Origin of the sequence: Methylobacterium sp. J-048 (assembly GCF_022829515.1) — a bacterium.
In the GTDB taxonomy this organism is placed as follows: domain Bacteria; phylum Pseudomonadota; class Alphaproteobacteria; order Rhizobiales; family Beijerinckiaceae; genus Methylobacterium.
The window spans coordinates 1-54,423 of sequence record NZ_JAKSYL010000160.1 but is presented as its reverse complement, the minus strand read 5'-3'; the positions used below and the strand labels follow the sequence as shown (position 1 = coordinate 54,423).

Annotated in this window: 53 protein-coding genes and 1 rRNA gene; 31 read left to right on the top strand and 23 right to left on the bottom strand. The window is 69.1% G+C overall.

Annotated features, from left to right (window positions below; all coding sequences use genetic code 11):
* Nucleotides 1-128: ribosomal RNA gene (locus MKL09_RS16430) — 16S ribosomal RNA — on the bottom strand; the annotation flags it as partial.
* A gap of 695 nt (nt 129-823) precedes the next feature.
* Between MKL09_RS16430 and MKL09_RS16425 the strand changes: the two genes are divergently transcribed.
* The 3 genes from MKL09_RS16425 (at nt 824) to MKL09_RS16415 (ending at nt 2,385) form a co-directional block, all read left to right on the top strand.
* Nucleotides 824-1,057 (top strand): hypothetical protein, encoded by a 234-nt coding sequence (locus MKL09_RS16425; RefSeq protein ID WP_243966519.1) that lies wholly within the window; start codon nt 824-826, stop codon nt 1,055-1,057.
* Nucleotides 1,058-1,109: 52 nt separating this feature from the next.
* Nucleotides 1,110-1,979 carry a nucleoside triphosphate pyrophosphohydrolase gene (mazG, locus tag MKL09_RS16420; RefSeq protein WP_244021828.1) on the top strand — a complete coding sequence of 290 codons (870 nt, stop codon included), beginning with the start codon at nt 1,110-1,112 and terminating at the stop codon, nt 1,977-1,979.
* A gap of 76 nt (nt 1,980-2,055) precedes the next feature.
* Nucleotides 2,056-2,385 carry a hypothetical protein gene (locus MKL09_RS16415; protein WP_244021825.1) on the top strand — a complete coding sequence of 110 codons (330 nt, stop codon included), beginning with the start codon at nt 2,056-2,058 and terminating at the stop codon, nt 2,383-2,385.
* Nucleotides 2,386-2,490: 105 nt separating this feature from the next.
* Here the strand turns inward: MKL09_RS16415 and MKL09_RS16410 are convergent, their stop codons facing one another.
* From MKL09_RS16410 to pabB, 6 genes are all read right to left on the bottom strand, one after another.
* Nucleotides 2,491-3,033 carry a ferritin-like domain-containing protein gene (locus MKL09_RS16410; RefSeq protein ID WP_244021824.1) on the bottom strand — a complete coding sequence of 181 codons (543 nt, stop codon included), beginning with the start codon at nt 3,031-3,033 and terminating at the stop codon, nt 2,491-2,493.
* A 130-nt stretch (nt 3,034-3,163) separates the two neighbouring features.
* Nucleotides 3,164-3,352 (bottom strand): hypothetical protein, encoded by a 189-nt coding sequence (locus MKL09_RS16405; protein WP_244021823.1) that lies wholly within the window; start codon nt 3,350-3,352, stop codon nt 3,164-3,166.
* A gap of 211 nt (nt 3,353-3,563) precedes the next feature.
* Nucleotides 3,564-3,980: a DoxX family protein gene (locus MKL09_RS16400; protein WP_244021821.1), complete on the bottom strand. Its 417-nt coding sequence runs from the start codon at nt 3,978-3,980 to the stop codon at nt 3,564-3,566.
* Nucleotides 3,980-4,852 (bottom strand): aminotransferase class IV, encoded by an 873-nt coding sequence (locus MKL09_RS16395; RefSeq protein ID WP_244021820.1) that lies wholly within the window; start codon nt 4,850-4,852, stop codon nt 3,980-3,982. The genes MKL09_RS16400 and MKL09_RS16395 overlap by 1 nt, the downstream gene beginning before the upstream one ends.
* Nucleotides 4,839-5,462: an anthranilate synthase component II gene (locus MKL09_RS16390; RefSeq protein ID WP_244021819.1), complete on the bottom strand. Its 624-nt coding sequence runs from the start codon at nt 5,460-5,462 to the stop codon at nt 4,839-4,841. The genes MKL09_RS16395 and MKL09_RS16390 overlap by 14 nt, the downstream gene beginning before the upstream one ends.
* Entirely contained in the window at nt 5,459-6,850 is a 1,392-nt protein-coding gene (gene pabB / locus MKL09_RS16385) for an aminodeoxychorismate synthase component I (RefSeq protein ID WP_244021810.1), read from the bottom strand. The genes MKL09_RS16390 and pabB overlap by 4 nt, the downstream gene beginning before the upstream one ends.
* 381 nt (nt 6,851-7,231) lie before the next feature.
* Between pabB and rimO the strand changes: the two genes are divergently transcribed.
* From rimO to MKL09_RS16370, 3 genes are all read left to right on the top strand, one after another.
* Entirely contained in the window at nt 7,232-8,584 is a 1,353-nt protein-coding gene (rimO, locus tag MKL09_RS16380; protein ID WP_244021808.1) for a 30S ribosomal protein S12 methylthiotransferase RimO, read from the top strand.
* Nucleotides 8,585-8,715: 131 nt separating this feature from the next.
* Complete coding sequence (gene dinB, locus MKL09_RS16375; protein WP_244021806.1) at nt 8,716-9,798, top strand: DNA polymerase IV; 1,083 nt, start codon at nt 8,716-8,718, stop codon at nt 9,796-9,798.
* A 142-nt stretch (nt 9,799-9,940) separates the two neighbouring features.
* Nucleotides 9,941-10,174 (top strand): hypothetical protein, encoded by a 234-nt coding sequence (locus MKL09_RS16370; RefSeq protein WP_244021800.1) that lies wholly within the window; start codon nt 9,941-9,943, stop codon nt 10,172-10,174.
* A 38-nt stretch (nt 10,175-10,212) separates the two neighbouring features.
* Here the strand turns inward: MKL09_RS16370 and MKL09_RS16365 are convergent, their stop codons facing one another.
* The 3 genes from MKL09_RS16365 to MKL09_RS16355 form a co-directional block, all read right to left on the bottom strand.
* Entirely contained in the window at nt 10,213-10,413 is a 201-nt protein-coding gene (locus MKL09_RS16365; protein WP_243941354.1) for a hypothetical protein, read from the bottom strand.
* 94 nt (nt 10,414-10,507) lie between these two features.
* Nucleotides 10,508-11,134, bottom strand: coding sequence for a bifunctional nicotinamidase/pyrazinamidase (pncA, locus tag MKL09_RS16360; RefSeq protein ID WP_244021798.1), 627 nt, complete (start codon nt 11,132-11,134; stop codon nt 10,508-10,510).
* Nucleotides 11,131-12,108: a quinone oxidoreductase family protein gene (locus tag MKL09_RS16355; RefSeq protein WP_244021796.1), complete on the bottom strand. Its 978-nt coding sequence runs from the start codon at nt 12,106-12,108 to the stop codon at nt 11,131-11,133. Before MKL09_RS16355 ends, pncA begins: the two co-directional genes overlap by 4 nt.
* A gap of 191 nt (nt 12,109-12,299) precedes the next feature.
* Here MKL09_RS16355 and MKL09_RS16350 point away from each other — a divergent pair, with 191 nt between their 5' ends.
* The 3 genes from MKL09_RS16350 to mfd all read left to right on the top strand — a co-directional run bounded on the left by MKL09_RS16350 (nt 12,300) and on the right by mfd (nt 17,138).
* Nucleotides 12,300-12,596, top strand: a complete 297-nt coding sequence (locus MKL09_RS16350) for a succinate dehydrogenase assembly factor 2 (RefSeq protein WP_244021793.1) — start codon at nt 12,300-12,302, stop codon at nt 12,594-12,596.
* A 15-nt stretch (nt 12,597-12,611) separates the two neighbouring features.
* Entirely contained in the window at nt 12,612-12,842 is a 231-nt protein-coding gene (locus tag MKL09_RS16345) for a hypothetical protein (RefSeq protein WP_244021791.1), read from the top strand.
* A 675-nt stretch (nt 12,843-13,517) separates the two neighbouring features.
* Nucleotides 13,518-17,138: a transcription-repair coupling factor gene (gene mfd / locus MKL09_RS16340; RefSeq protein ID WP_244021789.1), complete on the top strand. Its 3,621-nt coding sequence runs from the start codon at nt 13,518-13,520 to the stop codon at nt 17,136-17,138.
* A gap of 93 nt (nt 17,139-17,231) precedes the next feature.
* On the opposite strand, the gene MKL09_RS16335 is transcribed toward mfd, so the two are convergent.
* Complete coding sequence (locus MKL09_RS16335) at nt 17,232-17,726, bottom strand: Lrp/AsnC family transcriptional regulator (RefSeq protein ID WP_243961014.1); 495 nt, start codon at nt 17,724-17,726, stop codon at nt 17,232-17,234.
* Between the two features lie 104 nt (nt 17,727-17,830).
* Between MKL09_RS16335 and MKL09_RS16330 the strand changes: the two genes are divergently transcribed.
* The 5 genes from MKL09_RS16330 (at nt 17,831) to MKL09_RS16310 (ending at nt 23,355) form a co-directional block, all read left to right on the top strand.
* Nucleotides 17,831-18,391 carry an RBBP9/YdeN family alpha/beta hydrolase gene (locus MKL09_RS16330; protein ID WP_244021787.1) on the top strand — a complete coding sequence of 187 codons (561 nt, stop codon included), beginning with the start codon at nt 17,831-17,833 and terminating at the stop codon, nt 18,389-18,391.
* Nucleotides 18,392-18,485: 94 nt separating this feature from the next.
* Nucleotides 18,486-19,805, top strand: a complete 1,320-nt coding sequence (locus MKL09_RS16325; RefSeq protein WP_244021785.1) for an AmpG family muropeptide MFS transporter — start codon at nt 18,486-18,488, stop codon at nt 19,803-19,805.
* Nucleotides 19,806-20,082: 277 nt separating this feature from the next.
* The gene (locus MKL09_RS16320) at nt 20,083-21,438 is read left to right on the top strand and encodes a DUF2778 domain-containing protein (protein WP_244021783.1); all 1,356 of its coding nucleotides are present in this window, start codon (nt 20,083-20,085) and stop codon (nt 21,436-21,438) included.
* 207 nt (nt 21,439-21,645) lie between these two features.
* On the top strand, nt 21,646-22,695 hold the full coding sequence (locus MKL09_RS16315; protein WP_244021781.1) for an HpcH/HpaI aldolase/citrate lyase family protein: 1,050 nt from the start codon (nt 21,646-21,648) through the stop codon (nt 22,693-22,695).
* A 306-nt stretch (nt 22,696-23,001) separates the two neighbouring features.
* Nucleotides 23,002-23,355 (top strand): endonuclease domain-containing protein, encoded by a 354-nt coding sequence (locus tag MKL09_RS16310; protein WP_244021780.1) that lies wholly within the window; start codon nt 23,002-23,004, stop codon nt 23,353-23,355.
* A 6-nt stretch (nt 23,356-23,361) separates the two neighbouring features.
* On the opposite strand, the gene MKL09_RS16305 is transcribed toward MKL09_RS16310, so the two are convergent.
* A complete protein-coding gene (locus MKL09_RS16305; protein ID WP_244021778.1) occupies nt 23,362-24,345 on the bottom strand; it encodes a GlxA family transcriptional regulator in 984 nt (327 codons plus the stop codon).
* A 53-nt stretch (nt 24,346-24,398) separates the two neighbouring features.
* Here MKL09_RS16305 and MKL09_RS16300 point away from each other — a divergent pair, with 53 nt between their 5' ends.
* The 3 genes from MKL09_RS16300 (at nt 24,399) to MKL09_RS16290 (ending at nt 26,635) form a co-directional block, all read left to right on the top strand.
* Nucleotides 24,399-25,178, top strand: coding sequence for a DJ-1/PfpI family protein (locus MKL09_RS16300; RefSeq protein WP_244021776.1), 780 nt, complete (start codon nt 24,399-24,401; stop codon nt 25,176-25,178).
* A gap of 47 nt (nt 25,179-25,225) precedes the next feature.
* Nucleotides 25,226-25,564 carry a heat shock protein HspQ gene (hspQ, locus tag MKL09_RS16295; protein WP_244021775.1) on the top strand — a complete coding sequence of 113 codons (339 nt, stop codon included), beginning with the start codon at nt 25,226-25,228 and terminating at the stop codon, nt 25,562-25,564.
* An 84-nt stretch (nt 25,565-25,648) separates the two neighbouring features.
* Complete coding sequence (locus MKL09_RS16290) at nt 25,649-26,635, top strand: DUF4424 domain-containing protein (protein ID WP_244021773.1); 987 nt, start codon at nt 25,649-25,651, stop codon at nt 26,633-26,635.
* A 136-nt stretch (nt 26,636-26,771) separates the two neighbouring features.
* Here MKL09_RS16290 and MKL09_RS16285 read toward each other — a convergent pair whose 3' ends face one another.
* Nucleotides 26,772-27,545 carry an invasion associated locus B family protein gene (locus tag MKL09_RS16285; protein ID WP_244021771.1) on the bottom strand — a complete coding sequence of 258 codons (774 nt, stop codon included), beginning with the start codon at nt 27,543-27,545 and terminating at the stop codon, nt 26,772-26,774.
* Between the two features lie 444 nt (nt 27,546-27,989).
* Between MKL09_RS16285 and MKL09_RS16280 the strand changes: the two genes are divergently transcribed.
* Together MKL09_RS16280 and MKL09_RS16275 are read left to right on the top strand one after the other, a co-directional pair.
* Nucleotides 27,990-29,246 carry an AMP-binding protein gene (locus tag MKL09_RS16280; protein WP_244021769.1) on the top strand — a complete coding sequence of 419 codons (1,257 nt, stop codon included), beginning with the start codon at nt 27,990-27,992 and terminating at the stop codon, nt 29,244-29,246.
* A 161-nt stretch (nt 29,247-29,407) separates the two neighbouring features.
* Entirely contained in the window at nt 29,408-29,752 is a 345-nt protein-coding gene (locus tag MKL09_RS16275) for a hypothetical protein (protein ID WP_092045112.1), read from the top strand.
* A gap of 205 nt (nt 29,753-29,957) precedes the next feature.
* On the opposite strand, the gene MKL09_RS16270 is transcribed toward MKL09_RS16275, so the two are convergent.
* Nucleotides 29,958-31,172 carry a UbiH/UbiF family hydroxylase gene (locus MKL09_RS16270; RefSeq protein WP_244021768.1) on the bottom strand — a complete coding sequence of 405 codons (1,215 nt, stop codon included), beginning with the start codon at nt 31,170-31,172 and terminating at the stop codon, nt 29,958-29,960.
* A gap of 290 nt (nt 31,173-31,462) precedes the next feature.
* On the opposite strand from MKL09_RS16270, the gene MKL09_RS16265 reads away from it, so the two are divergent.
* On the top strand, nt 31,463-31,651 hold the full coding sequence (locus tag MKL09_RS16265; protein ID WP_244021767.1) for a type II toxin-antitoxin system HicA family toxin: 189 nt from the start codon (nt 31,463-31,465) through the stop codon (nt 31,649-31,651).
* Nucleotides 31,648-32,109 (top strand): type II toxin-antitoxin system HicB family antitoxin, encoded by a 462-nt coding sequence (locus MKL09_RS16260; protein WP_244021766.1) that lies wholly within the window; start codon nt 31,648-31,650, stop codon nt 32,107-32,109. The genes MKL09_RS16265 and MKL09_RS16260 overlap by 4 nt, the downstream gene beginning before the upstream one ends.
* Before the next feature lie 34 nt (nt 32,110-32,143).
* Here the strand turns inward: MKL09_RS16260 and MKL09_RS16255 are convergent, their stop codons facing one another.
* Nucleotides 32,144-33,028 carry an alpha/beta fold hydrolase gene (locus MKL09_RS16255; protein WP_244021765.1) on the bottom strand — a complete coding sequence of 295 codons (885 nt, stop codon included), beginning with the start codon at nt 33,026-33,028 and terminating at the stop codon, nt 32,144-32,146.
* Nucleotides 33,029-33,136: 108 nt separating this feature from the next.
* On the opposite strand from MKL09_RS16255, the gene recG reads away from it, so the two are divergent.
* Entirely contained in the window at nt 33,137-35,356 is a 2,220-nt protein-coding gene (gene recG / locus MKL09_RS16250; protein WP_244021763.1) for an ATP-dependent DNA helicase RecG, read from the top strand.
* Between the two features lie 322 nt (nt 35,357-35,678).
* A complete protein-coding gene (locus MKL09_RS16245; RefSeq protein ID WP_244021761.1) occupies nt 35,679-36,002 on the top strand; it encodes a hypothetical protein in 324 nt (107 codons plus the stop codon).
* 68 nt (nt 36,003-36,070) lie between these two features.
* On the opposite strand, the gene MKL09_RS16240 is transcribed toward MKL09_RS16245, so the two are convergent.
* A complete protein-coding gene (locus tag MKL09_RS16240) occupies nt 36,071-36,871 on the bottom strand; it encodes a DUF502 domain-containing protein (protein WP_244021759.1) in 801 nt (266 codons plus the stop codon).
* A 200-nt stretch (nt 36,872-37,071) separates the two neighbouring features.
* The gene (locus MKL09_RS16235) at nt 37,072-37,986 is read right to left on the bottom strand and encodes a sugar kinase (RefSeq protein ID WP_244021758.1); all 915 of its coding nucleotides are present in this window, start codon (nt 37,984-37,986) and stop codon (nt 37,072-37,074) included.
* Between the two features lie 804 nt (nt 37,987-38,790).
* On the opposite strand from MKL09_RS16235, the gene MKL09_RS16230 reads away from it, so the two are divergent.
* Nucleotides 38,791-39,816: a PAS domain-containing protein gene (locus tag MKL09_RS16230; protein ID WP_244021757.1), complete on the top strand. Its 1,026-nt coding sequence runs from the start codon at nt 38,791-38,793 to the stop codon at nt 39,814-39,816.
* A 230-nt stretch (nt 39,817-40,046) separates the two neighbouring features.
* Here MKL09_RS16230 and MKL09_RS16225 read toward each other — a convergent pair whose 3' ends face one another.
* Nucleotides 40,047-40,475 (bottom strand): MucR family transcriptional regulator, encoded by a 429-nt coding sequence (locus tag MKL09_RS16225; protein WP_244021756.1) that lies wholly within the window; start codon nt 40,473-40,475, stop codon nt 40,047-40,049.
* 883 nt (nt 40,476-41,358) lie between these two features.
* On the opposite strand from MKL09_RS16225, the gene MKL09_RS16220 reads away from it, so the two are divergent.
* Together MKL09_RS16220 and MKL09_RS16215 are read left to right on the top strand one after the other, a co-directional pair.
* On the top strand, nt 41,359-42,765 hold the full coding sequence (locus MKL09_RS16220; RefSeq protein WP_244021755.1) for an omptin family outer membrane protease: 1,407 nt from the start codon (nt 41,359-41,361) through the stop codon (nt 42,763-42,765).
* A 211-nt stretch (nt 42,766-42,976) separates the two neighbouring features.
* Nucleotides 42,977-44,371 (top strand): DUF4105 domain-containing protein, encoded by a 1,395-nt coding sequence (locus MKL09_RS16215; RefSeq protein WP_244021754.1) that lies wholly within the window; start codon nt 42,977-42,979, stop codon nt 44,369-44,371.
* Between the two features lie 52 nt (nt 44,372-44,423).
* Here MKL09_RS16215 and MKL09_RS16210 read toward each other — a convergent pair whose 3' ends face one another.
* The gene (locus MKL09_RS16210) at nt 44,424-45,653 is read right to left on the bottom strand and encodes a serine hydrolase domain-containing protein (RefSeq protein ID WP_244021753.1); all 1,230 of its coding nucleotides are present in this window, start codon (nt 45,651-45,653) and stop codon (nt 44,424-44,426) included.
* 332 nt (nt 45,654-45,985) lie between these two features.
* Between MKL09_RS16210 and MKL09_RS16205 the strand changes: the two genes are divergently transcribed.
* The 3 genes from MKL09_RS16205 (at nt 45,986) to MKL09_RS16195 (ending at nt 48,139) form a co-directional block, all read left to right on the top strand.
* Nucleotides 45,986-46,312, top strand: a complete 327-nt coding sequence (locus tag MKL09_RS16205; protein ID WP_244021752.1) for a DMT family transporter — start codon at nt 45,986-45,988, stop codon at nt 46,310-46,312.
* A 410-nt stretch (nt 46,313-46,722) separates the two neighbouring features.
* Entirely contained in the window at nt 46,723-47,295 is a 573-nt protein-coding gene (locus tag MKL09_RS16200) for a cell wall hydrolase (protein ID WP_409566938.1), read from the top strand.
* Between the two features lie 433 nt (nt 47,296-47,728).
* Nucleotides 47,729-48,139 carry a hypothetical protein gene (locus tag MKL09_RS16195; protein WP_244021748.1) on the top strand — a complete coding sequence of 137 codons (411 nt, stop codon included), beginning with the start codon at nt 47,729-47,731 and terminating at the stop codon, nt 48,137-48,139.
* A 364-nt stretch (nt 48,140-48,503) separates the two neighbouring features.
* Here the strand turns inward: MKL09_RS16195 and MKL09_RS16190 are convergent, their stop codons facing one another.
* Genes MKL09_RS16190 through MKL09_RS16175 form a run of 4 tightly spaced genes read right to left on the bottom strand, consistent with a single transcriptional unit; the run spans nt 48,504 to nt 52,018 of the window.
* Entirely contained in the window at nt 48,504-49,049 is a 546-nt protein-coding gene (locus MKL09_RS16190; RefSeq protein ID WP_244021746.1) for a transglycosylase SLT domain-containing protein, read from the bottom strand.
* Nucleotides 49,009-50,592, bottom strand: a complete 1,584-nt coding sequence (locus MKL09_RS32215; RefSeq protein WP_244021742.1) for a flagellar hook-length control protein FliK — start codon at nt 50,590-50,592, stop codon at nt 49,009-49,011. The genes MKL09_RS16190 and MKL09_RS32215 overlap by 41 nt, the downstream gene beginning before the upstream one ends.
* Nucleotides 50,589-51,869 carry a chemotaxis protein gene (locus tag MKL09_RS16180; RefSeq protein WP_244021735.1) on the bottom strand — a complete coding sequence of 427 codons (1,281 nt, stop codon included), beginning with the start codon at nt 51,867-51,869 and terminating at the stop codon, nt 50,589-50,591. Before MKL09_RS16180 ends, MKL09_RS32215 begins: the two co-directional genes overlap by 4 nt.
* Nucleotides 51,866-52,018 (bottom strand): hypothetical protein, encoded by a 153-nt coding sequence (locus MKL09_RS16175; protein WP_244021733.1) that lies wholly within the window; start codon nt 52,016-52,018, stop codon nt 51,866-51,868. The genes MKL09_RS16180 and MKL09_RS16175 overlap by 4 nt, the downstream gene beginning before the upstream one ends.
* A 157-nt stretch (nt 52,019-52,175) precedes the next feature.
* On the opposite strand from MKL09_RS16175, the gene MKL09_RS16170 reads away from it, so the two are divergent.
* A complete protein-coding gene (locus tag MKL09_RS16170; RefSeq protein WP_244021731.1) occupies nt 52,176-53,180 on the top strand; it encodes a tyrosine-type recombinase/integrase in 1,005 nt (334 codons plus the stop codon).
* Nucleotides 53,181-53,512: 332 nt separating this feature from the next.
* Nucleotides 53,513-54,286, top strand: coding sequence for a DEAD/DEAH box helicase family protein (locus MKL09_RS16165; protein ID WP_244021729.1), 774 nt, complete (start codon nt 53,513-53,515; stop codon nt 54,284-54,286).
* Nucleotides 54,287-54,423: the final 137 nt, after the last annotated feature.

The window sequence follows — 54,423 nt, the reverse complement described above, 5'->3', positions numbered from 1 at the left end:
AACCAGAGGGCACGTTCCCACGCGTTACTCACCCGTCCGCCGCTGACACCCGAAGATGCCCGCTCGACTTGCATGTGTTAAGCCTGCCGCCAGCGTTCGCTCTGAGCCAGGATCAAACTCTCACGTTGAAGAGATTGATCAAAGCTGATCACTACATCTTGACGAAGGCTCACATTGATCCGGGCGTTTCCACCCGAACCGTGTGAGCTTCCAAAAAGCGCATGACAGCTCGCATCCTCTTGATGACCCGGCTTGCACCGGGTCCGCAAGGACAAGCGCCGTCCACGCTTCTCTTTCTCGTATTCACTTGTCAAAGAGCGGGGCTAACCTTGGTCAGCGCCTTGAAGAGACCAGTAAACCACCGGATCGTCCCGGTCAAGTGCTACTGAAATCTTCGGAAAGTCCGTCCCGCCGGCTCGCCTTTGCTTCGGCACCGCGTCGGGAGGCGCCGTATAGGACGCCCTGCATTCTGCTGTCAACCGCCCTTTTGCCGGCATCGCACCGAGATCGTGGCCGTCGATCCCGGTGAACCCGATACCGTCGTCAGAGCACCGTGATGACCAGCCGTCGCTTCGTCAGGCGAGGCGCGGCAGGTTCACGACGATCCGAAAGGGAGGCACCCACCCGCTTGGCGCAGAGTGAGTGCCCGGCATACGTGATAGCGGCCCTCCTGTTTTGCAAGGACAGGCCAAGGGCTTCGCCGCCCCCGATGCGGGTTCGGCCCTGCCAGGCTCGGCTGCATCAGGCGCGGCACCGGCGCCCTCCCCGGCCGACGCAACGCGAAGGCCGGTCGCGTCGTTGGTCATCCAGGATGAGGGAGCCCATGGCCACGATCGCGATCCTGATCGGCACGCAGGCGGGAGCCCGGCTGCTGGCCGCCAATTCCGAGCGGGAGGCGGCCCTGTCGGCCGAGGCCTTTCTCTTACGCCTGCCCAGGCGCGCGCTGCCGGCGCCGCTCTGGGTCCAGTGCGCCGACCCGGGCGTCACCGGCCGCCTGACCGGCTATCTCAGCGACCTGCAGTCCGAGCGGGTGCGCGAGCGCGACGCCCGGGTCTGACCCGGGCCGCCGCCGGATTTCCTTGTCCCGCGTCCTGTTCTAACCCCGGGGCATGAACGACGCACGCGATTCAAGCCGGCCCGAGACCCAGACGGCCGGCGAGCCGGCCCCCCTGCGCAGGCTCCTGCGCCTGATGGCCGACCTGCGCGATCCCGCAGGCGGCTGCGCCTGGGACGTCCGGCAGACCTTCGCCAGCATCGTGCCCTACACGATCGAAGAAGCCTACGAGGTCGCCGACGCGGTGGCGCGGGGCGACCGGGACGACTTGCGCGACGAGCTCGGCGACCTGCTGCTCCAGGTGGTGTTCCACGCCCGCATGGCCGAGGAGGAGGGCGCCTTCGCCTTCGACGACGTGGCCCGGGCGATCGGCGACAAGCTGGTCCGCCGCCACCCGCACGTGTTCGACGCCGGCGGGACCCCCCTCCCCGCGGGCTCGGCCCTGCGCGACCCGGTTCAGGTCGAGGCGCAATGGGCGGCGATCAAGGCGCAGGAGCGGGCGGCCCGGGAGCCCGGCGGCGCCGCGCCGGATCCCCTCGGGGGCGTCGCCCAGGCCCTGCCGGCTTTGGCCCGGGCCGAAAAGATTTCCCGGCGGGCGGCCGCCTACGGGTTCGACTGGGGCAACGCCGCCCAGGTGATCGACAAGGTCCGAGAGGAGACCGACGAGGTCGCCGAGGCCCTCGCGGCCGGCGATCCGCAGGCCCTGTCGGAGGAGATCGGCGACCTGCTGTTCTCGGTGGCCAACCTCGCCCGCCATGCCGGGGTCGATCCCGAGACCGCCCTGCGCGACGGCACCGCCAAGTTCGAGCGCCGCTTCGCCGCCATGGCGGAGCACCTGAAGGCCGCGGGCGGGGAACTCGGGCGCTCGGATCTCGCCGCCATGGAAGCCGCCTGGCAGGCGGCGAAGCGGGACGAGACGGCGTAGCAGGCGCGGCTTTCGCCCGCAGGTCGCGATCGGCGCGAGGGCTCGACAGGCGGCGGCCGGCCCTTATCCTTCGGCCATGCGCATCCTCCTGCCCGCCATCGCCGCCCTCGCCGTCACCGTCGCCCTGCCCCGGGCCGTCCGGGCCGAGACGATCGTCAAGGAGCGGTTCGGCTGCCACACCCAGGAGGTCACCGACCGCCTGTTCAAGCTGGTCATGGCCGGCGAGGAATTGGCCTTCGGCCAGCTCCTGAAGGGTAGCCTCGCCACCGGCGAGTGCCGGTCGTGGAAGCTCGGCGAGGACGTCCGGCTCGAGACGCGGACGATGACCTATGGGTGCCTCGCCCTGACGAATGCTCAGGATCGCTGCTACTGGACGCCCCTCAGCGCGATCGAGACGGCGAAGTGAGTTCCGGGGCTCCGCCCCGGACCCCGCCAAAGGGCTGAGCCCTTTGGGAACTCGGAACTCCAAGCCGGCGGAGGAGCGGTCTCCCGTCCTCCGCCGCAGCCGCGCTCAGGCGGCCTTCTTGGGGGACTTCGGCGGCTTCGGCGCCTCGGCGTCGTCGTTGGGGGTGCCCTCGGTGTTGATCGTCTCGGCGATCTTGGAGAGCAGCGCGTCGGCCTTCTTCTCCTCCTGCAGGGTCTCGTCGAGGAGCTTGGCGGCCTCGTCGTGGCCGAGCTGGCGGGCCCAGGTCTTCAGGGTGCCGTAGCGGGCGATCTCGTAATGCTCCACTGCCTGGGCGCAGGCGGCCAGCACCGCGTCGGCAGCCGGGCTGTCGGCGAAATCCTCCAGATCCTCCTCCATCTCGGAGGTGATGCCCTGCATCGCCTCGCAGGTCTTGGCGCGGGCGGGCTTGCCGATGATCTCGAACACCTGGGTCAGGCGCTCGACCTGCTGGGCGCTCTCCTCGGCATGGGTCTCGAAGGCCTGGCGCAGCTCCGGGTGTTCGGCCGCCTTGGCGGATTTCTTGAGCGCCTTCACGGATTGCTTCTCGGCGTAATAGACGTCCTTCAGGGTCTCGTAGAAGGCGTCGTGCAGCGTCTTCGGCTTGGCCATGGGGCGGTCTGTCTCCGATACGGGCCGCTGTCGGGAACGCGGCTTCCGGACGGGGAACGCCGGTCGGGCCGGACGGGTCCGGGCGATATCTTCGCCCTGTGGAGGAACCTTTTGGCCGAGCCCGAGCCGTTCAATCGCTCCTCCGACCCGGACCGGGTTTCCGGGTGGTCTTGGTTTGTGAGACCTGCGACGCGGACGCTCCCACCGGTTTGGGGCGCAGGCGGTCGAGGACGGCCTCGATGGCGCGCTCGACCTCGGCGCGCTCCGGCAGCGTGTCGGCGATCGGCGTCGTTCGGCCGGCAGCGCGGCGCTTCGTCATGCACGTGGCTCGTATCGAGGCCGGGCGACGCGATGTTCCAGCGCGTGCGGCGGCCGCACCACAGTCTATCCGCGGTGATCCCGGGATCAAAGCCTGCCGTGAGCCTGAGATCCCGGGATCCTGTGATCACGGTTTCTCAGACGTTGCTCACCGCTCCGGCCGCGGCGCGCGGCGAATGCCGGGGCGCCGGTGCGATCGACCGGTCCGGGTCTCAGCGCCGGCGCGCGCCGAACGGCCAGTCGATCAGGCCGCCGGCCCAGAGCGCCGCCCAGACGAAGACCGGCTGAAACGCCAGCCGGGGGCCGTGGTACCACCAGGAATCCGGGATGCCGTCGACATGGACGGCGTCGAAGGCGTGCTTGAGATTGGCCGGGTAGACGCAGACCGCGTAGAGGGCGAGCCCGATCGCGGCCGCCCGGCGCAGCGACCGGGTCAGGAGGCCGATCGCCCCGGCGATCTCGCACAGGCCGGTGGCCAGGATCACCAGGCGCGGCGCCGGCACCCAATCCGGCATCAGCAGCAGCATCGCGTCGGCGGCCACGAGATGGACGATCCCGATGCCGGCATAGATCAGGGCCAGGGCGTAGCGCAGCCGGCGCCGCCAGGTCTCAGGCGTCGGCTCGCGCATCAGACGTGCTCCTCCGCGACCCCGCAGGCGCGGGCCACCGCCGTCCGGAGCGCCGCCGCGAGCCGGGCCACGGCCGGGTGCGCGGCGCTGGCGAGGGCGGTCTCGCCGATCGCCGTCACCGGGGCGAGCAGCCGCAGGGAGTTCGTGACGAACACGGCCTCGGCGCCGAGCCAGTCGGTCAGGCGCAGTGAGCCCTCCTCCGCGCGCAATTCGCAGACTCCTGCCAGCCCCAGCACCTCCGCGCGGATGATGCCGGCGAGCACGCCGTCGGTGAGCGGCGGCGTGACCAGGCGGTCGCCGAAGACCGCGAAGAGATTGCCGGTGCCCGCGCAGGCGACGCGGCCCCGGCTGTTGCAGAACAGCGCCTCGTCGAAGCCCGCCGCGGCGGCGTCGCGGGCGGCCATGACCGCGTCGAGATACCCTAAGGTCTTCAGCCGGGCGGCGGGTGAGGTGTCGTTGCGGGCGATCCCCGTCGGCCACAGCCGCAGGGGCGCGAAGGCCGCGCCCTTGGCGCTCGGCGCCGCGGTGGCGAACAGGGTCGGCTGCGGATCCGGCGGCGGCTTCAGCCCGCGCGGGCCGGAGCCGCGGGTGAGGGTGGTGCGGATCGCCAGCCTGTCCGCGTCTGCCCTACCTGTGTCATTCCCTTGCCCGGCCAGCGCCCGCATGGCCGCGCGGATTCTGTCCGCCTCGGCGGGGATCCCGAGCGCCTCCGCGCCGGCGACGAGCCGGGCGATGTGGGCGTCCTCGAAGGCCACCCGGCCGCCGAGGGCCAGCGCCGTGTCGAACAGGCCGTCGCCGAGCGTCAGGCCGCGGTCGGTGTGGTCCAGGGACGCGTGCGTCCCCGGGATGAGCGCGCCGTCACGCCACAGCATTGTCGCGCCCGTCCCGGTGGCCGTGCTTCTCCCGCCAGGCGCGTGCGAGTCCCAAAAAATTGGCGAACAGGGCGTGGCCGCCCTCGGTCAGAACCGATTCCGGGTGGAACTGGATGCCGTAGGTCGGGTGGGTCCGGTGCGAGAGCGCCATCACCTCGCCCTCCTGCGAGACCGCGTCTATCGAGAGGTGCTTCTCCATGTCCGGGCCGGGGGTGACCACCAGCGAGTGGTAGCGCCCGACCGGCATCGGCGCCGGAAGTCCGAAAAACAGCCGCTCGCCCTGGTGCGTGATCGGGGTCGCCTGCCCGTGCAGGGGGCGCTGCGCCCGCTCGACCGTGCCGCCGAAGGCCGCGCCGATCGCCTGGTGGCCGAGGCAGACGCCGAGGATCGGCACCTGGCCGGACAGGTCGCGGATCGCCGGCAGGGAGATGCCGGCCTCCGCGGGGGTGCAGGGGCCCGGCGACACCACCAGGGCGTCCGGGGTCAGCGCCCGGATGCCGGCGACGTCGAGCGCGTCGCTGCGCACGACCCGGACCGCCTCGCCCAGCTCCTCCAGGTAGCGGACGACGTTGAAGACGAAGGAGTCGTAATTGTCGAGGACGAGGATCATGCGAAGGCCTCGAACACCCGGGCGGCCTTGGCCAGCGTCTCGTCGTATTCCGGGCCGGGCTCCGACAGCAGGGTCACGCCGCCGCCGGCCTGCAGGACCGCCCGGGTCGCGTCCATGAACACGGTGCGGATCGCGATCGAGGTGTCGAGCGCCCCGTCGAAGCCGATCCGGCCGATGGCGCCGCAATAGAGCTCCCGGGCGTCGCCCTCGATCTCGGTGATGATGTCCATGGCGCGGATTTTTGGAGCGCCGGTGATCGAGCCCCCTGGGAAGGTGCCCTCCAGAAGGTCGAGGGCGTCGAGCCCGTCGCGCAGCGTCCCGGTCACCACCGAGACGAGGTGGTGGACGTTGGCGTAGGTCTCCAGCCCGCACAGGGTGGGCACGGCGACGCTGCCCGGCGCGCAGACCCGGGACAGGTCGTTGCGCAGCAGGTCGACGATCATGACGTTCTCGGCCCGCTCCTTGACCGAGGCCAGCAGCGCCTCGGCCGCGGCCCGGTCGGCCGCCGGGTCGTCGAGCCGGCGGGCCGTGCCCTTGATCGGCCGGGTCTCGACGTGGCGGCCGTCGAGCCGGATGAAGCGCTCGGGCGAGGACGACGCGACGGTCAGTCCCTCCAGCTCCAGATAGGCCCCGAAGGTCGCCGGGTTGGTAGCGCGCAGGCGCCGGTAGAGCGCGAACGGGTCGAAGCCTGCCGGCAGGTCGGCCGCGAAGCGCTGGGCGATGTTGGCCTGGTAGATGTCGCCGGCCCGGATATAGGCACGGACCTTTTCGACAGCTTCTTCATAGCTTTGCCGGTCGAAGTTCGAGCGCCAAGCGAGGTTTTTTGCGGCCCGGGACGGTGCGGCTTCTGGCGGGCTCTCGGTGTCGAGCCGGTCGGCGAAGGCGGCGAGCCGCGCTTCGGCGCGCGCCTGCCGGGCTGCCGGTTCGGTTTCGGGAAAGCCGGTGGCAACCAGCCGGGCGGTGCCGGCGGCGTGGTCGATCACCAGCACCGTGTCGTAGAGGTTGAACGCGCTATCGTCGGTGAGCCCCGCCCGCCGGGCCGGGGCCGCGACCCGCTCCAGCTGCGCCCCAAGATCGTAGGCGAGGTAGCCGATGGCGCCGCCCGGGAACGGGTTTTCGGGATCGGGCTCGACCCGGTAGGGCGCCAGGCAGGCCCGCAAGGCCGCGAACGGCCCGCCCGGGACCGGGCGCCCGTCCAGCGTCGCGCGCCCGTCGCGGAACCGGAAGCGCGCGAACGGATCGGCGGCCACGATCGAGTGCCGGCCGAGCGCGTCGTGCCGCATGGCGCTGTCGAGGAAGGCGAGATCCGGCAGGGGCCGCAGCCGGGCGGCCGCCGCGACGGGATCGATGAAGGGGATCTCTCGGGTCCAGATCTCTTGGGTCCACATGACCGGGTTCGGGCTGATGTCCTGAGGGCACGCGCCCCGCGCGCTGCCGTTGCACAGGCGATGCCGCGGGGGAAGCGGCAGTTCCGCGCAAGGCCGCGCCCGTCGAGGGCGGTCGGGACCCGTCCCGGGCGTGGGCGACGGCCGGCAGGACCTGATGTGGGATCTCAAGACTTGTCGGCAAAGCCCGGCAGACAGACAAGTTTCGATCTTGGCTCCAGCCGTCCGCGCCGGGCCGGGCACCCCTGCGGCGGCCGGTCTCGCGCGGGCCCGTTAGAACCGCTATAGGGACGCGATCCCGAATGCCTGTCCTCGCGCTTCGTGCGACCCGAATCCACCGGCCGCACGCGAGGGTGGCGTCCGACCCGTCTTCCGAATGCGACCATGACCGCAACCGCCACGCCCGCCCCTCAGGGAGCTACCCCCGGGGCCGCCCCCAAGATCTCGTTCGTGTCGCTGGGCTGCCCCAAGGCCCTGGTCGATTCCGAGCGGATCCTCACGCATCTGCGGGCGGAGGGCTACGAGCTGGCCCGCCGCCACGACGGGGCGGATGTGGTGATCGTGAACACCTGCGGATTCCTGGATTCGGCCAAGGCGGAATCGCTCTCGGCGATCGGCGAGGCCATGGCCGAGAACGGCCGGGTGATCGTCACCGGCTGCATGGGCGCGCAGCCGGACGAGATCCGCGAAAAGTATCCGGACCTGCTCGCCGTGACCGGGCCGCAGGCCTACGAATCCGTGGTGGCGGCGGTCCACGAGGCGGTGCCCCCGGCCCACGACCCCTTCCTCGACCTGGTGCCGCCGCAGGGGATCAAGCTCACCCCGCGCCACTACGCCTACCTGAAGATCTCGGAAGGGTGCAGCAACCGCTGCAGCTTCTGCATCATCCCGAGCTTGCGCGGGAACCTCGTCAGCCGCCCGGCCGGCGACGTGCTGCGCGAGGCCGAGAAGCTGGTCAAAGCCGGCGTGAAGGAGCTGCTGGTCGTCTCGCAGGATACCAGCGCCTACGGCGTCGATATCCGCTACGCCGAGAGCCCGTGGCGCGACCGGAGCGTGCGGGCGAAGTTCTACGACCTGACCCGGGAGCTCGGCGAGCTCGGGGCCTGGGTGCGGCTGCACTACGTCTATCCCTACCCGCACGTGGACGAGGTCATCCCGCTGATGGCCGAGGGCAAGGTGCTCCCCTATCTCGACATGCCGCTCCAGCACGCGAGCCCCTCCGTGCTCAAGCGCATGCGCCGGCCGGGCAACCAGGAGCGCCAGCTCGACCGGATCCGCAGCTGGCGGCAGACCTGCCCGGACCTCGCGATCCGCTCGACCTTCATCGTCGGCTTTCCGGGCGAGACCGAGGCCGAGTTCGAGGAGCTGCTGGCCTGGCTGCAGGAGGCCAAGCTCGATCGCGTCGGCTGCTTCGAATACGAGCCGGTGGCCGGCGCCACCGCCAACGCGCTGGGCGACCTCGTGCCGCCGGAGCTGAAGGCCGAGCGCAAGCGCCGGTTCATGGAGACGCAGAACGCGATCTCGCTCCGGCTCCAGCGGGCCAAGGTCGGCAAGCGGCTGGCCATGATCGTCGATTCCGTCGAAGGCGGGATCGCCAAGGGCCGGTCGAAGGCCGACGCCCCCGAGATCGACGGCAATGTCCACGCCGCCTTCCGGCGCCCGGTGCGCCCCGGCGACATCGTCACCGTGAAGGTCGACCGGGCCGACGCCTACGACCTCTACGGCAGCGTGACCTGATTTTTTTCGGACCTGTTTTTCGGATTTGGCGCGATCCCCTGTGTGCTGTCGGGCCGAGCCGGTTGACCCAGACGTCCTCGCCTGATCCTTAGGAACATATCAGGAACTTCAGCCAAGCCCCCGAGGCGGCGATGGATCCGGAGGTCGCCCTCCGAAAAATCATCCATATCGACATGGACGCGTTCTACGCCTCCGTGGAGGAGCGGGATGAACCGTCCTTGCGCGGGCTGCCGCTCGCCGTGGGCGGCTCCCGGGAGCGCGGCGTGGTGATGGCCGCGAGCTACGCGGCGCGCACGTTCGGCGTGCGCTCGGCCATGCCGTCGGCCACCGCCCGGCGGCTCTGCCCGGACCTGCTGTTCGTGAAGCCGCGCTTCGAGGTCTACCGGGCGGTCTCGGAGGAGATCCGGGCGGTGTTCGCCCGGCACACGCCGGTGATCGAGCCGGTGGCCCTGGACGAAGCCTATCTCGACGTCACCGAGAATCTTTTGGGGCTGCCGACCGCCACGGCCGTCGCGAAGGCGATCCGCGCCGAGATCCTGGAGCGCACCGGCCTCGTCGCCTCGGCCGGGGTCTCGTACAACAAGTTCCTGGCCAAGGTCGCCTCCGACTACCGCAAGCCCGACGCCCTGTTCGTGATCACCCCGTCCATGGGGCCGGATTTCGTGGCCGCCCTGCCGATCGGCCGGTTCCACGGGGTCGGGCCGGTCACCGAGGCGAAGATGAAGCGCCTCGGCATCGAGACCGGGGCGGATCTCCGCGCCTGGGATCTGGACCGCCTGCGCGAAGCCTTCGGGTCGTCCGGCGCCTATTACCACGCCGTCGCCCGCGGGCTCGATGAGCGGCCGGTGCGCGCCCACCGGGTGCGCAAGTCGATCGGGGCGGAGACCACCTTCTCGGAGGACACGACCGCCTTCGCCGTCCTGGCGGAGCGGCTCGCGCCCCTGTTCGACAAGGTCTGGGCCGGGGCCGACGCCAAGGGCATGCGCGCCCGGACCGTGACCCTGAAGCTCAAGTTCTCGGATTTCGCCCAGGTCACCCGGGCGAAGTCCCTCCCCGCCCCGGTGGCCGACCGGGCGGCCCTGGAGCGGATCGGCCTGGATCTCCTCTCCGGCCTGTTTCCCCTCCGGCGCAGCGCCCGGCTGATCGGGATCGCGCTCTCGGGCTTCGAGCAGGGGGAGAAGGACGAGCCGCTGCAACTCGGGCTGGGGCTCTGATCCGTCACGGCGGGCACCCTGGTGCGCTGTCGCGTAGGTTGTGCGGTGCCACACGTCGGCCGCGATTCGTCAACCACAGATAGGAGCCATCCCGTGCGGCCGGGATTGTCCGGATACCGCACGAACCGAAGGTTCCGCCCCCATGTCCAAGCCTGTGTCCCTGGCCCTGGCCGCCGCCCTGCTCCTGAGCGTCCCGGCGGGCGCCGCCCGCGCCGACAGCACCGCCGGCTTCAGTGCCGCCAACGCGGCCCTCTTGCGGGGCTACACCGCGAGCCCCGCGCAGCTCTACGTGTCGTCGAGCAGCCCCGGCTTCGGCTTCGCCGATGGGCCCGTCGCCACGCCGCAGCGGCCGAAGGCACCGACCCGCCTCCGCTGATGCGGATCGGCCCGGGCTATGGCGGCCCGGGCACGCTGTCACGCGTTCTTGCGCGGGCGATGGTCCGGGTCGATGCCGCCGTCCGGCTTGGTCTCGTTCTCGACGTCGCCCTCGAAGGTCGAATCCGCCTCCAGATCTTCCGGGTCGGCGCCGCTCATGCCCTTGGACGTGCCGATGCCGGGATTGCCCTTGAGATCGGCATCGGTCGGGGTCTCGGTCTTCGGGTGCTTAGATGACATCGCCTGGCTCCTGTCGGGTCTCGGAGCCGGGCCAACGCGTCGGGCCGGACGCGGTCTCCCGGCGCGCGTGCGGCGGTTCGCCTCCCGGGGCCGTTCAGGCGAGCGCGGCCGATTCGATCCGGCGCACGCCGGCCGCCTCCATCCGGGCCCAGGCCTGGGCGAGCGACCCGTCCACGTCGATCCCGCGCACCGCATCCGCCACCACCCAGACGTCGAAACCCGCGTCGCGCGCGTCCAGCGCGCTCCAGAGCACGCAGAAATCGGTGGCGAGCCCGCACAGGACGACGCGGGTGATGCCGCGCTCCGTGAGCGCGCCGGCGAGCCCGGTACGGGTGGTGCGGTCGGCCTCCAGGAAGGCCGAGTAGCTGTCGACCCGGGGATCCAGGCCCTTGCGGACCACCAGGCTCGCCCGGTCGGTGGCCAGCCCCGGCGCGAAGCCCGCGCCCGGGCTGCCCTGGACGCAGTGCCGGGGCCACAGCACCTGCGGCCCGTAGGGCAGCGCAATCGTCTCGAACGGGGCCCGCCCCGGATGGGTGTCGGCGAAGGAGACGTGGTCGGCCGGATGCCAATCCTGCATCAGCACCACGTGCCGGAAGCGGTGCTGGAGCGCGTTGATCGGCGCGACCACGGCGTCGCCGTCCCGGACGGGGAGGGCCCCGCCCGGCAGGAAATCGACCTGCACGTCGATGACGAGGAGCAGGTCGGCGGCGCCGGGTGTCACGGCAGCATCACGATCGAGCCGGTGGTTTCCCGCCCGGCCAGATCCCGGTGCACCTGCTGCGCCTCGGCGAGCGGGTAGGTCGCGTTGACGGCGATCTTCACGGCGCCGTCGCCGACCACCTTGAACAGGCGGGCGGCCGCCTCCTCCAGGGTGGCGCGGTTGGACGAGAAGGTCGCGAGCGTCGGCCGGGTCACATAGAGCGAGCCGCGCGGGGCGAGGAGCCCCAGGTCGAGCCCGGTGATCGCCCCGGAGGCCGAGCCGAAGCTCGCCAGCAGCCCGAGCGGCGCGAGGCTGTCGAGCGAGCCCATCAGGGTCGCCTGCCCGACGCCGTCATAGACCACGGGCACGCCCTTGCCGTCGGTCAACTCGCGCACCCGCTTGGCGACATCCTCCTCGCGGTACAGGATGACGTGGTCGCAGCCGTTCTGCTTGGCCAGCGCCGCCTTCTCGGGGCTGCCGGCGGTGCCGATCACCGTGGCGCCGAGGTGCTTGGCCCATTGGCAGGCGATCAGGCCGACGCCGCCGGCGGCGGCTTGCCACAGGATCGTGTCGCCGGGCTTCACCGCGTAGGTCCGGTGCAGCAGGTACTCGACGGTCAGGCCCTTCAGCATCATGGCGGCGGCGGTTGTCTCGTCGACGCCGTCCGGGATCGGGACCGCCGCGGCGGCCGGGATCACCGCCTCCTCGGCGTAGCAGCCGTCCGGCACCGAGCCGTAGGCCACCCGGTCGCCCGGCTTGAACTGCGTCACCCCCTCGCCCACCGCCGAGACGGTGCCGGCACCCTCCTTGCCGGGGGTGTAGGGCAGGTGCGGCGACTTGTAGGCGCCGGTGCGGAAGTAGATGTCGATGAAGTTGACGCCGATGGCGGCCTGCTTGACCCGGATCTGTCCGGGGCCGGGCTCGGCCAGGGGCACGTCCTCGAACCGCATCACCTCGGGGCCGCCGTACTCGTAGACCCGGATCGCCTTCGGCATCGTCGTACTCCCGCTCAAGCCCCGTTGCGCCGGGACGTCGCGGATCCGAGATAATGGAGCGGCCGCCGGAGGCAATTTGTTTTTGCCGGTCGCCCTGCGGTTACGGCCCGATCTGGAACCCGGATCCTGGATCGATGGCGCCCGACCGCCTATCTTGGTCCTGCCTACCCTCCGACCGGAAGTCCCAAAAAATGTCCGGCACCACCCGCACCAGCGCCGATCTCGATCCGCGCCGCCGCCGCATCCTGTACCGGTCCTGGCACCGGGGTATCCGTGAGATGGACCTGATCATGGGCCGCTTCGCCGATGCCGAGATCGGCACCCTGACGGAGACGGAGCTCGACCAGTTCGAGGCGCTGATCGAGGTGCCCGACCGCGACCTGTTCAAGTGGCTCACCGGCGAGGCCGAGACGCCGTCGAACTACGACACGTCGGTCTGGCGGCGCGTGCGGGCGTTCCACCGGCACGACGCGCCGATTCATTCCTGAGAGCGAAAGCCCGCGATGGACGAACCCAAGCCCAATTACGACCACCCCGCCCGGTCGATCGCCACCGAGCTGGTGGTCCGGATCATGCTGGAGATGATGGAGCGCAGCGACCCGGCGCTGCGCGCCGAGATCCTGCGCCAAGCCACCGGCCGCGCCGCCGTGATGACCGAAGGCATGCCCAACGCCGACTTCTTCCGCAGCCGGGTCGAGGCGGCGCTGGCCGAGATCGTCGGGCCCGACGCGTAGGATTGGGGTTTCGGCGCCCCTTCCCGGCCGCCTGCAACGGAGGCTGCTCCATCAGGTTTCCGCCTTCGAGCAGGCCATGGCGTGACTCGTGAAGGGCGCAGGTCCCCTCTTCCGTGCGGGAGAGGGACAGGGTGAGGGATGCGCCTTCTCCGGATGAACCTGTCCCGTCACCCCTACCCTCTCCCGCACGGGAGAGGGGGCGAGTCGCAGTCTGCAAGAGCGACAGCGCCTCGAACCTGTGTCGCTTGCTCCCAGAAGGCATCGTCGAGGCTGGGATGATCCGGGTCGGATGCGCCCATGCGCTCGATCTCTTCGTCCGTCAGGGCCGCGAGCTTGACGCGGGCGCTCTGGGTAACCACCGGCGCGGAACGCGCCATCGCGATGACGTTGCAGCAGCATTCCATCCGCTAGGCGCGTGAACAGGATCGCGTCGTCATGCGCCATGGCGGATTCCCCTGTGATCGTCCGGCGCGGTGAAAGTGCCGCGCCCCGGCAGGCGCGCATCCCCGAATCGCACCCGAACACGCGTTCCATGCTGGAGCGTCGCCGCCATATAGGGCACCGTCAGCCACCCCAACGCCGCCGCCGGGATGCTTTATCACGACGGCTCAATGGGCTAACGCCGGCCCGCGTCAGCCCTCCCTGTGCCCGGCGGGACTCCCCGCGAAAGACCCGATGGCCAAGCCCCAGCCGAAGTCCTCCCCGAAGCCCCCTGCCCCCGCTGCCAAGCCGGTGGCCAAGCCGCAGGTCGCGCGCTTTGCCCTCCCGAAATCCTCGGCGCTCGCGCAGGTGCTCGAGGCGCTCAAGCGCGGCGACAGCCCGGTCCTGGCCAACGCGCCTGAGGGGTTCGACGCCCTGGCGGTGGCCGACCTCGCCCGCGCCCTGGCGCCCACCGTCGACGCGCCTGCCGTGCTGGTCCATGTGGCGCGCGATTCCGGGCGCTCGGCGGCGTTCCAGTCGGCGCTGGGCTTCGTCGCGCCCGAGATGGACGTGATGAACCTGCCGGCCTGGGACTGCCAGCCCTACGACCGGGTCTCGCCGACCACGGCCACGGCCGCCGCCCGGATGACCGCGCTCGCCCGCCTCGCCCGGACCCGCTCCGCCGAGGACCGCCCGCGCATCCTCTGCACCACGGTCAACGCCCTGGTGCAGCGGGTGCCGCCCCGGGGCCACATCGCCAAGGAGGCGTTCTCGGCGGCGATCGGCAACGTCGTGGCGATGGACGACGTGGTCGCCTGGGTCGAGGCCAACGGTTTTCTGCGCACCGGGACGGTGCGGGACACCGGCGAGTACGCGGTGCGCGGCGGCATCCTGGACCTGTCGCCGCCGGGCCTGCCGGTGCCGATCCGCCTCGACTTCTTCGGCGACACGCTGGAATCGATCCGCGCCTTCGATCCGGAGACCCAGCGCACCACCGGCCAGCTGCGCTCGCTGGACCTGATGCCGATGAGCGAGGTCCAGCTCACCACCGAGACGATCCGGCGCTTCCGCCAGGGCTACATCCAGAGTTTCGGCGCCGCGACCCGGGACGACCGCCTCTACGAGACCGTGAGCGAGGGCCGCCGCTATGCCGGCCTCGAGCACTGGATGCCGCTGTTCTACAGCGAGCTCGACACCCTGTTCGACTATCTTCCCGGCGTGCCGCTGGTGTTCGACCCGCAGGTCGAGGATGCCGCCGCCGAGCGGATCAGCCTCGTCCAGGATTACTACCAGGCCCGCGAGGGCGCGATGAAGACGCCGCAGGCCGGCGTCGCCCCCTACAAGCCGCTGCCGCCCCGCGCCCTGTACCTGACCCCGAACGAGCTGAAGGAGCGGATCGCCACCGCCACCGTGGCGCGGCTGACGCCGTTCGCGCAGCCCGAATCCCCTGAGCGCGCCGTCATCGATTGCGGCGCCAAGGCCGGAAGAAACTTCGCGCCGGAGCGCGCGAACGAGAGCGCCAGCGTGTTCGACGCGGCGGTGGCCCATATCCGCGATCTCCAGGGATCCGGGCATCACGTGATCCTGGGATCCTGGTCCGATGGCTCCCGCGACCGGCTCTGCGGCGTGCTCACCGATCACGGCCTGAGGAAGCCCGTGGCGATCACCCGCCTGGCAGATGTCTACGCGCTCAAGCGCGGCACCGACGCGGCCGTGGCGGTCTGGGGCCTGGAGGCGGGCTTCACGGTGGGCGAGCTCGCCGTCGTCTCCGAGGGCGACATCCTGGGCGACCGGCTGGTGCGCCAGAAACGCAAGGCCAAGCGGCCCCAGGACGTGATCCTGGAGGTGCAGGCGCTCAAACCCGGCGACCTCGTGGTCCATGCCGACCACGGCATCGGCCGGTTCTCCGGCCTCAAGACGATCCACGCCGCCGGCGCGCCGCACGATTGTCTGGAGCTGAGCTACACCGGCGGCCTGCTGCTGCTGCCGGTGGAGAATATCGAGCTTCTGACCCGCTACGGCTCGGAGGATTCGGAGGTCGCCCTCGATCGGCTCGGCGGCGGTGCCTGGCAGGCCCGTAAGGCCAAGATGAAGCGCCGCATCCTCGAGATGGCGGGCGAGCTGATCAAGGTCGCGGCCCAGCGCTTCGTCCGGAAGGCCCCGGTGCTCAAGGCGCCGGAAGGACTCTACGGCGAGTTCGCCGCCCGCTTCCCATTCGAGGAGACCGAGGACCAGGCCAACGCCATCGACGCGGTGCTGGACGACCTCAATGCCGGCCGGCCGATGGACCGGCTGGTCTGCGGCGATGTCGGCTTCGGCAAGACCGAGGTGGCTCTGCGCGGGGCCTTCGCGGCGGCGATCGCCGGCAAGCAGGTGGCGGTGATCGTGCCGACCACGCTGCTGGCCCGCCAGCACTTCCGGACTTTCGCCGAGCGCTTCAAGGGCCTGCCGATCCAGGTCGCGCAGCTGTCTCGGTTCGTCTCGGCCGGCGACATGAAGCAGACCCGCGCCGGGCTCGCCGACGGCACCGTCGACATCGTGGTCGGCACCCACGCGCTCCTGGCGAAAAACATCGCGTTCAAGGATCTCGGCCTGATCATCGTCGACGAGGAGCAGCATTTCGGCGTCGCCCACAAGGAGCGGTTGAAGGCGCTCCAGGCGGATGTCCACGTGCTGACGCTCTCGGCGACCCCGATCCCGCGCACCCTCCAGCTCGCCATGACTGGCGTGCGCGAGCTCTCGATCATCGCCACGCCGCCGGTGGACCGGCTGGTGGTGCGCACCTTCGTGACGCCGTTCGACCCGCTGACCATCCGAGAGGCGCTGCTGCGCGAGCGCTACCGCGGCGGCCAGTCGTTCTATGTCGTGCCGCGCATCGAGGACCTAGCCGAGGTCAAGAAATTCCTCGATGCCGAGATGCCGGAGATCAAGGTCGCGATCGCCCACGGCCAGATGGCGGCGGGCCAGCTCGAGGACGTGATGACCGCCTTCTACGAGGGCAAGTTCGACGTCCTGCTCTCGACCACCATTGTCGAATCCGGCCTCGACATCCCCACCGCCAACACGCTGATCGTGCACCGGGCCGACATGTTCGGCCTGGCCCAGCTCTACCAGCTGCGCGGCCGCGTCGGCCGCTCGAAGGCCCGGGCCTACGCGCTGTTCACGACGCCGGCCAACCGCCAGCTCACGACCCAGGCCGAGCAGCGTCTCAAGGTGCTCCAGACCCTCGACACCCTGGGCGCCGGCTTCCAGCTCGCCAGCCACGACCTCGACATCCGCGGCGCCGGCAACCTCTTGGGCGACGCCCAGTCCGGCCACATCAAGGAGGTCGGCTACGAGCTCTACCAGCAGATGCTGGAGGACGCGGTCACGGCGCTCAAGGCCGGCATCGACGACGTGCCCGAGGAGGCGTGGTCGCCGACCATCGCGCTCGGCGCCCCGGTGACCATCCCGGAGACCTATGTGGAGGATCTCGGCGCGCGGCTGGCGCTCTACCGGCGGCTCGCCACCCTCCAGGACGATGCCGAGATGGAGAGTTTCGGGGCCGAGATGATCGACCGGTTCGGGCCGCTGCCGCCGGAGGTGGAGCAGCTGCTCAAGATCGGCACGATCAAGATCCTGTGCCTTAAGGCCAATGTCGAGAAGGTCGAGGCCGGCCCGAAGGGCGTGGTCGTCCACTTCCGGGACAAGTCCTACGCCAACCCGCAGGGCCTGGTGGCGTTTGTGGCCGAGCAGGCCTCCTTCGCCAAGGTGCGGCCGGACATGAGCGTCGTGTTCGTGCGCGAGCTCACCACGATCCCGGCCCGGCTCAAGACCGCCACGGAGGTGCTGCGCAGCCTGGTGAAGATCGCCGAGCGGGTGAAGACCGCGGCGTGAGGGGGGCTGTCGAGGAAGGGCCAGGGCTCGCGTGGTCCTGATCGGCGTCCCTCCAACGCATCCTCTCGTCCTGAGGGGCCTCGTCAGCACGCCTCAATCCTTCGTGACGATGCCCGGGCGCTTCATCAGCACGCGCCCGATGGCCTTGGGAGGCTCGCTGCGCAGGACGATCGCCGTGGTGACCGAACCGTAGCGTGCCACGGCATCGACGATGCTTTCCAGCTCGGCGGGGGATGGCACAATCACCTTGAGATGGAAGCAATCCTCGCCGGTCAACCGCAGGACCTCGATGACCTGCGGCATGTCCGCAAACTGCTTCAGGTACGCCTTGATGTGTTCGTGCGTTGTCCGAAGGCGGATCACCGCGATCATTCCAAGCCCGACGGACACGGGGTCGATGATCGCCCGATAACCGGTGATGATCCCGCGCTCTTCGAGTCGCTTCAGGCGCTCCGATGCCGCCGGCTGAGACAGGCCGACGCGCCGTCCCAGTTCGGAGACGCTGATACGCCCGTCATCCTGCAGAATTTCGAGCATGGACATGTCGGTCGGATCGAGTTCGGTCCGCGGCTCGGTGCGTTTGGCCATCGACTTTGAATCCATCGGATGCGGGGGTGATTCCCCGATGGTTGCGTATGTTTCCGGTACAAACAGACGGGCATACGGACGGGGCGACAACCCCGTTTTCAAACATGACCGACATCATTCATCTGCCCGGCATCGGCAATTCCGGACGGCGCCATTGGCACAGCTGCTGGGAAGCGGACGATCCCTCCATACGCCGCTTCGCCCCGGCCTGCTGGGACGAACCGGACCTGTCCGACTGGATCGCCGCGTTGGAGCACGCGGTGCGCGCCGCGCGAACGCCGCCCGTCCTGGTGGCTCACAGCCTGGCTTGCCTGCTGGTCGCCCATTGGCATCGGGTGTCCGACCGGCCGATCGCGGGGGCGGTGCTGGTGGCCGTGCCCGATCCCGCGTCTCCGGTCTTTCCCGCCCAGGCAGCAGGGTTCGCCGACATCCCCCGGATGCGATTCCGCTTTCCGTCCCTGATCGTGGCGAGCACCGACGATCCCTACGGCTCGTTGCCCTATGTCCGGAGGCAGGCGGAGCACTGGGGGAGCGCCTTGACGGTGATCGGCGCGGCCGGCCACATCAACGGCCAGAGCGGGTTGGGCGACTGGCCTGACGGTCGGGCGCTCCTGAGGGACTTCGTGGCCCGCGTCCAGGGCGGTACGGGGGTCACGAGGGCGTGACCCCCGATCATCGGCTTTGCAGCGTAGGTTTCACCCGGTTGCGTCGCACGTCGCCCTCTGTTCCCACCCTTCTCACAGCCCAGGAGATGCCCGGATGGCAAACCCGGCGCAGGCCACCGGCGCGTCAGGCTCGGACCGATCCGAAAAAAACGCCTTCCTGACGCCCCTGTTCACCGACCGGCGGGTCGCGGCGGTGCTGGGGCTGGGCTTCGCGCAGGGCATCCCGTTCCTGCTCGTCTACGCGACCCAGTCGGCGTGGCTGGTCCAGGCCAAGGTGCCGCTCGCGACGATCGGGCTGATGAGCGAGCTGACCATCGCGTACAAGCTCAAGTTCCTCTGGGCGCCGTTCCTCGACCGGCACGATGCGCCGCTGCTCGGGCGCTGGCTCGGGCGGCGGCGGGGCTGGATCGTCGCCGCGCAGATCCTGGTGGCGCTGTCGCTGGCCGGGGTCGCCTTCGGCGATCCGGCGCACTGGCTGGCCTGGACGGTGGCGTTCTCGCTGGCGCTCGGGGTGGCGGGCGCGACCCAGGACGTGGTGATCGACGGCTGGCGGATCACCGTCGCGCCGCCCGAGCGGCAGGCGCTGATGTCGTCCTGGGCCGAGATCGGCTACCGGGTCGGCAACCTCGCGGCCGGGGCCGGTGCCCTCTACCTGTCCGACGCCTATGGCTGGCGCGCCGCCTATCTGTGCATGGCGGTGCTGCTCGCCCCCGGCACGATCGCGGCGCTGCTGGCCCCGGAGCCCCCCGCCGCGCCGCTGCCGTCCGGCGGGTTCGTCGAGACCGTCTGGGCGCCGATCCGCGACCTGCTGGCCCGCCTCGGCCCCCTGGCGGTGCCGGTCCTGGCGCTGGTGGCGGGCTTCCGCATGCCCGGCTACGTGTCGAGCACCATGGCGATCCCGCTGTTCAAGACCCTGGGCTACACCAACACCGACATCGCCACGGTGACCAAGCTGTTCGGCTTCTGGATCGCGCTCGGCGGGACGTTTCTCGCGAGCGCCATCATCCCGCGGATCGGCATGATGGCGAGCCTGCTGATCGGCACCGTGGTGGCGTCCGCGTCGCATCTCGCGCTGGCCTATCTCGCCTGGCACGGCGGCCATGGCGGGGCGGCGTTCTGGACCTTCGCGGTCACGGTCGGGATCGACGGCTTCGCCTACGCCTTCGCGTCGATCGTGCTGATCACCTACATGTCCCGGCTCGCGGCCACCGAGCACGCGGCCAGCCAGTACGCCCTGCTGACCTCCCTCTGCGCCCTGCCGGGCAGCCTGCTCGCCGGTCTCTCGGGCTTCGTCATCGAGCGGACCGGGTTCACGTGGTTCTTCGTCGGCACCTCGCTGATCGGCGTGCCGGTGGCCCTGCTGTGCCTCCTGGTGGCGCGCCGCCACGGGCCCATGGAGGCGCCGGCCGGGTGACGTTTCGGGGTCGAGCGCACGGCGTCCTCAGTCTTCGCGGGCCGGCGACCGCTTTTCGAGGCGCTGTTCTGGTGTTCCGCGGGGATTCCATGGGTGTTCCGTGGCGGTGCGTCCGGCGGCGTCGGGTCTTTAGCCAAGATTAACCATGGGGAGGCCTAATGGGCTGGACGGTTGATGTCCTCCCCAGACGGGCAACCCAGGCCACGTGCGCGGAAAAAGCCTCCGCGGGCGAACGGCGTCGGCTGCCATCCGGGGAAGCGCGTACGCGAGTTCCCGCATGGCCCAGGTTGCGTATTCCCGACCCGCGTACCGCGACGCGGCCTTTGCCCCGGCCCTTGTGCCGGCGGCCTATCCGCGGCTTGCCGACGAGGCGCCCTACGCGCCGCCGACCCGGGCCCCCTACCCGAGCGCCATGCGGCGCGCCCGCCGCCGCGCCCGGCTGACGGCCTTGATCTCGCTGGCCGCCCTGTCCATGGCCGGCTGGACCGTCCTGACCCTGCCCCACGGGCTGCCGATAACCTGGAGCGCGCCCGCCGCGGTCGCCGAGGCGGAGCCCGCGCTCACTGCCGAGGCCCGGCCCGCGCCGGCGCCCCGCCCGAGCATCGCCTGGATGCTCGATCCCAGCCCGGCGCTCGGCTCCGGCGCAGCCAAAACCTTCGGGGCGCCGCCCCCGGCCGCGTCCTTCCAGGTCGCTGCGGCCGAGCCGTCCCCGGCGGTCCGGGAGATCGCCCAGCGGGTCGCCCGAAAGGTGGTCCAGGCCCGGATGGCGTCGGTCGAGCCGGCCCCAGCTCCGGTTTCGGTCGTGCAGGCCCCCGTCGTCCAAGCCCCGATCGCGCAGGCCGCCGCCGTGCCGCCCAAGGCGGCCGCGCCGGTCCGGGTCGCCGCCGCCGAGCCGACCCCCGCCGCCCTCGCGCCGAGCCTCGTGCCCAATCTCGTCCCTTTGCCGGTCGTCCGGCCGTCGGAGCTGCGGCGCCCGGCCGCGGCCCCGGCGCCCCGGGTGGCGGCCCGCGCCCTGCCCCGCACCCGCGACGTGTTCCGCGCCGCCATGGCGGAGGAGCCGTCCTTCCTCGAGAAGCTGTTCGGCGTCGGCGCCGCCGCGCCCCGCGCGGACTCGCGTCAGGCGCTCGCCTATGCCAGCCCGGACGCCCTGCCCCAGGAGGCGCCGCGCACCCGGATCAGCCCCGCCCCCGAATCCGTCGCCGGCACCGCCGTCTACGACATCACCGCCCGCACGGTGACCCTGCCCTCCGGCGAGGTGCTGGAAGCCCATTCCGGCCTCGGCGAGGCCATGGACGATCCGCGCTACGTCCACCTGCGCATGCGCGGCTCGACACCCCCCGGCACCTACGACCTGACCGAGCGCGAGCGCCTGTTCCACGGGGTGCGGGCGATCCGCCTCAACCCGGTCGGCGGCAGCGGCGCGATCCACGGCCGCGACGGCCTGCTCGCCCACACCTACATGCTGCGCCAGCCCGGCGCCTCGAACGGCTGCGTCTCGTTCCGCGACTACAACCGCTTCCTGCAGGCGTTCCTGCGGGGCGAGGTCCGGCGTCTCATGGTGGTGGCCGGCAGCCGGGGCGACTTCTTCGGCGGCCGGGTCGGCATGGCCGACCGGCCGGGCCGGCGGGGCTGATCTGCACCGAAAGTCGAAGGGGCGTTCGGCGCGGCACGGCTTTACGCGCTCGCCCAAGCCTGCCTTAACGGGGCTCGCGCATCATCCCGAAAGGTGGTTTCCGGCTTTCGGACCAAAGATGATGCCAATCAGCGGCCTCGATCCTCGTCCCGGATCCTGTATCCGGGGCGATGATCGAGCCGCCAAGCCCCGTACAAGAGGCACATCATGAAACTGCCCCGCCGCTTCTTCCAGCCGCTGGCCACCGGCGCGCCGGCCCCGTTCCGCGAGCTGCCGGTGCGGCTGGAGCGGATGATCCACTTCGTCCCGCCTCACAACGATAAGGTCCGCGCCCGGGTGCCCGAGCTCGCCGGCACCGTCGACGTGGTGCTGGGCAATCTGGAGGACGCGGTTCCGGCCGACCAGAAGGAGGCGGCCCGCAAGGGCTTCGTCGCCATGGCGCAGGCGACCGACTTCGCCGCCACCGGTACAGGCCTCTGGACCCGGATCAACGCCCTCAACTCGCCCTGGATCTTGGACGACCTGTTTACCATCGTCGCCGAGGTCGGGTCCAAGCTCGACGTCGTGATGGTGCCCAAGGTCGAGGGGCCGTGGGACATCCACTACGTCGACCAGCTGCTCGCCCAGCTCGAGGCCCGGCACGGGGTGACCAAGCCGATCCTGATCCACGCGATCCTGGAGACCGCCGAGGGCGTGGCCAATGTCGACGCCATCGCGTCGGCCTCGCCGCGGATGCACGGCATGAGTCTCGGCCCGGCCGACCTCGCGGCGTCCCGCGGCATGAAGACCACCCGGGTCGGCGGCGGCCATCCGGATTACCGGGTGATCGCGGACCCGTCGGGCGATACGCCCCGCGCGAGCGCGCAGCAGGATCTCTGGCACTACACCATCGCCAAGATGGTCGATGCCTGCATGGCCAACGGCCTCAAGGCGTTCTACGGCCCGTTCGGCGATTTCTCCGACGGCGATGCCTGCGAGGCGCAGTTCCGCAACGCCTTCCTGATGGGCTGCGCCGGGGCCTGGACGCTGCATCCGAGCCAGGTGGCGATCGCCAAGCGGGTCTTCGCCCCCGACCCCGCCGAGGTGGCGTTCGCGGCCCGCATCGTCGCGGCGATGCCCGACGGCACCGGCGCCGTGATGCTCGACGGCAAGATGCAGGACGACGCCACCTGGAAGCAGGCCAAGGTCATCGTGGACCTGGCCAAGCTGGTCGCCGCGAAGGATCCGGAGCTGGCGGCGGTGTATCAGCTGGGGTAGCGCGCGGGGGGCGATGCCGGGGAGGTGTGGCCCTTCTCAAGCCCATGGCTGCTACAGCCCGGCGATACCCGCTCAGAATGAAGCGCAGGTCCCCTCTCCCGTGCGGGAGAGGGACAGGGTGAGGGGTGCGACCTCACCGGAAAGTCCGGGTCCCTCACCCCAACCCTCTCCCGCACGGGAGAGGGGGCGCGTCGCGGTCTTCAAGCGCGAATACGTATCAAAACTCTCCTCGAGTTGAGAACACCCGCGCGCGTGAGAGCGCGGTATCGTCCGGTCGATTCGGTGCCGTGCCGTTGAGACGACCCGGTGAGCAAGTCGATCCCGCGTGCCCGCCATCTCCGCCGGACCCAGACCACCGCCGAGGCCAAGCTTTGGCGCGTCCTGCGGAACCGTGCGCTCAACGGCTGGAAGTTCCGCCGTCAGTATCCGATCGACCGCTTCATCGTCGACTTTGCGTGTGTCGAAGCGAAGCTCGTCGTGGAGGTCGATGGCGCAACGCATTCGACCGAGTGGGAAGTCCATTCCGACGCGGCTCGCACCGCGATCATCGAGGCCTGCGGCTTCAGCCTGCTCCGCATCTCGAACGCGGACATCCATGAGAACCGCGACGGCGTGCGCGAGACGATCCTTGCCGGCCTCCTCCGCCGCGAGATGGTATGACGCCCCTCACCCCCCGAACCGCGCCCGATAATCCTGCGGCGTCGCCGCGACGTGCCGCAAAAAACTGCGCCGCAGGGTCTCCTCGGAGCCGAAGCCGCAGGTCCGGGCGATGCGCTTCACCGGCTGCGCGGTCTCGGCGAGCGCCCGCCTGGCCGCCTCGATCCGCAGGCGCTCCACGGCCCTGGCCGGAGTCAGGCCGGTCGCGTCCCGGTAGTGCCGGCTGAGGCTGCGCGCGCTCATCCCGGCGGCCTCCGCCAGGACCGGGAGCGACAGGTCGCCGGCCAGGTTGTCGGCGATGAAGGCGTGGAGCGCCCCGAAACGGTCCTCCCCGGCCTGCAGGGCCAAAGCCGCGCTGAACTGCGCCTGCCCGCCGGGGCGCTTCAGGAACATCACGAGGTGGCGCGCCACCGCCAGGGCGTGATCCCGGCCGAGATCGGCCTCGACCAGGGCCAGCGCCAGGTCGATCCCCGCGGTAACGCCCGCGGAAGTCCAGACCGGGCCATCCTGCACGAAGATCGGGTCGGGCTCGACACGGGCCAGCGGGTAGCGCCGGGCGAGCGCGCCGCAGTGCTTCCAGTGGGTCACGGCCCGCCGCCCGTCCAAAAGCCCGGCGGCCCCGAGCAAAAAGGCCCCGGTGCAGACCGAGGCGACCCGGCGCGCTTGGCCGGCCCGGTCCCGCGCCCAGGCGACCAGCGCTGGATCGGCGGAGGCCGCCGTGACCCCGGGGCCGCCCGCGACGATCAGCGTGTCCACCGGCGCGTCGCGCTCCGGCAGCGGGTCGGCCACCAGGCGCAGGCCGGCCGAGGCGGTGAGCGTCCGGTCGCCGGCCGCGATCACCCGCGGTGCGTAGGGCGCGAGCCCGCCGCTCAGGTCGTTCGCCGTGGCGAAGACCTGGAGCGGCCCGGCCACGTCGAGGAGTTGCACTGCCGGGAAGGCCAGCAGCTCCACCGGGCGGGACGCATCTGGCGAGAAACGAGGGGTCTTTGGCATCTCGGCCAGAGCGTGCCGCGGTAAGGTCTCCCTGTCCAGCACGGAGGCCCCGCATGATTCCCGCCGAGACCCATCTGCAGATCGGTTCGCTCCTGTTCGAGGGGCTCGACCAGATCGACCTCACCGGCCCGTTCGAGGTCCTGTCGCGGATCCCGAACTCGACCTACCGGATCTACGGGCCGACCGCAGAGCCGGTGCGCGACCTGCGCGGGCTCCGGATCACTCCCGACGCCACCCTGGCGGAGGCGCCGCGCCTCGACGTGCTGCACATCCCCGGCGGCCAGGGCCAGGAAGCATTGATGCGCGACGCGGCCGTGCTCGGCTGGATCCGGCAGCAGGCCGCGGGCGCCTCCCACGTCTTCTCGGTCTGCACCGGCGCGCTGCTGCTCGGCGCGGCCGGGCTGCTGGTCGGGCGGCGGGCCACGACCTACTGGAACGCCGTCCACCTGCTGCCCTGGTTCGGGGCGGAGGCGGTGGACGCGCGGGTGGTGATCGACCCCGACGCCGACGGCCGCATCTGGCTGTTCGCGGCCGGCGTCACCGCGGGGATCGACGGCGCGCTCCGGCTCGCGGCCGAGCTGCGCGGCGACGAGGCCGCCCGGCTGATCCAGCTCGGCATGCAATACGCCCCCGAGCCGCCCTTCGACAGCGGCACCCCGCAGAGCGCCCCGCCGGCCATCGTGGCGCAGGCGCGGGCCGCGGCGGCCGGCATCACCGCCCGGCGGGAGGCCACCGCCCGGGCGATCGCGGCCGAGCTCGGCATCCCGGCTCCGGAGGCCCGGGACTTGCCGAACCGCACATCGGAGGCCGGGACATCGCCGCCGGCCCGGTGACACGCCCGGGCATCGGTCCTATCTGTCCGCTCTGAACGGACAGAGTCATGATGGACGTAACACTGAGAACCGCGAAGTTCGCGATCGGCGCCGTGGTGCGCCACAGGATCTACCCGTTCCGGGGCATCGTGTTCGACGTCGATCCGGTCTTCGACAACACCGAGGAATGGTGGCTGGCGATCCCCGAGGAGGTCCGGCCGCGCAAGGACCAGCCGTTCTACCACCTGCTCGCCGAGAACGCCGAGACCGAGTACGTCGCCTACGTGTCCGAGCAGAACCTCCTGCCCGACACGTCCGGCGAGGCCCTGCGCCATGCCGGCATCACCGAGATGTTCGAGCGCGACGCCACCGGCGGCTACCGGGTGCGCGACCGCGTCCGGAACTGAGTTCTTCGAAGAATCCGGTCACCCTCGGGCAATTCTTCGAAGATACTGCGGCGCGCGTCGCAGCGATTCTTCGAAGGTCCCGTCGTGATATCCCGTCCTCTCGCCGCGGCGTTGCTGGCCGCCGGCCTCCTCTGCGCGCCGGCCCGGGCCAATGACAGCGCCGCCGAGCTCGATGCCGGCGGCCTGGTCCTGAGGCCGGAACCGGGCATCGGCCTGGTGAGCGAGGATCTGTCGATCGCCCTCGACCGGATCCGCGTGTCCTACGTGTTCCGCAACCAGGTGTCGGAGCCGCGCACCGTCCGGATCGCCTTCCCGCTGCCGCCGATCGACGGCCGGACCTTGAGTTTTTCCGCCACCAAGCTCCCGCAGGTCGATCGGGCGAACTTCGTCGGCTTCACCGTGACGGTGGACGGACATCCGATCGAGCCGGAGCTGGAGGAGCGCGCCTTCGTGGGCGAGCGCGAGGTCGGCGACCTGCTGCGCCGCCACGGCCTGCCGCTCAACCCGCTGCGCGTCTCCGAGATCGACGCGGCCGCCAAGAGGATCGGCAAGCCGGACTGGGCGGAGCTGGTCAAGGCTGGGCTGTTCCCGGAGGCCGAGGGCATGACCGAGGGGCTCTGGCGCTTCGAGGCGACGTTCCACTGGCTGCAGACGTTCCCGGCCGACCGGGAGGTGCGGATCGCGCACAGCTACGCGCCGGTGAGCGGCTTCCACTTCGTCGACCCGAAGGAGGCCTCCCGCCCGTCCTACCGGGCGACCTACTGCCTGGACGAGGCCGGGCTGGCGGCGATTCGGCGCCTGCACGCCAAAGCACCCAGCGAAAGCGGCTACCTGCGGGCCTTCGTGGTGCCCTACATCGTCACCACCGCGCGCAACTGGGCCGCCCCGATCGGGCGCTTCACCCTGACGGTGGACAAGGGCAGCCCGGAGGCTTTGGCGAGCTTCTGCCGCTCGGGCATCCGCAAGACCGGCCCGACCACGTTCCGCTGGGAGGCCCGGGACTACGTGCCCGATCACGACCTCCGGGTGCTGATCGTCCTGCCCGGCCCGGGACCCACGGGGATCCGGTAGGCCGAGTCCAGGTTCCCAAAGGGCTGAGCCCTTTGGCGGGGCTCGGGGCGGAGCCCCGAAGCGCTGCTCAGGCAAGCGCGCATGAAAAAGGGGCCGGCCCTCGCGGTCCGGCCCCGGATCGGTCTCCGTTGCGGGATTACTTCGCCGCGGGTGCGCCGGCGGCCGGCGCGGCGCCGCCCTGCTGCTCGAGCTTCTTGCGCATGTCCTCGGAGCGCTTCTCCAGCTCGGCCTGGAGCTTCTTCTGCTGCTCCTCCAGAACCTTCGGGTCGATGGCCGGGCCGTCGAAGGCCTTGCCGAAGCCGGCCAGCGGCACCGCGAAGGTGACCTCGCGCTGGGTCTGGTTCTGGACCGAGACGTTGAGGGTCGTGCCCTTCTTCATCGCCGCGATGACGCCGGCATCGACGCCGCCGGCCTCGGCGAAGCAGCCGTTCGGGAAGCAGACCGCGAAGCGGCCCGGCGTCCCGGCCTGGCCGTCGACGTTGAAGCGGATGCCCGGCTGCAGCAGCAGGCCGAGCGGCAGCAGGTAGCGCACCACGCGCACCTCCTGCTTCTGGGCAGCGTTCTTCATCTCGTAGACGGCCACCGCCAGCACGGGCTGGCCCTGGTCGGACACGAAGTCGCGCGTCGTGTAGCAGATGTCGGTGCCGGAGCCCTGATCCTTGCCGCAGACCTTGGTCCAGTCGGCCTGGCTCGGCTCGGACTTCACGGTCACGATCTGCGGGCCGGTCTGGGCCGCAGCGCCGGCCGGCGTGTTGGCGGCCGGGGTGTTCGGCGCGGCGGGGGCCGGAGCGGTCGGCGCGGGGGCGGCGGGCTTCTTCGCCTGGGCCAGCGCCGGGGCGGCCGCGAGGCCGAGGCCCGCAAGACCGAAGAGGGCGGCGCGTGCCAGCGTCGCGGGGCGGGTGAAGGACATCGGCTCTGACCCCTTTGGAGAAACGTGGTGTGGCTTGCGGAATGCGGAGCCGGCCTGACGGGCTGGTCCGCCGGACCGCCCGGGCACGCATCGCCGTGGCGTGCCTCCCGGGGCTCCGGATGAATCGGTCCGACCATCGGGCGAGGATGGGCGCCGGATGCGCGCATCGCCCGCCCCGGCGACCGGGCGGCCTGCCTGTCCCCTCCGAATGAGGCGAAGGCATGACACCGCGGCATTGAGCGCCCTTCGGGGCGCCCTGTGCCGCAGCCGGCTCCCGATAGGCCCCTGCCTGCCCGGCCGCAAGCGCGACGTTGCCCGCCCCCCGGTGGCGCGCCCGGTCGCCCGGCGTGACGACAGCCTCGCTCAAGTGAACGGGTCTTAGCTGGGGGTTAACCATAGTCGGCCGACCATGCGGATGGATCTGCAGTTTGGGTGGGGGGCGGATTGAGCGCGTTCGCGGTGGCGGAGAGGAATGCCGACGCCGCGCCGGATGCGTCTGCGCGGCCCGGCGGCCTGTCGGCCAGCCTGTTCGCGGCGGCCCGGACCGGCCCGCAGCGCACGGCCCTGCGTGATTCGGGGGACCGGGCGGCGTGGTGCGGGCGCCCGCCGATCACCTGGACCTACGCGGCGGCGGCCGAGATCGTCGGCCGGCTTGCCCGCGGGATCGGCGCGTGGCGGCTGCCCGCCGGCAGCCGGGTCGGCTTGTGGTTCGCCGGCGGCGCCGAATCGGCCCTCGCCCACCTGGCCGTCGAGGCGGCCGGCCACCTGCCCTGCCCAATGCCGGCCCTCTGGGATGCCGACCGGCTCTCGGCCGGGATCGCGTCCGCCGGCCTGGTCGCCGTGCTGACGGAGGGCCGCCGCGGCGCCCGCCGTCCGGCCGAGGACCTCGCCCAGGCGGCCATGGGCCATTTCGGCCTGCGCTACCTCGCCGCCTTCGGTCCCGGCGTCCCGGACGGCGTGATCAGCCTCGACGCGATGGCCCTGGAGCGCGGGGTCGCCGAGCCGGTCGCGAGCCGCGGCCTCGTCACCTTCGTGGCGGGCGATCCGGGCCGGCCGGTCTACCGCAGCGCAGCGGCGCTCGCGGCGGCGATCGATGTCCATCTCGACGCGCTCCCGGTGACCGCGGAGGAGCGGATCCTGACGCTCCTGCCGGCGCACGACCTGCGCGGCCTGGTCACCGGCCTCGGCGCGGCACTCGCGGCCGGGGCCAGCCTCGAGACCGTGATTCCCTTCGACGAGGCGGGGTTCCGCGCCGGCCTGATGCGGCCGGTACCGACGCGCCTCGTGGTCCCGTCCCTGATCGAGGCGGCGCTCGCCGCCCTGCCCCTGCCCTGGACCGTGCGGGCGCTCCACGTGGTGCACCGGGCGCCCGCGAGCACGATCCTGGACGCCACCGGCGAATCGGCCGGCCCGCGCCGCCTCGATTCGCTGGTCTTCGACGAGGACGCGGTGCTCACCCGTCTCGGCGGGCGCGACCTCGCCGCGACCCTGGCCGATCCGGAGCGGGCGCCCCTGCCCCGGGCGCTCCTCGACCTCGCATTCCTGGACCTCGGCGGCGATCAGGACGGCCCGCTGGCCTATCGCGGTCTCGCCTGCGCGACGGCGCCCCTCCCCCGCGCCGGCGTCCCGGAGCCGGACGCCCAGGCGTGGCGGAACTCGGGCTACCGGCCGACCCCGTCCGGCGGGGTCGAGACCGCCTGAACGGCGGACGATCGTCGGTTCATCCGGCGCTCAGGCGTGGCGGATAATCTCGCAGGCGCACACGGAAGGACGGATCCGATCCGCGCCTTCGTGGGTTTCGCTTCGGATTGTGGTCCTGGCTATCTTCCCAAGCCACGCTTCATGAGGTACCGCTCAAGCCTATGGGTGCGCTGCAACAAGTGCTCGTGGTCGATGACGGCGTCCGCGCCGTGGACCGGTCCCTTTCGGGCGAGCTGGCCAACCTCGGCTACGCGAGCGTCACCGCCTCGATGGAGGCGGCGGACGATGTTTTGGCCGTGATCGCCCGCCCGGCGGCGGTGCTGCTCCAGGCCCCCACCCGTCGTGATCCCGCCTATGCCCGTCGCGCCGCCCGCCTGCGCGGCCAGCTTCGCGACCGCGGCATTCCGGTTCTCCTGATCGGCGACGCGGGCGAGTCCAAGGCCGGCGGCCCGGTGGACCTCGCAACCCGCCTCGGCGCCTACGTAGCGGCCCAGCCGGACCTCTAAGAGACCGCTTCGACCGAAGCCTCGCTCCCGTCATCGCGAGCGCAGCGAAGCAAGCTAGGGCAGCGCGCCGTCTCCCGAACTGTAGCGCATCACTGGGTCGCTTCGCTGCGCTCGCGATGACGGACCAGGATGGCACGCCCGAACGATCGCGTCCGAGTCGGCCAGGGCCACGACGTCGCCCTCAGCTCCCATCGAAAGAATGCGCTCAGCGCGCCCCGCGCATCAGTTCCGGCGCCCCGAGCCGCGGCAGCACGCCTTCGCGCATCACGATCCGCCGGAGCGGGCCGAGATGGGACATCGCCAGCAGCCCGAGGCCCCGGAGCGCGTCGACCGGCAGGAGGTCGGTGAGCAGGCTGCGGTTCAGGAGATCGACCGCGGCGGTGCGCGCGGCGGCATCGAGGCGGCGGCTCCGGGCGTAGCCGTCGAGCACCGGCCGGGTGCCCGGATCACGGCCATCGCGGGACGCGGCCACCAGCGCGTCGCGCAGGGCGGCGGCGTCGCGCAGGCCGAGGTTCAGGCCCTGCGCGCCGATTGGCGGGAAGACGTGGGCCGCCTCGCCGACCAGCGCCAGGCGCTGCGCCACCGGACTCGACACGGAGAGGCCGCGCATCGGCACGAGGCCCCGCGGGCCGTCGACCCGCATCGCGCCGAGCATCGCCCGGGCCTGCCGCTCCACCGCCTGGCCCAGGCCGGCATCGTCCAGGGCCGCGAGGCGCCGCGCCGCGCCCTCCCCGGTGACCCAGACCAGGCTGGACCGGTGCCCGCCCGGCAACGGCACCAGGGTGAACGGGCCGGAGCGGGTGTGGAACTCTGTGGAGACGTCCCGGTGCGGGCGCTCATGAGCGAGGATCGTCGTGATGGCGCTCTGCGGGTAGGTCCAGTCGCGCACGCGCACGCCGCTGGCGGCCCGGAGCGGGGACCGCGCGCCGTCGGCGCCGACCACGAGCTTGGCCGCGACCGTGCCGCCATCCGCCAGGGTCAGGCGCGCCACCGCCTCGCCGGGGGCGGCGCCGGCCGCATCCGCCTCGACCAGGGTCAGATTCTCTTGGGCGCGGGCGCGGACCCGCAAGCTCTCGACCAGGCGGGCGCTCTCGACGTTCCAGCCGAAGGCGTCCAGCCCGATCTCGGCGGCCTGGAAGCGCACCGGCGGCGGCCGGAACAGGCTACCGGTGTCGTCGATGATCTGCAGGGTGCAGAGCGGGCTGGCATGCGGCGCCACCGCCTCCCAGGCGCCCAGGGCCCCCAGGAAGCGGACCGAGCCGTCGAGCAGCGCGACGGTGCGCCCGTCCGCCACGGGGGCGTGGCGACCGACGAGCGCCGTCCGGATGCCGGCCTGGGCGCTCGCCAGGGCGGCGGCGAGCCCCGCGGCCCCCGCGCCCACCACGGCGACGTCGAAAGGTGTGTTGGCCACTTCTGACATGCTGCCCGACGTTATCTTTCCAACCGCCCGCGCCCGTGATCCCGGTCGGTTCGGCCATCTCGGCCGAGTCGTCCTTATGGGACGGGTTCTATCTGAGTCTTCCGGTCATCCTGCCAATCCTGATCGCCACCGCCACGGCGCCGCAGGCCAGGGCCACCGAGAGGCTGACCTGCCCGGTGAGACCCCGCTCGCGAAGCAGCGCGCGGTCGCTCATGGGTCAGCATTGACAGGTGACCAGAACTCTACATTTCTGTTGACTTCCACGAATCTGTTGAACGCCCGATATCCGCATGAACGCGAGCGAACTCCGCAGGCTCCTCGCCGCGAAGGGCTGCACGTTCGAGAACCACAAGGGTGGCTCGGGCCATCTCACGGTCCGGCGCGGCGATCGAGTGTCGCAGATCCCGATGCATGGCGGCGGGAAGGAACTCGGCACGAGTCTCGTCAACCGCATCCTGAAGCAGTTGGACCTCAAGTGACTGGCTACATCTTCGATCTCGAACCCGACGACAACGGGACGTACCTCACGACCTGCGCGGCCTTTCCCGAGATCATCACGTATGTCGAGGATCCGGCCGCCCTCCCCGTGCACGGCTTGGGGGCCCTGGAGGAAGCCCTGGCGGCGCGCATCGCCCGCAACGAGGACATACCCGCGCCGGCGCCGGCGGAGGCCATAAAGGCGCCCGGCACCCAGGATGGACGCGTCATCAGGACTTGGGTGACGCTGCCGTTGCAGACCGACCTCAAGGTGATGCTCTACCGGATGCTGCGGAGCAAAGGCATCACGCGCGCCGAGCTGCAGCGCCAGCTCGGCTGGAACCGGGAGAGCGTCGACCGGCTGTTCAGGCTCGATCATCAGACCCGGACTGCGCAGTTCGACGCCGCTTATCGGGCGCTCGGCTACGAGCTGAGCGTGCAGAGCGTGCCGGTGGCTTGAGCGCTGCCTCTTCGCTTCGTCCAAGCGCGCCGTCTCACCCGAGGAACACTGAGAGCTCCGAAAAAACCTCCTCCGGCTGCTCCTCCTGTAGCGTATGCCCGCACTCGAGCGCCCGGCCGGAAACATCGGTGGCCTTCTCGCGCCAAGTCTCCAGCACATCGTAGGTCTGGCCAACCGTGCCCTTCGCCCCCCACAGCGCCAGCAGCGGCGCCGTGATCCGCGCGTCCGCATCGGCCGCGTCGTGCTCCAGGTCGATCCCGGCCGCCGCCCGGTAATCCTCGCAGATCGCGTGGCGGCAGGCCGGGTCGCTGTAGCAGCGCAGGTACTCGGCGAAGAGTTTTGGCGGGGTCGAGCCCGGGGTCTTGGACTGGCCCTCGATGTGATGGCGCAGGAAGTATTCCGGGTCGGCGCCGATCAGCGTTTCGGGAAGCGGATGCGGCTGGATGAAGAAGAACCACCAGAAGTACCGGGTGGCGAAAGCCTTGTCGGTGCGGGCGTACATCGTCGCCGTGGGGGCGATGTCGAACAGGGCCAGGCGCGCGACCCGCTCCGGATGGTCCAGGGTCAGGCGGTGGGCGACGCGGCCGCCGCGATCGTGGCCGACGAGCGCGAACCGGTCGTGACCGAGCGCCCGCATCACCGCCGCCGCGTCCGCCGCCATGGCGCGCTTGGCGTAGGCGGCGTGGCGTTCGCCGCCCGGGGGCTTGCTCGAATCACCGTAGCCGCGCAGGTCCATCGCCACGACCGTGTGGCGCTCGGCCAGGCGCGGGGCGACGTGCAGCCAAGTCGACAGGGTCTGCGGGTGGCCGTGCAGCAGCAGGACCGGCGGCCCGGAGCCGCCGGAGCGGGCGTGGATCGTCACACCCGGCGCGGTCTCGATCCGGTGCCGGTCGAAGCCCGGCAGAAAATCCGTCGCCATGCGGGTCGCTCGCCTCCGTGCCATGGGCCCGTGTACCTTGCGCCGCACTGGCGCGCCGGGATGCACCGGATGATAAGGCGGTTCCGGCAGGATGTCCGCCGAGCCACCATGACAGATGCACGCGCGACTCAGGACGCCGCCCCCCGGGACGCGGCCGTGAACGACCCGGACGCCGAGGCGCCGGAGGGCGAGGCCGTCCGCGCGCCGCTGCTGCGCCCGAGTATCCTCGATCCCCTGTTCGCTCCGGCCCGCGCCCTGCCGGGGGTCGGCCCCAAGATGGCGCCGCTGATCGAGAAGCTGCTCGGCACCCCGGAGCGGGAGGCCCGGGTGGTGGACCTGCTGTTCCACCTGCCCCAGGGCGGCGTCCCGCGCCGGCTGATGGGTTCGATCAGCGACGCGCCGGTGGGTGAGCCGGTGACCGTCGGGGTCACCGTGGTGGGGCACCGGCCGGCCCAGATCGGATCGGGCAAGCGCCCGCACCGGGTGCTGGTGGAGGATACCACCGGCGACATCTCCCTGGTGTTCTTCGGCATGCCCCGCGCCCGGGTCGAGAAAATGCTGCCGCTGGGCGCCCACCGCTACATCACCGGCCGGATCGACCTGTGGGACGGCACCCGCCAGATGGTCCACCCGTCCCGGATCGTCGACGAGGCGGGGCTCGCCGAGCTGCCCGCCGTCGAGCCGATCTACGGCGCCACCGAGGGGCTGACCTCCCGGGCGATCAACAAGCTCGCGGTGGCGGCCCTCGACCGGCTGCCGACCCTGCCCGAATGGCAGGACCCGGCCTGGCTGGAGAAGAACCGCCTGCCGGTCTTTGCGGATGCGCTCCGCGTCGAGCACCGCCCCGAGGAGCCCCTCCCGAAATCCGAGGATCCGCTCCAGCCGCCGCCCGCCACCCCAGCGCGGCGCCGCCTGTCCTACGATGAGCTGCTCGCCTCGCAACTGGCGCTCGCCCTGATGCGCGCCCGCCAGCGCCGCAAGGCCGGCCGGGTCAATGCCGGCGACGGCGCCTTGAGCGCCCGGATCCAGGCCGCCTTGCCCTTCGCGCTCACCGGCGCCCAGGCCCGGGCGGTGGCGGAGATCCGCGAGGACCTCGCCGCCCCGCGCCGGATGCTGCGCCTGCTCCAGGGCGATGTCGGCTCGGGCAAGACCGCGGTGGCCTTGCTCGCCCTAGCCTCGGCCGTGGAGGCCGGACGGCAGGCCGCCCTGATGGCCCCCACCGAGATCCTGGCCCGGCAGCATTTCGAGCGGCTGCAGCCGCTGGCCGGCGGTCTACGCCTGCGCCTGATGACCGGGCGCGACCGGGCCGCGGAGCGCAAGAGCACGCTGGCCGCCCTCGCGGCGGGCGAGATCGACATCCTGGTCGGCACCCACGCCCTGTTCCAGGAGGCGGTGACCTTTCGCGACCTCGGTCTCGCCGTCGTGGACGAGCAGCACCGGTTCGGCGTCCATCAGCGCCTGGCGCTGGGCGCCAAGGGCGAGGCGGTCGACTTCCTGGTCATGACCGCGACGCCGATCCCGCGGACCCTGGCGCTGACCTTCTTCGGCGACATGGATGTCTCGGTGCTCAACGAGAAACCCGCCGGCCGCCAGCCGATTCGCACCATCACGTTGCCCACCGAGCGGATCGACGAGGTGGTGGCGGGGCTCGCCCGGGCGATCGCCACGGGCGAGCGAGTCTACTGGATCTGCCCGCTGGTGGAGGAATCCGAGTTCATCGACCTCGCCGCCGCGGCCGAGCGCTTCGATGACCTGAAGCAGCATTTCGGCGACGCGGTCGGGCTGATCCACGGCAAGATGCCGGGTCCCGAGAAGGATTCCGCCATGGCCCGGTTCGCCGCCGGGGAGACGAAGGTTCTGGTCTCGACCACGGTGGTCGAGGTCGGGGTCGACGTGCCCGAGGCGACCATCATGGTGATCGAGCATGCCGAGCGGTTCGGGCTGGCGCAGCTGCACCAGCTCCGCGGCCGGGTCGGGCGCGGCTCCAAGGCGTCCTCGTGCCTGCTGCTCTACCGGGGGCCGCTCGGCCAGGTGGCGCGGGCCCGGCTCGAGATGATGCGCGACAGCGAGGACGGCTTCCGCATCGCCGAGGCCGACCTGAAGCTGCGCGGCGAGGGCGAGGTGCTCGGCACTCGCCAGTCGGGCCTGGCGGCCTTCCGGCTGGCGCGGATCGAGAGCGACGGCGACCTGCTGGAGGCCGCCCGGGACGATGCTCGGATGATCGTCGAGCGCGATCCCGCCCTGAAGAGCCCGCGCGGGCAGGCGCTTCGGGTGCTGCTCTACCTGTTCGAGCGCGACGCCGCGATCCGGCTGATCGGGGCCGGCTGAGCCGGTCGCCCGAGATATGGCTTTCCTGAACGGCGCCGTTCAGGAAAGCCGGCGTTCAGGAAAGCCCCGCTCCGGCCATGTGCGCTAGGGAACATGGCGCACGGAATCGCCGCCTGATGCATGGCAGGCACGCTCTTCGGGAAAGAACGTTATTGATCAGTGTCTTAGCCCAACATTCGGAAGCTTCGCCGGAAGCTCGGAGCTGGCGCGAAAGCGCGTAGGCAGGGCTCGTGACCTTGCATCAGCCACAATCCTCCCTTAACTGCAGATGAACGAATGGCCCGGTAAGCCGGGACATCACGGACGAATCTGGAGGACGAACATGTCGAACGGACTGTTCCAAAACCTGCCGGGCTCCCACGAGATGGCCGGTACCCAAGCCCTGCCGACCGAGCCCTGGCTGCTGCCGATCTCGGATCGGGCCGCCGCGGCGGTGACGAAGACATCGGAGGATCTGCACGCTGCCGTCCGGCAGGCGGCGCGTCCGTTCTGGCTGGCCGCCAATGGGCTCTGCATCGCGCTGGGGCTCGCCCTGACGCTCCAATGCGCCACCGGTTGGTCGCCGACCCCGACCCGCAGCGCCGTGACGGTGGCCCAGGCGACGCCGCCGACCATCGCGCCGCAGACGGCCTCGCTGCAGCGCTGAGCCCACTTTCAGCTGCCTGACGGTTCAGGGTCGTCCCGCTGGTGCGGGGCGGCCCTTTCCTTTGGGCCTCATGCGTCCTGCGGCTCCCGATGGGCCTCCGGGTCGGCCGCCTGCTGCGCCGTGCGCAGGGACGCCGCCATGGCATGCAGCCGGCCCTGTGGATCCTCCGGCTGGATCACGCCCGCCGACATCACGAGCTTCGCCGCGTCGTCGACGCTGATATGCAACTCCACCACGGCGGAGCGGGGCAGGTAGAAGAAGAAGCCCGTGGTCGGGTTGGGCGCGCAGGGCAGGAACACCCCGACCATCTCGTCGGCGCCGGCCGCGTTGCGGGCCTGGAGCGCACCCTCGAGTTCCGGGGAGGCGGGCGCCGACAGGAACACCACCGACCATGTGCCCTTCACGGGGAACTCGACCAAGCCGACCGTGCGGAACGAGGTGCCGTTGGCCGAGAACAGGGTCTCGAAGATCTGGCGCAGGCCCTTGTACAGGCCGGAGATCACCGGAGTGCGGGCCAGCAGCACCTCGCCGAATTCGATCACCGAGCGGCCGACCAGGTTGGCCGTGAGGAAGCCGAGCAGCGTCACCGCCAGGAACGCGATGACGAGGCCAAGGCCGGGAATCGAGAACGGCAGGTAATGGTCCGGCAGGTAGCTCGCCGGCACCAGCGGCTTCACGAACGAATCGATCAGCGCGATGAACCACCACGTGATGTAGGCGGTGATCGCCAGCGGCCCGGCCACGATCACGCCGGTGAGGAAATAGGTGCGCAGCCGCCCCCGGGCGCTGACCCGCGTCTTCGGGATGGCGGGGCCGGGCGCGGATGCGTCGGGCTCGGGAGCCTGAATCGGCGGGGAACTCGGCGCCACGGGTGCCCTCTCGGCCGCTCGATGCGCGGCGATCCTGCCTGGGAGCGATCGATCCCCCGAAAGGACAGGTAGCGGCTGCGCTTGCCCGCCTCAAGGGCGGCGGGCCGATCGGCCCGGCCTGCCGTCGGGCTTCGCCCGATGCCTCGGGGGCTCCGCCCCCGAACCCCGCCAAAGGGCAAAGCCCTTTGGAAACCCAACACTCAGAATGCCAGGGCCGGCATCGCGTCCCGGGGAATCACGGCGCCACGATGCCCGATCACGGCGCCCGCCAGACGGTGCGCCGCGGCGGCGGCGGCCTCCGGGGTCAGCCCGGCGAGGCGGGCCGCGAGGTAGCCGGCCGCAAAACTGTCGCCGGCCGCCGTGGTGTCGACCACCCGCTCCACCGGGCCGGCCGGAACGGCGATGTCGCTCGCCCCGTGCAGCACCCGCGCGACCGGGACCGGGCCGTTGGAGGTCTTGAGCACGATCTCGGCGCGGCCGCGATGGCGCAACACCTCGTCCGCGCCTGCCTCGCCGTAGAGCCAGTCGAGGTCTTCCACCGAGGCGAAGATCACGTCCGCCTGCGCCAGGGCCGCCCGGAACGCGGTGCGGGCCACCTCCCGGTCGGGCCAGCCGCGGGGGCGGTAGTTGGTGTCGAACGCGACCCGGCCGCCTCGGGCGCGCAGGGCCGACAGCGTCTCGGCGAGCGCCGCGCGCCCGGCTTCCCCGTAGAGCGACAGGCTGATGCCGGAGACGTAGACGAGGTCGTTGGCCTCCAGGGCGGCGCGTGTCTCCGGGGCGCCCGGCTCCGAGAACAGATCCCGGGCGGCGGCGCTGTCGCGCCAGTAATGAAAGCTGCGCTCGCCCGCGTCATCGGTGCGGATGATGTAGAGGCCCGGCATCCGGCCCGGCAGCCGGCGGATCCGGCCGAGGCCGATGCCCTCGCGGCCCCAGGCCTCCACCATCGCGTCGCTCCAGGGATCGTCCCCGAGCGCGGTCACGTAATCGACCGTCACGCCGAGCCGGGCGAGGTAGAGGGCGGTGTTGAGCGTGTCGCCGCCGAAGCCGCGCACAAGGCTCCCGTCCGGCCGCTCCGACAACTCGACCATGCACTCGCCGACGCAGGCGACCCTCATGCGGCTTCTCCCATGCGGCCGCGGACCGGCCCAGGGAAGGACGGGACTCGTTCGGCCCGGCCTGTCAATCGCATCGCTTCAAGCTCGGGCCGGACCATCCGGAGAATGGCCATGGGGCGCTGTCCCCACGCCGTTGCCCGCCGATCCAGTCCAGGATCCGGCACGGTCACCACCGCGTGTGAGGGGCATGCTGCGCGCCCGTTATTCAGCAACTAGTTCCGGATGGACGGATTCTTGCTTCGATGTCGATTTTCGGAGCTCTGAAATATTCATATGTGACGCGTGACATTCAGATTCGGTGAAACTCAAGCATCCAGTAATATTAACTCAAATGGACGGTGTATTGCGCACAATCGGTATTTCATTTTAGTGTAACATTAATCAAAATGTGTCACGTGGTTGATAAGGCATCGAAGCGGGTCGCTCAAACGCGCGAACTTGCCAATCGTTAGCGCGGTCGTGCAAGTTTTATCGATCTTAAACGGTGAGTACCGAGATTTATGCATAGGCGATCTACCTGCAGAGCGGGGTGAATCAGAAAGCAGACACACATAGTGTCTTCAGGATGATGTACGAATGAAGCCGATGTGTATCGATCTATCCAGGGGGCACGTTCGATTGTTGCGCACCACACGACACGCCTCAGCCTCGCATCGACTGCCGAGGAGCGGGTTTCGATCGCAGGTGCGGGGGATCGGCGTCGCCAATCCGTGTCTCGGACGACAGGCTTGGCCGAACGGGTCCGACAGGGGAAGGCCTCGATCGATGGCAGCGCGCAAGACTATGAAATCGAGATGACCTGAGATGTTTCATTCCGCTCTCAGCGCACTGACCTTTTCCTCCGGGGAATTTCTGACGATCACCGAGAGCCGGGGGTTGAGCGGGGCCTGGAGCTGGGTGCTCATGGGCGGCGAACAGATCTGGTCGCCGGGGTTCTTCCGCCTGCTCGGCCTCGTCCCGAATGCCGCGAAGGCGAGTTACGACCTGCTCCTGAGCCTGGTCCATCCGGAGGACCGGCATCGGCTGCCGTCGCTCGGCGAGGTCCGGCAGGGCCACGTCCCGCGTGAGACGATCGTCCGGGTGATTCGCCCGAACGGCACGATGCGTGTGCTCTCGCTGGTGATGAAGGCGCGCTTCTCCGGAGACGGCCGGCCCGTGGCCGTCAACGGCACAGCGCTCGATGTGACCGACCGCGAGCAAATGGCGCAGATGCGGCAAGAGGAGCGGCGGCGGCGGGGCGCCCTGTATCTCACGGAGCATATCACGTGCTTCTCGATCGGGCTCGATCTCCGCTTCGAATTCCCCTTCGAGGTGGCGCAACTGCACGGGCAGCCGTACGAGGATCTCTGCACCAACCCGTACGTCATGGTCGTTCCCGAGGAACGGCGTGCTTTTCAGGAGGCCGCTCAGGCGCAGATCGAGAAGCAAGAGTTCTTCCAGGGGATGGCCCATGAGCGCCTCGCCAACGGCGAACTGTGGCATTTCAAGATCATCTCAATGCCGGTTCAGGATCCGGATGGCACTTATCTCGGACGCTGCGGGCTGAAATACCCGGTCCGGAGCCCCATGCCGATCTCGGCGGCTTTGAGCGAGGGCCTCGACCAGGCCGTGACCGGCCATCATCTGCGCGCGGCCCGGGCCCTGCTCGACTGGTCGATGATGGACCTGGCCCAGGCGAGCGGACTGTCGCATTCCACCGTCCGGCGTCTGGAGGAGGACAGCGAGCATCGCGGGAGCCGCTCCCGTCTTCAGGCCGTGGCGTCGCTGCGCCGGGGCGGCATCCGGTTCATCCCGATGGACGACGGCACGCTGGCCGTGGCCAAGGGCTGAGCGGAACCGGTTTGGGCCGCCCTGAGATCGGCTCTCCGGGTTTGGACCACTTCGGCCGCGAAGAACGCCGCGGTCGGCAGGCGGAGCGCGGTTGAAGCACGCTCCAGGATCGCGCGGGAGCGCGGCGGGTCAAGCCCCGGCGCCCCGCATCGTCACGGCGCGCGTCCCTCGCGGTCGGTCCGGTCGGCCCAAAACCGGAGCCTGGCCCGCGTGGGGACGCGCGCGCGCATTCAGCCGACCTTGTGGCCGAGCTGGATCGCCTTGGCGATCTGTGAGCGCCGCTCGGCGTAGCTCGGGGCGACCATCGGGTAGTCGGCGGGCAGGCCGAACTTGGCGCGGTAGCGCTCGGGGGTGAGGCCGTGGGCGGTGAGGTGCCGCTTGAGCGTCTTGTAGGGCCGGCCGTCGATGAAGCTGATCAGGCCGTCCTGGCCGATCGAGGCTTCGATCTGCGCGGCCGTCGGGCCGGTCCAGGCCGAGGTCGAGCCGGCGGTGCTGCCCTGAAGCACCGAGATGGCGGTGTGAACCTGGTCGATCAAAACCGGCAGTTCGCCAACACCCACCGCGTTGCGCGATACATAAGCAGCGACCAGTGACGCCGTGCACTTGATCAGATCATAATTCGGTTCCGGTGCCTTTTCGTGAAATTCGATAGTGTTCATGATCCCCTCGCTTCACGCATCCAGGGCAGTTAAAGTTAGATGCGAGGAAATACCGATAATTTTACCGGATCCGATCGCTCGAACTTCCGCCTGATTGCTGACGCTCCGCCAAAATTGGCGACTAACAATACGAAACTGGGACGAATTGTCTAGGGTTTACCTTTGATAGTCTTTGAGCAATTTTTGCTCTACGATCTCAACACGAGGTTGCCAATCTTTGGGCTGGTGGCAAATATCGTTCATTCGTGAATGCCGACGCAGTACGCGTGTGCGTCGCGTGCCACCTGTCGCGTCTCCGGCCGCTGCCGGGGCCCTCGTTCGCGGACGATCAGGGCCGTGGGACGAAGGACTGGGCGTGCGCACGCCGGGGAAGGTCACGATCCGACGCTGTCCACCCCTTCTCGGGATGTCCCAGCATTGTCGATTGGACGCGAAGGAGAAAAATTTATTAATCTTCATAATAAAATCGATAATCTCTGCTAATAAGCGATTATTTTACGGTAAGCTTGCCTAAAAATTTCTGCGATGGTAGGAATTATTGTGATCTAATTTAGATCGAATGTAATTATGTAAGCCGGACCGTATGATGAAGAGACTTATTTTAGCTGCGATTATCGAAGCCTATCTCATCAATAGCTCGCACTCGGCGGATATTTTTAATAGACGCATCGTCGAATCGAGGAATGTACCTGTTTGGTCCGGGTTCTACAGTGGTCTGTTCGCGGGATACGGAGACCTGGAAAGCGCGACGCGGTTCGATTGCGTCGGGCCGAACGGGAAACGCGGCGCGGATGGCTGCCCGATCATCGAGACCCGGAAGGGAAGCGATGGCGCGTTCATCGCGGGTGGCGAGATCGGCTACAACAGGCTTTTCGGAGCTCACTTGCTCGTCGGCGGCGCGGCGGATTATCAGTTCACCCGCCTCTGGGATTACGGATCCCGCGAAGGGACTTTCCCAGCCGTCGGCGGGGGCGCCTACCGGTTCAGCACTGCGCATGCTGGGCAGCGGCTGGATAATCTCACGACCCTGCGCGGGAAGGTGGGTCTCACCGCCGGCCAGACGCTGGTCTACGCCACCGGAGGCCTCGCGGTCGGCAACGTTCGTATCGACACGACGCAAACGCGCCTCGGTGACTTTGGTCCCCGGTTCGACGCCCGTCGCGGTGACGTCCGCCTCGGCTACGTGGTCGGCGGCGGCCTCGAATATGCCTTCAGCGAGCATCTCTCCGCCAAGGCCGAGGGCCTGTACTACAATCTCGGCAGCCGTGCGGTCCTCGATGAACCAGATTTCGGTTATCGTATCGGCACGCGCGCCACGACGGACGGATTCCTGACCCGGGTCGGCCTCAATTACCGGTTCGGCGATGGGGTGCAGGTTCCGCGGTTCGCAGGTGCCTCTGTGGGGGGCGGCATCTGGGGGTTCGAGGGCGGCCTGCGCTACTTCTACAGTTCCGGTGGCCCGCGCTACACGCTCGGATCCGATCTGAAGCCCGGACAGGTCAATTCCCGGTTGACCTATCAGAGCACCGAGGCCCATGCCGGCGAGGGCTTCGCCCGGGTCGACCACAACCCGACGGGCCTGTTTGCCAAGGGCTTCCTCGGCTCCGGCGGCGTCACGTCCGGTAGCCTCTACGATGAGGACTTCCCGCCCGCCATACGGCCCTACACGAAGACCCTCTCGCGGATCAAAGACGGCGACATCAGCTACGGCGTCGTCGATCTCGGCTACACGGCGCTCCGCCGGGACGGCTTCAGCCTGGGCGGGTTCGTCGGCTACCAGTACGACGCTGAGCTGGCCAACGGCTATGGCTGCACCCAGGTGGCTGGAGGCACCATCTGCGCGCGCCGCCCGGTGCCGAACGACGTCAACGTCCTGACCGAGAACCTGCGCTGGAACGCCCTGCGCATCGGCCTCGTCGGCGCGGCGCGGTTCGACCGGTTCAAGGTGAGCCTGGAAGGCGCCTATCTGCCCGTCGTCGCCGCCACCGGAGTCGATCGCCACTGGCTTCGGCCCGACATCAACCCGCTCCCGCAAAAGGGCAACGGCGATGGCTACTTCGCCGAAGGCATCCTCTCGTACGACCTGACGCCGACCGTCAGCGTCGGTGTCGGCGGCCGCTACTGGCGGATGCAGACCGGTTCGGGCCGTATCAAGTTCCCGTTCTCCTCCGGCAGCCCGACCAAGTTCGAGACCGACCGCTACGGCGCCTTCGCCCAGATCTCCTACAAGCTGTCGGATCTGGGGCTCGGCGGATCGGACGTTCCGTCGGTTCTGGTGCGCAAGGACTGATCTGCGCTGACGCGAGCCTTGGGAGCGGTGACCGGTTCGTGTGAATCCGGTGCCGCGCCCATGATTGTGTCCCATCGGGTGGTTCGGCGAAGCCGTTTGTGCTTGGTGGATACCAGGCCGGGAGGCGCGGCGGCGGCAAGTCCATTAACAGAGTCCTCAGGCGACTCGTGAAAGGTGCGGGCCGCAACTGCGCTTCCGAAGACGACCGGTCATGTCCCATCTCCCCTCCCCGCCGCACCGGCATGACGGTCCCGATCCGCAGCATGCGATCCGTGGGGGCAATGCCCGGATGGCACCGCTCTGGCAGGTGCTGGTCGGCGGTGAGGCGGTCCGCCGCCATGTGCACCTGATCCTGGCCGCGGGCGTGGCTCTGGCCCTGCTGGGCGTGGCCGTGATGATCGATGCCTTCGCGGGGGCGGTCCACATTCCGGAACGCTGGTTCGGCCTGCTCCTGCTCGCCGACGGCCTCGGCTCGCTCGGCACCGGCCTGATCGCCGCGGGGGCGGCCCGGCGGCTGCGGGTCTTCAAGGGCCTGTTCCTGTCCGTGGCCGCGATCCTGATCATGATGGCCTCGCCCACGAGCTTCTTCCTGCTGGCGATGCTGTGCGGCACCGCCTTCCTGGTCGACGGCGCGATCCGGATCGTCCTCGCCTGCCTGCTGAAGTTTCCGGAATGGCGGACCTCGGTGGCGCTGGGGGGGCTGGGCGTGGCCTTCGGCCTGTTCCACCTGCAGCCCTGGCCGACCTGGTATGTCGGCACCGTCGGCTACTGCATCGGGATGTTCCTCATCCTCAACGGCGCGCGCCTGGCCCTGGCGGGGCTGCGGACGCACCGCCTGGCGCCGGACCCGGACCCGGCACCCGCGGCGGCGGCGGACAGCCTGACGGTCTATGTCTGGACCCCGACCGGACAGGCCACCACACCCGCCGCACAGCGGCTGGTCCGGCGCTACGTCGCCTCCGTCGACGTGGCGGGGCGGTACTCCACCGGCCACGCGGCCCTGGAGCAGGCGGGCGACCTATATATCAGCCACTATCCCGCGGTGGAGATCGATCGTTCCCCGGCCAACCTCCGGTCGAGCCTGCGCGCCGGTCCCGAGAACGACGTCCCCGGCCGGTTCCTGCCGTCCCATCGCGAGGAGGTCGCGGATTGGTGCGAGGCCACGGTCGCGGTCACGCTGAGCGGCGTCGACGGCGCCCGGCTGCGGGCGTTCTGGGAGGCCTATCGCCGGGACACCACCTACAATTTCATCAGCCGCAACTGTTCGACCACGGTCGCCCGCGCCCTGGACGTGGCGGTGGAGGGCGCGTTCAGCCGCGACGGGCATCCCTGGCGCAACCTCGCCAACGCGCTGACCAGCCCGGAATTCTGGGCCGCAGCCCTGCTGCGCAACGGCGCCCGGTCCATGACCTGGACCCCGGGTCTGGTGCTCGACTACACGCGCGCGCTCAGCGCCCTGGTCGACCCGGCCGCGCCGGTGACGACCATCGCCTGGGCTAGCGTCGGCCGGCGGTTCATCCGCAACGGGCGGGTCGGGTCGCTGACACGCGTGTTCCAGCTTGCCCGGCGCCGGCCCGCCTCGGGGGCGGGTCCGACCGAGGCCTGAGAGCTTCATTGCGCCCCTGCCCTCTGGAGGGCCGGAGGGCGGTGCGCTTAGGTCAGCGGGCGGTGCGGCCGGCGCCGAGGTCGGCCGCGATGGCCTGCATCACCGACAGGGTGTCGACCTCGTCCTGCTCGGCGCCGTGGTCGCTGAGCTTCACGATCACGGTGCCGGTCTCGCGGTTGACGTAGACATACTGGCCGTAGACGCCGATCGCCGAGATGTCGCTGTCGTCGCCCCCGGGGGCGTGCCACCACTGCGCCGAATACTGCCAGCCATCGACCGCCCGGCGGGCCGGCGTTTCGATCCGGTCGATCCAGCGGGCCGGGATGATACGGTTCTGCCCGGCGCGGCCCTGGTCGGCCACCAGCAGGCCTAAGCGGGCGAAGTCGCGGGGCGTAGCGTTGATGCAGCAGAACGCCTTCTCGATACCCCCGCCCCGGTCGAGATTCCAGGTGGCGTCGGCCTGGGCGCCCATCGGCTTCCAGATCCGCTCCGAGAGCAGGTCCGCCAGCGGCTTGCCCTCGACCCGCGCCAGGATCAGGCCGAGCAGCTCGGTGTCGATGCTGCGGTAGCGGCCCTGGCTGCCGGGCTTGAACGCAAGATGGGCGTTGTCGCGCACGAAGGCGGTGATGTCCCGGGTCAGGTACATCCCGGCGGTGCCGGTGAGCGGATGCTGCGGATCGTAATTCTCCGGCACGGCGATCCCGCTCGCCATGTCGAGGAGGTCGCGTACGGTGATCTGGCCGAACACCGCGGCGTGGCGCAACTCGGGCAGTAGGGCGGAGACCCGGTCGGTCTCGGCGAGCTTGCCGCCCGCCACCGCGGTGCCGACCAGCAGCGACACGATCGACTTCGCCACCGACCAGGACGGGAACAGGGTCGCCGGGCCGGTGTCGGGGCGCTGCCATTCGTGGATCAGGATTCCGTCCTGCACCACCAGGAAGGCGTTGGTGTGCGTCTGCGCCAGCATCGTCGCGAGCGGGACCGGCTTCCCCTTCCAGGGGACGCGATCGAGGATCGGGCTCGGCCGGAATGCCAGGTCGCGGGCCTGCTCGGGCGCCTGCACCACCCGGCTGGGGAACCAAGGGCCGATCGCGGACGGCTCGATCACCGCCAGGGCCGCCAGGGTGACCGGATCGGGGACGTTGATCAGCGCTGTGGCGGTCCAGGCGCAGCCGACCGCCACGACGCCGCCGGCTGCGGCGATCACGCCCCAGCGCGTGCCCCGTCGGCGCCCCGGGCGGGGGCGGGCCGAAGGCTCCGGGATCGCGGACGACGAGGTCATGATGGATCGGTGTCGCTCTGGATCGTCACGGTCGTGGCGCCGTCGACCGGAGCCTCGGTACGCGCGGCGACCATGATGAGGAGGCCTTAACGAAGGGCCAACCGGGCCGGACGTTGAATTCGAGGCTCAGCCCCGCGCGCCCGGCGCGAACGATTCGAAAATGTTCACTGATTCTGCGGAAAAGGGCTGTCGAAGTCTGGCGGCATCTTAGGGCTGGCCGCGGGTGCGCACAAATTGCAGCCGACGCCGGCTTTCCGATCGCCTATGCCGGCCCGAAGAACCGTGTTCCATTCGAAACGGCACTCTGCTCTCGAACGAAAGTCTTCCGGGCGATGAACCCTTTCCTGATCCTCGGGCTCGCGATCGGCGCGGAGGTCACCGCCACCCTGGCCCTGAAGGCCGCCGACGGCCTGACCAAGCCGGGGCCGACCCTGATCGTGGCCATCGGCTATGGCACCGCCCTGTGGCTGATGTCGAACAGCATGGACATGCTGCCGATCGGGGTGGTCTACGCGATCTGGTCCGGGGTCGGCATGATCGGCGCGGCGCTCGGCGGCGCGTTGCTGTACGGCGAGGCGATCAGCCCGACCATGCTGGTGGGGATCGCGATCATCGCGGTCGGCGTGGCCATCCTGGCGTCCGGGCAGGGCCAGCATTGAAGCGCCAGCACTGAGCCGCCGGCACGCCCGCCCCGGCAATCGCGGCTTCGGAGCAAGCCCCTCGCCGCCCGAAGAGGCCGCTGCTCCGGCAGCCACTTGCGGGACCGTGCGGATGTCGAGCCTGGGGCAATCAGGTTGATCGCATAAGGTTTTACGGAATGGGCCGGCGTCCCTGGCGGCGGACGCGGCCCTGAACCCGGGGGCCCGGGCTCCGGGCCGTCCCGGCTGGCTCGCGCGCCTGCAGATGGGCGACCCCAGCGCGGCGCGGCCGATTGCTCGCCACATCCTCGCCGCGAACGTGCATTCAAGCTTGGCGTGTACAACGACCGAGCGTGGCGGCGCCGTGATGGGCGATCGCCCCGCCCCGAGGCTGGAGGACGGAGCGCTGATGCATGCAGGGTAGCGAGAGGATGAAGATCGTTTCCGGGTTGGTCGTCCTGGCCCTCGCCGGCGGTCTCGGTGCGTGCAACACCGCTTCACCCCTGACCACAGGATCGATCCCCGACCGCAAGCCGTCGATGGTGGTCAGCGATGCCGAGCGCGACTGTCTCGGCCGGGCCATGTATTTCGAATCGAACCGCAGCGACGAGGGCGGGCTGCTCGCCGTCGGCACCGTGGTGATGAACCGCCTGGAAACCGCGATCTTCCCGGGCGGCATCTGCGCGGTGGTCGGACAGCCCGGGCAATTCGCCCCCGGCGTGCTCACCAAGCCGATGCAGGAGCGCGACCTCCAGAAGGTCGCCGACGCCGCCGACGCGGTGCTGGCCGGCGAGCGCCACCCGAAGGTCGGGAAGGCGATGTATTTCCACACCGCGGGCCATCACTTTCCTTACAAGAACATGCACTACGTGGCTGTCGCCGGCGGCAATGCCTTCTACGAGAAGCGTGATTCCCGCGCGGCCAGGAAGGAAATGCCGGATTCCCCCGCGCTGCCCGCGACGGTCTCGAGCTACGCGGCGGGCCCGGTTCCGCCCGCGCAGTAACGCCATTCGCGGCATGGCCCACGATCCGGATCGCCCTGCCCGATCCGGTCGTGGACTGGTGGGGTGCCGTGCGCCCTGCCCCCTCGCACATCCAGCCCGGCTTCCGCGCGACGACGGTTGCGGCCGCGTGAGGTCGATGCCGGGATCGCGCCGGTTCGTGTGCCATCCCACATTCGAACGCATCGGCCTTAAAGCCGACATCCCGGCCGGAGCGCAGGGCGTATATCCCGGGAAGACGCGCCGACGCTTCGGTACAGGAGCTGCCGATGCTGTCGAACCGGATCACTTGACCCGTAATAGCAGATGACGTGTCATCATGCCCGGCGCTAAATCTGTCGATCTGTCGCGCTGTCCCCATGCGCGACATTTACATCGCCGGATGACGCTTTAGCTTGCCGGTTGAAACTACCCACGACCCACGGAATTCCGACCGATGATCGCCCATAGGGTAGCGCTCGCTGGCACGGTCCTCATCTTGAGCATCGCGCCCGCGTCCTCTCAGCTGCGCCGCCCCATGACCTGTACGGAGGATGTGTCGGTGGGGCTGGAGGCGACCCCCCTCCCCGAAGGCGCGCAGCCGCACCCGCAACGGGCCCGGACCTTTTCGGTGGTCGCCAGCGGCGGCTTGCTGACCGTCATCTCTGCCGGGCGCTCCGACTATTACGAATGCCAGGTGGCGTCGCCGCGCTTGAACGAGCGCACGCCGCGCAATGCGATCAAATGCCAGAACGGCGTGTATTTTCTTCTCATCGATCTGAACAAGCTGAACTTCGTCGAGGCGCAGCTCAATCCGGAGGATCGCACCGAGATCAAGGTGAGCTACGGAAGCTGCCGGAGCCTGTAGTCGAGCTCAATCCATCCGGATGAGGATGTAGGCCGAGACGGCGATGACCGCGACGGTGACGGCGAACAGCAGAAGCGTCTTCGCGAACGGGCCGTCGGCCGGGTCTGGTGCGTCATTCATGATGCTCCCCCAGCCCCGTAAAAAGGATGGTGTCTGCCGTCTTGCTTAACGTATGAGCGGCGAATAGGCGGCATCTGCATAGCGTGTTCAGTATTCTGCGCTGTTGGCGCTGAAGAATCCGTTTCTCGCCGGTCCTCCCGCACCGGCCCGCCGGGCGCAAGCCGGCTCACCGGCACGGTCCCGGGAGGCCGCTCGCATCGACCTGATTCGGCGCGGCCGCGCCTTCGTCACGTCGGATGGGGCATCACCGGCAGAACTGCGTCGCCGCCGGGGTCCATTGGCCGAATCCCGTCGCGACCATGTTGGCGACGACCCGGCAGATATACTGCTTTTGCGCCGCGTTGTTGTTCGGCCCGGCATGATAGCGCGCCACCGCCATGGTCCAGCTGCCCTCCCGCTTCTTGAGTTCCTGGAGGAATTGCGTCGCGTACTGAACGTTCGCGTGCGGGTCGATCATGGCCTCGACCGAGCCGAACTTGTCGCCGTGATAATGGTGATTGATCTGCATGCAGCCGAGATCGATCAGGCGCACGCCCTTGCTGCGCGCTTCCGTGAACCGGGCCATCACGTCCCGCAGCCCCGTGCCGAAATAGGCGGTCCCGGCGATGTTCATGGCATAGGGCTGCAACGAGCCGCGCTTGCCGGTCTCCGTCAGGCCAACGGCGTAGAGCACGCCCAGCGGCACGCCGTAGCGCGCGGAGGCGCGCCCCATCTCGTCCTCGCAGACATTCGCTGCGGCCGGGGCCGCGCTAGAGATACACGCCGCCGTCACAAGGACGTACCGCTTCATCCGTCCGTTCTCCTTCGCGTCGGTTGCTGGCGGCTTGGCGCTGCCCGTCCTGCCGCTGCCTGGCGCCCTCGTTGCCCGGTCTGGCGCCCCCGTCGGTGAACGACGGCGAGGCCTGTTGCTGCGACCCGCCCGCTCCCGTCTCGGTCGGACGCGCCTGCCCGACGATGACGTCGGCTTTGTAGCCGCCCTGATTCAGGAGGTCGGTGAGGATCGCCGTATCCTTGTGCAGGAGCGCGGCGGTCTCCGGCTGCGAGGCGCGCAGATGCGTCTCGAGCTGGCCGTTCGAGAGCCGCATCTCCACGGTGACGACCCCCAGATCCTCCGGCCGAAGCTGGATCTTGAGCATGCGCAACGGCTCCACCGGGACGGCGTTGGCCGCCGGATCAGCTTGGAGCCCGCCTTGCGAGGCCGCCGCCGCGGTCGCGCGTTCGAGTTCCTCCCGGATGGTCGTCGCGATCAACGGCAGGGAGCCGGCGGGCAGGCTCGTGGCGGTCCCGGTCCCGTCCCGAGGCGCTGCCGACGCCGCGGAAGAATCCTCCGCGCGCTCGCCGACGGCGGCCAGGACGGCCCGTTCGACGCCCGACACGGCGTGGCCCTGCCCGGGTGCAATCATCATCGGTGTCTCGGACGCGGCCCCCGCAGCGGTGTCCATGGCGATGGCGCGCCGCGGATCCGGCTCGGACTGGATCTGGAGCGGGAGCTTCAGTGCCGCCGCGGTCGCGTTCAGGGCCGGTCCTTCGGGCCTGGCGACCTGCGGCGTGGCCGTGGCGATTTCGGCGCCGGCCGCGGCGGCAGCCGGCTCCGTCGTGCCCGCAGGCGCGGCCTCGGTTGCCGGTGCCCCACCGGATACGACGGGCTTGAAATGAACAGCGCGGCCGAGCACCTCGATCTTCGCCGCGGCGGCCTGCAGCGTCTTGGTGATATCCGCGCGCGGTGCGCCGTTCGCTCGCGCAAGATCGTCCATGCGGGCTGCGCTGTCCGCGCGTACCGGATCCTTCGCATCCGTTGCACCGTCGGTGGGTGCAACATCGTCCGCGGATGCTGGCTGAGCCTTCGCATCCCCGGCGGGGATCCTGATTGGCGTCGACACGGATCCCAAAGATGTGCCGGCCGATGCTCCAGTGGCCCCGAGCACCGAAGCCGACAGGCTTCCGGCCGCGGGAACAAGGGCCGCCTCGATCGACCGATCCTGGACGGGCGCCGGGGCCCTGGAATCGGCGGCCGCGACGGCCGGCAAGGCGACGCTCAAGAGGTTCGCCAGCAACGCCGCGGCAGAGCTTACCGGCGTGATGGGCGCGGGCTCTGCCGCAACCGCAACCTCCGGTGGGGCCTCGCCCGCCGTATCGTCGGGCTTGCCCGTCGCGGCCTCGGTGTCGGCCGAGGACGATGAATCCGCGCCCGAAAGCTTGCGCAGGACGGCCCCGAAGGCGCTTTCGCGCCCCGTCCCCTGCTGCTGCGGGGTGTCGCCGTTCGCGCTCGGCGGCCCGACGTCGCGATCCGGTTTCGGAGTGGGATTCTGAACCGCGGCCGAGATCGGATTCACGGGGTTGACCTCCGAAGGAGTTGATCGATCTGGCCAATCATGGCCTCGGCCTTGGGGATCAGGTTGCCGGGCTCGTCGGCCGCCTCCGCCTGGGCTTGCGCACGCTTCGACGCCTCGGCATCCGGCGGGGCGGGAGCGCGGGCCAGCCCGCGCCCGATCTGCTCGGCCATCGACAAAGCCGCGTTGAGGAGCTGGACGTCGCGCGCCGGCAGCTTGGCCCTGTCGACGGCCTTCAGCTTCCGCAGGGCCGTCTGGAAGGTCGACAAGGTCACGATCTCCGCAGCCGCGCGGTAGAGCCGAGCCTGGGTCGCCTCCAGGCTCTCCGGCGCGCAGAGCACCAATGCCTGGTCGGACGCCATGAGGGCCGTGTTGGTCTTGCCCTCCTGGACCGCCGTCCGGGCGATCAGCAGGTAGAGATCCCGCCGGCTCTCGGGGGCGAGTTCGTTCATGATTCGGGTGAAGGATGCGAAGCGAGCCTCGTCCCGGCCGAAATCGAGCTGCGTCAGCTGGTATGCGAAGCGCTGCCGGAAATTGCCCGCATAGATCGAGTGCTGGAAGCGGCGCAGGTATTGGATCGCCAGAATCTCGAACTTCTTCAGGTCGCCGCCCTGCCCGAGGGCGAAGATTTCGCCGCGCAGCGCACCCTCCTCGACGAGGGTGCCCGGCATCAGCGATCTGACCCGATCGAGGAGGGTGATCGCGTGGACCGGATTCTCGGTCACCGTGAGGGCGGCCTGCGTGAGAGCGATCGACCCGGCAAGGGTCAGCGGCAGGGTCGCCGTGTCGATATCCTTGAGCAGCCGGCCCGCTTCGGCTTCCTGACCTTCGATATAGGCGAGTGCGCCGCGTGCGAGCGTCGTCTCGGGCGTGTCGGGGCTGTCCTGCTTCGTCAGTTGTCGCAGGATCGTCGGGCCGCCGCCGCTCAGGGCGAAGACGATCGCCGCCTGCACGTTATGCCGATCGGCCCAGACCTCCGGCGCCGCGTTGAGGAGGTCGGCTTCGATACGGGCCATCAGCACGGGCTGGCTTTCATGCGCGGCCAGGGACCCTGCGGCGATCCGGTCCTGCAGCAATTGCAGCGTGCGTACCCATTCCACAGGACCGCTCTTCCGGCCATGCGGGTCAGCGGCCGGTGCCGCCGCAGGAGCTTCGGACGCCGGCGGTTGCGCCACTTGCGGAACCGTCTCGGTTGCCGGCAGTGGCGCAGGGTCCGCCGCGACCGGGTACGGGCATACGGTGAGAAGGGCGCCGAGGACGCCCCGCGTGATCCGCTTCATCCCGAAGCGCCTTGCAGGAGGATCTCGATCCGGCGGTTCTCGGGGGCCTTCGGATCCGCGGCGTTCCGCGGCATCCGGTTGGCGGCGCCCTCGATCCGCGCGATCCGGGCCTCGTCGACGCCGGCTCGCGTCAGCATGTAGGAGGCCATACTAGGCAATCGCGCTGCTATGCGTCTCGGTCACGCCGGTTAACGGTAAAAATCATTGAAAAACAATGGTTTAGCTGTCGATTAAAACCACTTGGGTGCTGTCAAAAACCTCTGATTCATGCGTCCGGGCACAATGTCGGGCACAATGAGGATCAAGATGGCCACGATTAGGAAAAGGAATGGGAAATTTCAGGTGCAAATAAGAATAAAAGGTTTTCAATCTACAGCACGAACTTTCAAAACAAAATCCGAAGCAATCATATGGTCCAAGGCTGCGGAAACCGATAAATATCGTAATACTGAAGCAATAAATCCTTCGTCTTGCGATGAATACACTGTCGGAGATTTGCTTGAAAGATATTTTATTGAAATACTATCAAAAAGAAACTGGTATAAAAGAGAGTGCTCCATACTCAGACGGTTTCAACGTTCGGAAATATACAAGATTAAGATTAGCGACCTGTGTGAAGGGGATATTGCCCGTTATAGAGATCACCGGTTGAGAACAGTTAAGCCTGCCACGGTTGTAAGAGAGCTCTCCATCGGGTCACATTGTTTGACGATTGCACAAAGCGAATGGGGAGTTCGATTGGCAACTAACTCATTCAAAAGTGTACGGAAGCCGAAAGTTCGAAACAGTAGAGAGCGACGCATTTCACAGGAGGAATGGGATCGAATTATCGAGGCCGACAGCCAAAGAGGCAGTAGGGCAATGATACATATTATTGAGCTGGCAATTGAAACGGCAATGAGAAAAAGTGAGCTTCTTAACGCAAAGTGGATAGACATCAATTTCAGTCAATCGACACTTCATATCCCGAAAACAAAAAATGAATATCCGAGAACGATTCCACTAACGCCGAAAGCAATCGGAATCATTCGTTCGATCGAACGAAAAGACAGCAACAGCACGATAATTTCTGTAAACTACTACACTCTAAATTCTTGGTGGGTAGCGTTGCTCAAATCTGCAGGAATTCGAAACTTGCGATGGCACGATCTAAGACATGAAGGAATTTCTCGGCATTTTGAACATGGGCTCAGCGTCCCTGAAGTTGCCATGATTTCCGGCCACCGCGACTATCAAATGCTAAGAAGATACACTCACATCAAACCTGAAAATGTCGCGGCCAAACTTGCTCTGATTTTTAACAAATCTTGACGAAGCAACTATGCGGCGAGAATGCGTCGGAAATACCTCGCCGCGTTTTAAGTAATAATTCCAATTGGCTCATACTAATGCGACTTCTGGCGCGGATTTCCTACTGTCACTAAATCTGAATAACAGTTATATGAAGTAGGCCGGTCCGGCATATTCGACGCAACCACTCGCGAGACGCTTCGCGATATTCTAACTATCAACATTGTACCTATTGACATCACATCAAAGATGCGCTATTTTCGAGTAAGTTGATGCCGAAGCGCGATAGCTATTGCAAGCGTTCGGACACTTCATTCCTAAAGCACATCCTTGTATGCCGCGCTCTATGAGACGTGGCTATTTTCTCAATCTATCAAAGGTTTAAAACTCTACCGATGCTCAAGATTTCAATTGCCGACGCCCCAACGGGTTCCGGCAAAACGACCGCGCTTGCCAAAAATGCAATTACAATGCTGAACAACAATAAAACGGTTATCTTCATTCAACCTACTAAAGATCTGAATCAACAGACAGCTAAACAACTCGCTGATCTTAATCGGTTTGCACACATCGAGCTTATCAACGGCGACACCTATCCCAAGGCTACTGTTGCGCGCTTGGCTGAACATCTGCGGAAACCATTTGATCAGCCACACGTAATTCTCACCACCCATGAAAGTTTCGAGCGAATTCCGTACCGTACAGGAATGGAACGTTACGATCTTTTCTGTGATGAAATCCCGAAGGCATTCAAAACGGTCAGTGAACGCCTGCCTCATAATCATGGAAAATTGACAGAAGCTATAACTGTTATTTCAAGGGGCTCTTCCTATGGTGAAGTTAGGGTAACCAACGAGGGGCAGCTTAGGCGGATAGCAGAAAACAGAAAGAACGACGCAGTTGATGGGATTTTTCAACCATTCGCCAGGTCTATATTGGACGATAACTACCGGACTTTTGTCAATCTTGAGCAGTATGAGAACTTGAGAAGGGGTAGTTCCGTCGAGACGCACCTAACGATGTTCTCACTTGTGGAGCCAAAACTGTATGCCGGATTTCAATCGGTTCGGATGGCAGGGGCGCGTGCAACCGAGACCATATTACACAAATGGTTCAAGCGGCTTTGACCTGACCGGCTGGCTTTGGACCGGGCTGATTGAGAGGATCAGCCAGGACCGGAGGAGTCGGACATGCGGCGAGGTCAGAAGACGAGCGCGGAGCAGGTGGTGCTCAAGCTGCGCCAGATCGAGGTGCAGACAGCTCA

Bases quoted from the DNA above. Each gene is read 5' to 3' on its own strand.
- MKL09_RS16355 (WP_244021796.1), bottom strand. From the start codon at position 12,108: ATGCCGAAGGCGATCCGGGTCTACGAGTACGGCGGCCCCGAGGTGATG.
- MKL09_RS16180 (WP_244021735.1), bottom strand. From the start codon at position 51,869: ATGAAGCGGATCACGCGGGGCGTCCTCGGCGCCCTTCTCACCGTATGC.
- MKL09_RS16395 (WP_244021820.1), bottom strand. From the start codon at position 4,852: ATGCTGTGGCGTGACGGCGCGCTCATCCCGGGGACGCACGCGTCCCTG.
- recG (WP_244021763.1), top strand. From the start codon at position 33,137: ATGACAGATGCACGCGCGACTCAGGACGCCGCCCCCCGGGACGCGGCC.
- MKL09_RS16215 (WP_244021754.1), top strand. From the start codon at position 42,977: ATGTCCCATCTCCCCTCCCCGCCGCACCGGCATGACGGTCCCGATCCG.
- hspQ (WP_244021775.1), top strand. From the start codon at position 25,226: ATGATGGACGTAACACTGAGAACCGCGAAGTTCGCGATCGGCGCCGTG.
- mfd (WP_244021789.1), top strand. From the start codon at position 13,518: ATGGCCAAGCCCCAGCCGAAGTCCTCCCCGAAGCCCCCTGCCCCCGCT.
- MKL09_RS16330 (WP_244021787.1), top strand. From the start codon at position 17,831: ATGACCGACATCATTCATCTGCCCGGCATCGGCAATTCCGGACGGCGC.
- MKL09_RS16370 (WP_244021800.1), top strand. From the start codon at position 9,941: ATGTCCAAGCCTGTGTCCCTGGCCCTGGCCGCCGCCCTGCTCCTGAGC.
- MKL09_RS16230 (WP_244021757.1), top strand. From the start codon at position 38,791: ATGTTTCATTCCGCTCTCAGCGCACTGACCTTTTCCTCCGGGGAATTT.
- pabB (WP_244021810.1), bottom strand. From the start codon at position 6,850: ATGTGGACCCAAGAGATCTGGACCCGAGAGATCCCCTTCATCGATCCC.
- MKL09_RS16195 (WP_244021748.1), top strand. From the start codon at position 47,729: ATGATCGCCCATAGGGTAGCGCTCGCTGGCACGGTCCTCATCTTGAGC.
- MKL09_RS16175 (WP_244021733.1), bottom strand. From the start codon at position 52,018: ATGGCCTCCTACATGCTGACGCGAGCCGGCGTCGACGAGGCCCGGATC.
- MKL09_RS16390 (WP_244021819.1), bottom strand. From the start codon at position 5,462: ATGATCCTCGTCCTCGACAATTACGACTCCTTCGTCTTCAACGTCGTC.
- MKL09_RS16315 (WP_244021781.1), top strand. From the start codon at position 21,646: ATGAAACTGCCCCGCCGCTTCTTCCAGCCGCTGGCCACCGGCGCGCCG.
- MKL09_RS16225 (WP_244021756.1), bottom strand. From the start codon at position 40,475: ATGAACACTATCGAATTTCACGAAAAGGCACCGGAACCGAATTATGAT.
- MKL09_RS16400 (WP_244021821.1), bottom strand. From the start codon at position 3,980: ATGCGCGAGCCGACGCCTGAGACCTGGCGGCGCCGGCTGCGCTACGCC.
- MKL09_RS16405 (WP_244021823.1), bottom strand. From the start codon at position 3,352: ATGACGAAGCGCCGCGCTGCCGGCCGAACGACGCCGATCGCCGACACG.
- MKL09_RS16415 (WP_244021825.1), top strand. From the start codon at position 2,056: ATGCGCATCCTCCTGCCCGCCATCGCCGCCCTCGCCGTCACCGTCGCC.
- MKL09_RS16325 (WP_244021785.1), top strand. From the start codon at position 18,486: ATGGCAAACCCGGCGCAGGCCACCGGCGCGTCAGGCTCGGACCGATCC.
- MKL09_RS16245 (WP_244021761.1), top strand. From the start codon at position 35,679: ATGTCGAACGGACTGTTCCAAAACCTGCCGGGCTCCCACGAGATGGCC.
- MKL09_RS16335 (WP_243961014.1), bottom strand. From the start codon at position 17,726: ATGGCCAAACGCACCGAGCCGCGGACCGAACTCGATCCGACCGACATG.
- MKL09_RS16275 (WP_092045112.1), top strand. From the start codon at position 29,408: ATGGGTGCGCTGCAACAAGTGCTCGTGGTCGATGACGGCGTCCGCGCC.
- mazG (WP_244021828.1), top strand. From the start codon at position 1,110: ATGAACGACGCACGCGATTCAAGCCGGCCCGAGACCCAGACGGCCGGC.
- MKL09_RS16255 (WP_244021765.1), bottom strand. From the start codon at position 33,028: ATGGCGACGGATTTTCTGCCGGGCTTCGACCGGCACCGGATCGAGACC.
- MKL09_RS16205 (WP_244021752.1), top strand. From the start codon at position 45,986: ATGAACCCTTTCCTGATCCTCGGGCTCGCGATCGGCGCGGAGGTCACC.
- dinB (WP_244021806.1), top strand. From the start codon at position 8,716: ATGGATCCGGAGGTCGCCCTCCGAAAAATCATCCATATCGACATGGAC.
- MKL09_RS16200 (WP_409566938.1), top strand. From the start codon at position 46,723: ATGAAGATCGTTTCCGGGTTGGTCGTCCTGGCCCTCGCCGGCGGTCTC.
- MKL09_RS16210 (WP_244021753.1), bottom strand. From the start codon at position 45,653: ATGACCTCGTCGTCCGCGATCCCGGAGCCTTCGGCCCGCCCCCGCCCG.
- MKL09_RS16410 (WP_244021824.1), bottom strand. From the start codon at position 3,033: ATGGCCAAGCCGAAGACGCTGCACGACGCCTTCTACGAGACCCTGAAG.
- MKL09_RS16425 (WP_243966519.1), top strand. From the start codon at position 824: ATGGCCACGATCGCGATCCTGATCGGCACGCAGGCGGGAGCCCGGCTG.
- MKL09_RS16285 (WP_244021771.1), bottom strand. From the start codon at position 27,545: ATGTCCTTCACCCGCCCCGCGACGCTGGCACGCGCCGCCCTCTTCGGT.
- MKL09_RS16170 (WP_244021731.1), top strand. From the start codon at position 52,176: ATGGCCACGATTAGGAAAAGGAATGGGAAATTTCAGGTGCAAATAAGA.
- MKL09_RS16365 (WP_243941354.1), bottom strand. From the start codon at position 10,413: ATGTCATCTAAGCACCCGAAGACCGAGACCCCGACCGATGCCGATCTC.
- MKL09_RS16305 (WP_244021778.1), bottom strand. From the start codon at position 24,345: ATGCCAAAGACCCCTCGTTTCTCGCCAGATGCGTCCCGCCCGGTGGAG.
- MKL09_RS16235 (WP_244021758.1), bottom strand. From the start codon at position 37,986: ATGAGGGTCGCCTGCGTCGGCGAGTGCATGGTCGAGTTGTCGGAGCGG.
- MKL09_RS16265 (WP_244021767.1), top strand. From the start codon at position 31,463: ATGAACGCGAGCGAACTCCGCAGGCTCCTCGCCGCGAAGGGCTGCACG.
- MKL09_RS16320 (WP_244021783.1), top strand. From the start codon at position 20,083: ATGGCCCAGGTTGCGTATTCCCGACCCGCGTACCGCGACGCGGCCTTT.
- MKL09_RS16300 (WP_244021776.1), top strand. From the start codon at position 24,399: ATGATTCCCGCCGAGACCCATCTGCAGATCGGTTCGCTCCTGTTCGAG.
- MKL09_RS16350 (WP_244021793.1), top strand. From the start codon at position 12,300: ATGTCCGGCACCACCCGCACCAGCGCCGATCTCGATCCGCGCCGCCGC.
- MKL09_RS16190 (WP_244021746.1), bottom strand. From the start codon at position 49,049: ATGAAGCGGTACGTCCTTGTGACGGCGGCGTGTATCTCTAGCGCGGCC.
- MKL09_RS16345 (WP_244021791.1), top strand. From the start codon at position 12,612: ATGGACGAACCCAAGCCCAATTACGACCACCCCGCCCGGTCGATCGCC.
- rimO (WP_244021808.1), top strand. From the start codon at position 7,232: ATGACCGCAACCGCCACGCCCGCCCCTCAGGGAGCTACCCCCGGGGCC.
- MKL09_RS16270 (WP_244021768.1), bottom strand. From the start codon at position 31,172: ATGTCAGAAGTGGCCAACACACCTTTCGACGTCGCCGTGGTGGGCGCG.